Annotated in this window: 59 protein-coding genes (1 of these 59 only partly in view); 13 read left to right on the plus strand and 46 right to left on the minus strand. The window is 69.9% G+C overall.

Annotated features, from left to right (window positions below):
- Nucleotides 1–85: 85 nt before the first annotated feature.
- From metK to AB0I53_RS01645, 12 genes are all read right to left on the minus strand, one after another.
- On the minus strand, nucleotides 86–1,267 hold the full coding sequence (gene metK / locus AB0I53_RS01590) for a methionine adenosyltransferase (protein ID WP_358595215.1): 1,182 nt from the start codon (nucleotides 1,265–1,267) through the stop codon (nucleotides 86–88).
- Nucleotides 1,268–1,366: 99 nt separating this feature from the next.
- Nucleotides 1,367–2,632: a bifunctional phosphopantothenoylcysteine decarboxylase/phosphopantothenate--cysteine ligase CoaBC gene (coaBC, locus tag AB0I53_RS01595; protein ID WP_358594765.1), complete on the minus strand. Its 1,266-nt coding sequence runs from the start codon at nucleotides 2,630–2,632 to the stop codon at nucleotides 1,367–1,369.
- Nucleotides 2,629–2,922 (minus strand): DNA-directed RNA polymerase subunit omega, encoded by a 294-nt coding sequence (gene rpoZ / locus AB0I53_RS01600; RefSeq protein WP_010310991.1) that lies wholly within the window; start codon nucleotides 2,920–2,922, stop codon nucleotides 2,629–2,631. Before rpoZ ends, coaBC begins: the two co-directional genes overlap by 4 nt.
- Nucleotides 2,923–3,016: 94 nt before the next feature.
- Entirely contained in the window at nucleotides 3,017–3,619 is a 603-nt protein-coding gene (gmk, locus tag AB0I53_RS01605) for a guanylate kinase (protein WP_358594768.1), read from the minus strand.
- On the minus strand, nucleotides 3,616–3,933 hold the full coding sequence (gene mihF / locus AB0I53_RS01610; RefSeq protein ID WP_029535742.1) for an integration host factor, actinobacterial type: 318 nt from the start codon (nucleotides 3,931–3,933) through the stop codon (nucleotides 3,616–3,618). Before mihF ends, gmk begins: the two co-directional genes overlap by 4 nt.
- A 355-nt stretch (nucleotides 3,934–4,288) precedes the next feature.
- The gene (locus AB0I53_RS01615) at nucleotides 4,289–5,299 is read right to left on the minus strand and encodes an ABC transporter permease (protein WP_358594771.1); all 1,011 of its coding nucleotides are present in this window, start codon (nucleotides 5,297–5,299) and stop codon (nucleotides 4,289–4,291) included.
- Between the two features lie 406 nt (nucleotides 5,300–5,705).
- Nucleotides 5,706–6,482, minus strand: coding sequence for an ESX secretion-associated protein EspG (locus AB0I53_RS01620; RefSeq protein WP_358594774.1), 777 nt, complete (start codon nucleotides 6,480–6,482; stop codon nucleotides 5,706–5,708).
- Nucleotides 6,483–6,556: 74 nt separating this feature from the next.
- A complete protein-coding gene (locus AB0I53_RS01625) occupies nucleotides 6,557–7,756 on the minus strand; it encodes a hypothetical protein (RefSeq protein WP_358594776.1) in 1,200 nt (399 codons plus the stop codon).
- Nucleotides 7,757–7,767: 11 nt separating this feature from the next.
- A complete protein-coding gene (locus AB0I53_RS01630; RefSeq protein ID WP_358594779.1) occupies nucleotides 7,768–8,349 on the minus strand; it encodes a DUF3558 domain-containing protein in 582 nt (193 codons plus the stop codon).
- A complete protein-coding gene (locus AB0I53_RS01635; protein ID WP_358594781.1) occupies nucleotides 8,312–8,791 on the minus strand; it encodes a hypothetical protein in 480 nt (159 codons plus the stop codon). The genes AB0I53_RS01630 and AB0I53_RS01635 overlap by 38 nt, the downstream gene beginning before the upstream one ends.
- Before the next feature lie 190 nt (nucleotides 8,792–8,981).
- Nucleotides 8,982–9,185 carry a DUF397 domain-containing protein gene (locus tag AB0I53_RS01640; RefSeq protein WP_358594784.1) on the minus strand — a complete coding sequence of 68 codons (204 nt, stop codon included), beginning with the start codon at nucleotides 9,183–9,185 and terminating at the stop codon, nucleotides 8,982–8,984.
- 20 nt (nucleotides 9,186–9,205) lie between these two features.
- Nucleotides 9,206–10,057, minus strand: coding sequence for a helix-turn-helix transcriptional regulator (locus AB0I53_RS01645; RefSeq protein ID WP_358594787.1), 852 nt, complete (start codon nucleotides 10,055–10,057; stop codon nucleotides 9,206–9,208).
- Nucleotides 10,058–10,222: 165 nt separating this feature from the next.
- On the opposite strand from AB0I53_RS01645, the gene AB0I53_RS01650 reads away from it, so the two are divergent.
- Both AB0I53_RS01650 and AB0I53_RS01655 read left to right on the plus strand, forming a co-directional pair.
- Nucleotides 10,223–10,438, plus strand: coding sequence for a hypothetical protein (locus AB0I53_RS01650; RefSeq protein WP_358594790.1), 216 nt, complete (start codon nucleotides 10,223–10,225; stop codon nucleotides 10,436–10,438).
- Nucleotides 10,435–11,226: a hypothetical protein gene (locus AB0I53_RS01655; protein ID WP_358594793.1), complete on the plus strand. Its 792-nt coding sequence runs from the start codon at nucleotides 10,435–10,437 to the stop codon at nucleotides 11,224–11,226. Before AB0I53_RS01650 ends, AB0I53_RS01655 begins: the two co-directional genes overlap by 4 nt.
- Nucleotides 11,227–11,239: 13 nt before the next feature.
- Here AB0I53_RS01655 and AB0I53_RS01660 read toward each other — a convergent pair whose 3' ends face one another.
- The 20 genes from AB0I53_RS01660 to pyrR all read right to left on the minus strand — a co-directional run bounded on the left by AB0I53_RS01660 (nucleotide 11,240) and on the right by pyrR (nucleotide 30,361).
- Nucleotides 11,240–11,770, minus strand: a complete 531-nt coding sequence (locus AB0I53_RS01660; protein WP_358594795.1) for a DUF3558 domain-containing protein — start codon at nucleotides 11,768–11,770, stop codon at nucleotides 11,240–11,242.
- 118 nt (nucleotides 11,771–11,888) lie between these two features.
- Nucleotides 11,889–12,338, minus strand: coding sequence for a hypothetical protein (locus AB0I53_RS01665; RefSeq protein ID WP_358594798.1), 450 nt, complete (start codon nucleotides 12,336–12,338; stop codon nucleotides 11,889–11,891).
- Nucleotides 12,335–13,408 carry a serine/threonine-protein kinase gene (locus tag AB0I53_RS01670; protein WP_358594801.1) on the minus strand — a complete coding sequence of 358 codons (1,074 nt, stop codon included), beginning with the start codon at nucleotides 13,406–13,408 and terminating at the stop codon, nucleotides 12,335–12,337. Before AB0I53_RS01670 ends, AB0I53_RS01665 begins: the two co-directional genes overlap by 4 nt.
- A gap of 165 nt (nucleotides 13,409–13,573) precedes the next feature.
- Nucleotides 13,574–14,275, minus strand: a complete 702-nt coding sequence (locus AB0I53_RS01675) for a hypothetical protein (protein WP_358594803.1) — start codon at nucleotides 14,273–14,275, stop codon at nucleotides 13,574–13,576.
- A gap of 12 nt (nucleotides 14,276–14,287) precedes the next feature.
- Complete coding sequence (locus tag AB0I53_RS01680; protein ID WP_358594805.1) at nucleotides 14,288–14,788, minus strand: hypothetical protein; 501 nt, start codon at nucleotides 14,786–14,788, stop codon at nucleotides 14,288–14,290.
- A 222-nt stretch (nucleotides 14,789–15,010) separates the two neighbouring features.
- The gene (locus AB0I53_RS01685) at nucleotides 15,011–16,024 is read right to left on the minus strand and encodes a hypothetical protein (RefSeq protein ID WP_358594808.1); all 1,014 of its coding nucleotides are present in this window, start codon (nucleotides 16,022–16,024) and stop codon (nucleotides 15,011–15,013) included.
- Between the two features lie 103 nt (nucleotides 16,025–16,127).
- Nucleotides 16,128–16,259 carry a hypothetical protein gene (locus tag AB0I53_RS01690; RefSeq protein ID WP_358594811.1) on the minus strand — a complete coding sequence of 44 codons (132 nt, stop codon included), beginning with the start codon at nucleotides 16,257–16,259 and terminating at the stop codon, nucleotides 16,128–16,130.
- 73 nt (nucleotides 16,260–16,332) lie between these two features.
- Nucleotides 16,333–17,028 (minus strand): hypothetical protein, encoded by a 696-nt coding sequence (locus tag AB0I53_RS01695; RefSeq protein WP_358594814.1) that lies wholly within the window; start codon nucleotides 17,026–17,028, stop codon nucleotides 16,333–16,335.
- A gap of 11 nt (nucleotides 17,029–17,039) precedes the next feature.
- Complete coding sequence (locus AB0I53_RS01700) at nucleotides 17,040–17,735, minus strand: hypothetical protein (protein ID WP_358594817.1); 696 nt, start codon at nucleotides 17,733–17,735, stop codon at nucleotides 17,040–17,042.
- A complete protein-coding gene (locus AB0I53_RS01705; protein WP_358594819.1) occupies nucleotides 17,732–18,895 on the minus strand; it encodes a hypothetical protein in 1,164 nt (387 codons plus the stop codon). Before AB0I53_RS01705 ends, AB0I53_RS01700 begins: the two co-directional genes overlap by 4 nt.
- Nucleotides 18,892–19,215 carry a hypothetical protein gene (locus tag AB0I53_RS01710; protein WP_358594822.1) on the minus strand — a complete coding sequence of 108 codons (324 nt, stop codon included), beginning with the start codon at nucleotides 19,213–19,215 and terminating at the stop codon, nucleotides 18,892–18,894. The genes AB0I53_RS01705 and AB0I53_RS01710 overlap by 4 nt, the downstream gene beginning before the upstream one ends.
- A gap of 763 nt (nucleotides 19,216–19,978) precedes the next feature.
- Nucleotides 19,979–20,485 (minus strand): YbaB/EbfC family nucleoid-associated protein, encoded by a 507-nt coding sequence (locus AB0I53_RS01715; RefSeq protein ID WP_358594825.1) that lies wholly within the window; start codon nucleotides 20,483–20,485, stop codon nucleotides 19,979–19,981.
- A 93-nt stretch (nucleotides 20,486–20,578) separates the two neighbouring features.
- Entirely contained in the window at nucleotides 20,579–21,106 is a 528-nt protein-coding gene (locus tag AB0I53_RS01720) for a hypothetical protein (protein WP_358594827.1), read from the minus strand.
- A gap of 90 nt (nucleotides 21,107–21,196) precedes the next feature.
- On the minus strand, nucleotides 21,197–22,045 hold the full coding sequence (gene pyrF, locus AB0I53_RS01725) for an orotidine-5'-phosphate decarboxylase (RefSeq protein ID WP_358594830.1): 849 nt from the start codon (nucleotides 22,043–22,045) through the stop codon (nucleotides 21,197–21,199).
- Entirely contained in the window at nucleotides 22,038–25,364 is a 3,327-nt protein-coding gene (gene carB, locus AB0I53_RS01730; RefSeq protein ID WP_358594833.1) for a carbamoyl-phosphate synthase large subunit, read from the minus strand. Before carB ends, pyrF begins: the two co-directional genes overlap by 8 nt.
- A 139-nt stretch (nucleotides 25,365–25,503) precedes the next feature.
- Entirely contained in the window at nucleotides 25,504–26,631 is a 1,128-nt protein-coding gene (gene carA, locus AB0I53_RS01735) for a glutamine-hydrolyzing carbamoyl-phosphate synthase small subunit (RefSeq protein ID WP_358594836.1), read from the minus strand.
- Nucleotides 26,628–27,236 carry a transporter gene (locus AB0I53_RS01740; RefSeq protein ID WP_358594839.1) on the minus strand — a complete coding sequence of 203 codons (609 nt, stop codon included), beginning with the start codon at nucleotides 27,234–27,236 and terminating at the stop codon, nucleotides 26,628–26,630. Before AB0I53_RS01740 ends, carA begins: the two co-directional genes overlap by 4 nt.
- Nucleotides 27,236–28,546: a dihydroorotase gene (locus tag AB0I53_RS01745; RefSeq protein WP_358594842.1), complete on the minus strand. Its 1,311-nt coding sequence runs from the start codon at nucleotides 28,544–28,546 to the stop codon at nucleotides 27,236–27,238. The genes AB0I53_RS01740 and AB0I53_RS01745 overlap by 1 nt, the downstream gene beginning before the upstream one ends.
- 277 nt (nucleotides 28,547–28,823) lie before the next feature.
- Nucleotides 28,824–29,756 carry an aspartate carbamoyltransferase catalytic subunit gene (locus tag AB0I53_RS01750; RefSeq protein ID WP_358595218.1) on the minus strand — a complete coding sequence of 311 codons (933 nt, stop codon included), beginning with the start codon at nucleotides 29,754–29,756 and terminating at the stop codon, nucleotides 28,824–28,826.
- Complete coding sequence (pyrR, locus tag AB0I53_RS01755; protein ID WP_358594845.1) at nucleotides 29,756–30,361, minus strand: bifunctional pyr operon transcriptional regulator/uracil phosphoribosyltransferase PyrR; 606 nt, start codon at nucleotides 30,359–30,361, stop codon at nucleotides 29,756–29,758. Before pyrR ends, AB0I53_RS01750 begins: the two co-directional genes overlap by 1 nt.
- Nucleotides 30,362–30,649: 288 nt before the next feature.
- Here pyrR and AB0I53_RS01760 point away from each other — a divergent pair, with 288 nt between their 5' ends.
- Nucleotides 30,650–31,138: a transcriptional regulator gene (locus AB0I53_RS01760; RefSeq protein ID WP_010311046.1), complete on the plus strand. Its 489-nt coding sequence runs from the start codon at nucleotides 30,650–30,652 to the stop codon at nucleotides 31,136–31,138.
- A 213-nt stretch (nucleotides 31,139–31,351) separates the two neighbouring features.
- On the opposite strand, the gene nusB is transcribed toward AB0I53_RS01760, so the two are convergent.
- From nusB to AB0I53_RS01775, 3 genes are all read right to left on the minus strand, one after another.
- Complete coding sequence (nusB, locus tag AB0I53_RS01765) at nucleotides 31,352–31,795, minus strand: transcription antitermination factor NusB (RefSeq protein ID WP_358594848.1); 444 nt, start codon at nucleotides 31,793–31,795, stop codon at nucleotides 31,352–31,354.
- A gap of 51 nt (nucleotides 31,796–31,846) precedes the next feature.
- Nucleotides 31,847–32,413, minus strand: a complete 567-nt coding sequence (gene efp / locus AB0I53_RS01770) for an elongation factor P (protein WP_358594851.1) — start codon at nucleotides 32,411–32,413, stop codon at nucleotides 31,847–31,849.
- Between the two features lie 87 nt (nucleotides 32,414–32,500).
- Nucleotides 32,501–33,610: an aminopeptidase P family protein gene (locus AB0I53_RS01775; RefSeq protein WP_358594854.1), complete on the minus strand. Its 1,110-nt coding sequence runs from the start codon at nucleotides 33,608–33,610 to the stop codon at nucleotides 32,501–32,503.
- Nucleotides 33,611–33,725: 115 nt separating this feature from the next.
- Here AB0I53_RS01775 and AB0I53_RS01780 point away from each other — a divergent pair, with 115 nt between their 5' ends.
- The gene (locus AB0I53_RS01780) at nucleotides 33,726–34,247 is read left to right on the plus strand and encodes a methylated-DNA--[protein]-cysteine S-methyltransferase (protein WP_358594857.1); all 522 of its coding nucleotides are present in this window, start codon (nucleotides 33,726–33,728) and stop codon (nucleotides 34,245–34,247) included.
- Between the two features lie 28 nt (nucleotides 34,248–34,275).
- Here the strand turns inward: AB0I53_RS01780 and AB0I53_RS01785 are convergent, their stop codons facing one another.
- Nucleotides 34,276–34,938 carry a hypothetical protein gene (locus tag AB0I53_RS01785; RefSeq protein WP_358594859.1) on the minus strand — a complete coding sequence of 221 codons (663 nt, stop codon included), beginning with the start codon at nucleotides 34,936–34,938 and terminating at the stop codon, nucleotides 34,276–34,278.
- Nucleotides 34,939–35,158: 220 nt separating this feature from the next.
- On the opposite strand from AB0I53_RS01785, the gene AB0I53_RS01790 reads away from it, so the two are divergent.
- Complete coding sequence (locus tag AB0I53_RS01790; protein WP_358594861.1) at nucleotides 35,159–36,334, plus strand: glycoside hydrolase family 64 protein; 1,176 nt, start codon at nucleotides 35,159–35,161, stop codon at nucleotides 36,332–36,334.
- On the opposite strand, the gene AB0I53_RS01795 is transcribed toward AB0I53_RS01790, so the two are convergent.
- Nucleotides 36,309–37,676 carry an MFS transporter gene (locus tag AB0I53_RS01795; protein WP_358594863.1) on the minus strand — a complete coding sequence of 456 codons (1,368 nt, stop codon included), beginning with the start codon at nucleotides 37,674–37,676 and terminating at the stop codon, nucleotides 36,309–36,311. The two genes, AB0I53_RS01790 and AB0I53_RS01795, sit on opposite strands and share 26 nt — an antisense overlap.
- Here AB0I53_RS01795 and AB0I53_RS01800 point away from each other — a divergent pair.
- Nucleotides 37,675–38,646 carry a helix-turn-helix domain-containing protein gene (locus tag AB0I53_RS01800; RefSeq protein ID WP_358594865.1) on the plus strand — a complete coding sequence of 324 codons (972 nt, stop codon included), beginning with the start codon at nucleotides 37,675–37,677 and terminating at the stop codon, nucleotides 38,644–38,646. The two genes, AB0I53_RS01795 and AB0I53_RS01800, sit on opposite strands and share 2 nt — an antisense overlap.
- Here AB0I53_RS01800 and AB0I53_RS01805 read toward each other — a convergent pair.
- Nucleotides 38,643–39,533 (minus strand): MBL fold metallo-hydrolase, encoded by an 891-nt coding sequence (locus AB0I53_RS01805; protein WP_358594867.1) that lies wholly within the window; start codon nucleotides 39,531–39,533, stop codon nucleotides 38,643–38,645. The two genes, AB0I53_RS01800 and AB0I53_RS01805, sit on opposite strands and share 4 nt — an antisense overlap.
- Before the next feature lie 125 nt (nucleotides 39,534–39,658).
- Here AB0I53_RS01805 and AB0I53_RS01810 point away from each other — a divergent pair, with 125 nt between their 5' ends.
- From AB0I53_RS01810 to AB0I53_RS01825, 4 genes are all read left to right on the plus strand, one after another.
- On the plus strand, nucleotides 39,659–39,859 hold the full coding sequence (locus AB0I53_RS01810) for a hypothetical protein (RefSeq protein ID WP_358594870.1): 201 nt from the start codon (nucleotides 39,659–39,661) through the stop codon (nucleotides 39,857–39,859).
- Nucleotides 39,846–41,195 carry an amidase gene (locus AB0I53_RS01815; RefSeq protein ID WP_358594872.1) on the plus strand — a complete coding sequence of 450 codons (1,350 nt, stop codon included), beginning with the start codon at nucleotides 39,846–39,848 and terminating at the stop codon, nucleotides 41,193–41,195. Before AB0I53_RS01810 ends, AB0I53_RS01815 begins: the two co-directional genes overlap by 14 nt.
- Before the next feature lie 190 nt (nucleotides 41,196–41,385).
- Entirely contained in the window at nucleotides 41,386–41,946 is a 561-nt protein-coding gene (locus tag AB0I53_RS01820) for a TetR/AcrR family transcriptional regulator (protein WP_358594875.1), read from the plus strand.
- Between the two features lie 81 nt (nucleotides 41,947–42,027).
- Nucleotides 42,028–42,684 (plus strand): DUF4232 domain-containing protein, encoded by a 657-nt coding sequence (locus AB0I53_RS01825; protein WP_358594879.1) that lies wholly within the window; start codon nucleotides 42,028–42,030, stop codon nucleotides 42,682–42,684.
- A gap of 52 nt (nucleotides 42,685–42,736) precedes the next feature.
- Here the strand turns inward: AB0I53_RS01825 and AB0I53_RS01830 are convergent, their stop codons facing one another.
- Complete coding sequence (locus AB0I53_RS01830) at nucleotides 42,737–44,458, minus strand: hydantoinase B/oxoprolinase family protein (protein ID WP_358594882.1); 1,722 nt, start codon at nucleotides 44,456–44,458, stop codon at nucleotides 42,737–42,739.
- Nucleotides 44,455–46,551, minus strand: coding sequence for a hydantoinase/oxoprolinase family protein (locus tag AB0I53_RS01835; RefSeq protein WP_358594884.1), 2,097 nt, complete (start codon nucleotides 46,549–46,551; stop codon nucleotides 44,455–44,457). Before AB0I53_RS01835 ends, AB0I53_RS01830 begins: the two co-directional genes overlap by 4 nt.
- A 160-nt stretch (nucleotides 46,552–46,711) precedes the next feature.
- Between AB0I53_RS01835 and AB0I53_RS01840 the strand changes: the two genes are divergently transcribed.
- The 3 genes from AB0I53_RS01840 to AB0I53_RS01850 all read left to right on the plus strand — a co-directional run bounded on the left by AB0I53_RS01840 (nucleotide 46,712) and on the right by AB0I53_RS01850 (nucleotide 49,691).
- Complete coding sequence (locus AB0I53_RS01840) at nucleotides 46,712–47,353, plus strand: GntR family transcriptional regulator (protein ID WP_358594886.1); 642 nt, start codon at nucleotides 46,712–46,714, stop codon at nucleotides 47,351–47,353.
- Nucleotides 47,354–47,528: 175 nt separating this feature from the next.
- Entirely contained in the window at nucleotides 47,529–48,881 is a 1,353-nt protein-coding gene (locus AB0I53_RS01845; protein ID WP_358594888.1) for an MFS transporter, read from the plus strand.
- A 12-nt stretch (nucleotides 48,882–48,893) separates the two neighbouring features.
- Nucleotides 48,894–49,691 carry a putative hydro-lyase gene (locus tag AB0I53_RS01850; protein ID WP_358594890.1) on the plus strand — a complete coding sequence of 266 codons (798 nt, stop codon included), beginning with the start codon at nucleotides 48,894–48,896 and terminating at the stop codon, nucleotides 49,689–49,691.
- Here the strand turns inward: AB0I53_RS01850 and AB0I53_RS01855 are convergent, their stop codons facing one another.
- From AB0I53_RS01855 to AB0I53_RS01880, 6 genes are all read right to left on the minus strand, one after another.
- Nucleotides 49,692–51,161 carry a beta-xylosidase gene (locus AB0I53_RS01855; protein WP_358594892.1) on the minus strand — a complete coding sequence of 490 codons (1,470 nt, stop codon included), beginning with the start codon at nucleotides 51,159–51,161 and terminating at the stop codon, nucleotides 49,692–49,694.
- A 389-nt stretch (nucleotides 51,162–51,550) separates the two neighbouring features.
- Nucleotides 51,551–51,985, minus strand: coding sequence for a type II 3-dehydroquinate dehydratase (gene aroQ, locus AB0I53_RS01860; RefSeq protein ID WP_132493853.1), 435 nt, complete (start codon nucleotides 51,983–51,985; stop codon nucleotides 51,551–51,553).
- A complete protein-coding gene (gene aroB / locus AB0I53_RS01865; protein WP_358594895.1) occupies nucleotides 51,982–53,091 on the minus strand; it encodes a 3-dehydroquinate synthase in 1,110 nt (369 codons plus the stop codon). Before aroB ends, aroQ begins: the two co-directional genes overlap by 4 nt.
- A 28-nt stretch (nucleotides 53,092–53,119) precedes the next feature.
- Nucleotides 53,120–53,644: a shikimate kinase gene (locus AB0I53_RS01870; RefSeq protein WP_358594898.1), complete on the minus strand. Its 525-nt coding sequence runs from the start codon at nucleotides 53,642–53,644 to the stop codon at nucleotides 53,120–53,122.
- Complete coding sequence (gene aroC / locus AB0I53_RS01875) at nucleotides 53,644–54,849, minus strand: chorismate synthase (protein ID WP_358594901.1); 1,206 nt, start codon at nucleotides 54,847–54,849, stop codon at nucleotides 53,644–53,646. The genes AB0I53_RS01870 and aroC overlap by 1 nt, the downstream gene beginning before the upstream one ends.
- A 167-nt stretch (nucleotides 54,850–55,016) precedes the next feature.
- Nucleotides 55,017–55,614, minus strand: partial view of an A24 family peptidase gene (locus tag AB0I53_RS01880; protein WP_358594904.1) — the 3' portion only. Its footprint extends 14 nt past the window's final position; only the last 598 of its 612 coding nucleotides appear in the window; its start codon lies beyond the right edge, outside the window; its stop codon occupies nucleotides 55,017–55,019.

Below are 55,614 nucleotides of genomic sequence, written 5' to 3' on the forward strand. Positions count from 1 at the left end.
CCTCCCCGCCGCCCTGACCCTCCTGGGCCGGGCGGGTTGCTATAGCAGCCCAAAAGACTCACGGCCCCGGAGTGACCAGCGGAGGTCAGGCGTTGGCGGCGGCCTTGAGGGCCTCGGCTCGGTCGGTGCGCTCCCAGGGCAGGTCGACGTCACTGCGCCCGAAGTGACCGTAGGCCGCCGTCTGGGCGTAGATCGGCCGCAGCAGGTCGAGGTCGCGGATGATCGCCGCCGGGCGCAGGTCGAAGACCTCGTTGATCGCCGACTGGATGCGCGCCGGGTCGACGTTCTCGGTACCGAAGGTCTCCACGAACAGGCCCACCGGCGCGGCCTTGCCGATCGCGTAGGCGACCTGCACCTCGATGCGGCCCGCCAGCCCGGCGGCAACCGCGTTCTTGGCCACCCACCGCGTCGCGTACGCAGCGGAGCGGTCCACCTTCGACGGGTCCTTGCCCGAGAACGCACCGCCGCCGTGGCGGGCCATGCCGCCGTAGGTGTCGACGATGATCTTCCGGCCGGTCAGGCCCGCGTCGCCCATCGGGCCACCCACCACGAACCGCCCGGTCGGGTTCACCAGCAGGCGCGTGTCGGAGGTGTCGATGCCGAGGGGCTCGATCTCCGGGCCGACCACCTTCTCCTTGATGTCGACGGCCAGCATCGACTCCAGGTCGATGTCGGCGGCGTGCTGCGTGGACAGCACCACGGTGTCCAGGCGAACCGGCTGGTCACCGGCGTACTCGATGGTCACCTGCGTCTTGCCGTCCGGCCGCAGGTACGGCAGCACGCCGTCCTTGCGGACCCGGGTCAGCCGCCGCGACAACCGGTGCGCCAGCGCGATCGGCAGCGGCATGAACTCCGGCGTGTCGTCGCAGGCGTAGCCGAACATCAGGCCCTGGTCACCGGCGCCCTGCTTGGCGATCTCGTCGATCACGCCCTCGACGCGGGATTCGTGCGCGACGTCGACGCCCTGCGCGATGTCCGGGGACTGCGCGCCGATGGCGACGTTCACGCCGCAGGAGTTGCCGTCGAAGCCCTTCGCGGAGGAGTCGTAGCCGATCTCCAGGATCTTCTCCCGCACGATGGTCGGGATGTCCGCGTAGGCCGCGGTGGTCACCTCGCCCGCGACGTGCACCTGACCGGTGGTCACCAGCGTCTCGACCGCGACTCGCGACCGCGGGTCCTGGGCGATCAACGCGTCCAGGATCGAGTCGCTGATCGCGTCGCAGATCTTGTCCGGGTGGCCTTCGGTCACGGACTCACTGGTGAACAACCTGCGACCGGTGCGCAGGTCCGACTGCTGACTCACGACTCTCCCTGAAATTCCTTGCGAAAAAAGACTCACCGCAGTGGCCTGACGTGCGAGGTCAGCCTACTGCCGGGACAGCTGCCGATTCACAGCGTCCCACAATGTGGCCGCCAGCCGGGACTTCGCGCCGAACGGGATCGGCTGCTCGGTGCCGTCGCCGCCCAGCAGCCAGCCCGAGTTGTCCTCGACCTCGAAGGCCTGCCCGTCACCGACGGTGTTGACCACCAGCAGGTCGCAGCCCTTGCGGGCGAGCTTGGCGCGGCCGTGCTCCAGCGCGCTGGTGGTCGGGTCGCCCGTTTCGGCGGCGAACCCGACGATCAGCGACGCCGCCAGCTTGCCCGCGTTCCGCGCCTCGACGAGCTCGGCGAGGATGTCCGGATTGCGGGTCAGCGCCAGCGGCTCCGGGTCCCGATCGGTCTTCTTGATCTTGTGTCCGACGTGCGACACCGGGCGGAAGTCGGCGACCGCGGCGGCCATCACCACGGCATCCGCGCCGTCGGACTCGGCCAGCATCACCGACCGCAGCTCCTCCGCGGTGCCAACCCGGATCACCCGGACCCCGGCCGGATCGGCCAGGTCGGCGGTGTGCGCGGCGACCAGCGTGACGTCCGCGCCGCGGTGGGCGGCGACGCGCGCCAGCGCGTAGCCCTGCCGGCCGGACGAGCGGTTGCCGAGGTAGCGGACGGGATCCAGCGGCTCGCGCGTGCCGCCGGCGGAGATCACCACGCGGCGGCCCTCGAGGTCGCGCGGCAGCGCGTGCGACTCGGCCAGCAGCAGCCGTGCCAGGTCGACGATCTCGGCGGGATCGGGCAACCGGCCCTTGCCGGTGTCCGCGCCGGTCAGCCGGCCGCTGTCGGGCTCGGCGACCACCACGCCGCGGCTGCGCAGCAGCGCCACGTTGTCCTGCGTCGCCGGGTGCTCCCACATCTCGGTGTGCATCGCCGGGACCATCAGCACCGGGCACCGCGCCGTCAGCAGCGTCGAGGTGAGCAGGTCGTTCGCCTGCCCGTGCGCCGCACGGGCCAGCAGGTCAGCGGTGGCGGGCGCGACGACGACGAGGTCTGCCTCCTGGCCGAGCCGCACATGCGGGACCTCTTCGACGTCGGCGAACACGCCGGTCTCCACCGGCTGCCCGGACAGCGCCTCGAAGGTCGCCGCGCCGACGAAGCGCAGCGCGGCCTCGGTCGGGATCACCCGGACTCGGTGGCCCGACTCGGTCAACCGCCGCAGGACCTCGCACGCCTTGTAGGCGGCGATGCCACCGCTGACGCCGAGGACCACCCGCGGGCGGTCCTGCGGCGCGGCCGCACCGCTGTTGACCGTCGTCACTCGCCTTCGGTGTGCTCGAGCACGCCCGCGTGGATCTCGCGCAGCGCGATCGACAGCGGCTTCTCCCGCGGGCCCGGCTCGACCAGCGGCCCGACGTACTCGAGCAGGCCCTCGCCGAGCTGCGCGTAGTAGTCGTTGATCTGCCGCGCCCGCTTCGCGGAGTAGATCACCAGGGCGTACTTGGAGCTGACCTGCTCGAGCAGGTCGTCGATCGGCGGGTAGGTGATGCCCTCGACGGTGTTGGTCGACGGGCTGCTGTTGAGCGCAGCCAGCGCGCTGGGGGTGCTCACGTGAGTGGCTCCTGCTCCTCGTGGATGTCTGCTGGGGCGGCAGTGACATGGCTGGCGACCCGGTCGACGCTGGGCCAGCGCGAAACGCGCGGTGTCACTGCTCGCGGCCAAGAATCAATCGTAGCAATTCGCTGGTAGCGGCCTGCACGTCGGCGTTGACGACCGACGCGTCGAACTCCGATTCGGCCGCCAGCTCCTCGCGCGCGGTCGCCAACCGCCGCTCCACGACCTCGGCGGGCTCGGTGCCGCGACCGGTGAGCCGGTCCACCAGCACCTCCCAGGACGGAGGCAGCAGCATGACCAGCTGCGCCTCCGGCATGGCCGTCCGCACCTGGCGGGCGCCCTGGAGCTCGATCTCCAGCACGGCCGCATGACCGGCCGCCAGGGCCTGCTCGACCGGCTTGCGCGGGGTGCCGTAGAGGTTGCCCGCGTAGCGGGCGTGTTCGAGCATCTCGCCGGCGGCGATCATCCGCTCGAACTCCGCGGTCGAGACGAAGTGGTAGTGCTCGCCGTCGACCTCCCCGGCGCGGGGCGCGCGGGTGGTCGCGGACACGCTGAAGTAGATCTCCGGGGCCTGCCTGCGCACCTCGCTGAGCACGCTGGACTTGCCGACTCCGGAGGGCCCGGAAACGACGGTGAGCCGAGGCTCGCCCTGACGGACGGTCCTCGGCTCAGCGCCGGTTTGTGCGTCGATCACTCGCCGCTGAACTCGGAGAGCAGCGCCTTGCGCTGCCGCTCACCCAGCCCGCGCAGTCGACGGCTGTTGGCGATCTCCAGCCGCTCCATGATCTGCGAAGCGCGGACCTTGCCAACGCCGGGAAGGGCTTCGAGCAGGGCGGAGACCTTCATCTTGCCCAAGACCTCGTCGTTGTCGGCGGTCTCCAGGACCTCCGCCAGCGTGGTTCCACCTCGCTTGAGGCGCTCCTTGAGCTCAGCTCGGGCGCGACGGGCGGCAGCCGCCTTTTCCAGAGCTGCTGCCCGCTGCTCCTCGGTCAGCTGGGGAAGGGCCACCATGTCCTCCGTGATGTGGGGTTTCTCTTGATCGGTGCGGGCGACGGTACCGAGTCCGCTCTGCCGGGTTCCACTTGGGTCCCCGTTTTTGTGAGCAGGATTCATCCGGTTCGCCGCCCAGACCCGCCTGGTTCCGCTCGTACGAGGCGCGCACGAGCACGGGGCCGTTGCAAGTACTACCAACAAAGCCGCTGAAGTGCACTAATCTCGGCCAAAACTCTTCGAATGTGTCCGATTTCCGCACAGTTGAGCCACTCCGAGGCGTCCTCGCAGGTCACGCCGGGGTGAAATGGCCCTCATCCGCGAAGTGATCAAGAACTCGTGCGTTTCCGCTACGCGGAAGTTCCGTAATGGTTCAGGCGGCGTCCGGATCGGCCGGCCGACCGCCGGGATGGCGGCGGCGCCAGATCCCGAAAACCGCGCAGGACAGCACCGCCCAGCCGGCGAGCACCAGGAACGGGAAGACGTGCTGGTAGCCGCCGAAGTAGACGGCGGTGTGCATCGCGTTGACCGACGCCCCGGGCGGCAGCCAGACGCCGATCAGGCCCAGCGGGGACGGCAGCAGCGGCCAGGACACCGCGCCGCCGGACGAGGGATTGCCGAGCAGCACCATCAGCCCCCACGTGGGCACCATCGCCCACCGCCCCAGCAGCGTGTTGAACATCGTGAACACCATCCCGGAGGTGAACATCGTCAGCGCCAGGATCAGCCAGGCCTCGATGAACGGGAACCGGACGGCGCCGAGCAGCCAGTCGACCACGGCGATGATGGCGAACCCGCCGAGCAGCGAGAAGGCGGCGGTGAACGCGATCCGCTCGGCGGGATTGAGCGCCTTGGCGTGCACGCTGAGCTGGATGGCGCCGACGAAGCCGATGATGATCGCGGCCAGCGACACGTAGAACAGCGCGAGCCCGCGCGGGTCACCGCGCTGCAGCGGCTTGAGGTCGGTGACGGTGACCGCGAGGCCGAGGCCCGCCCCCGTCTTCGGCGCCACCTGCTCCAAGAGCTGCGCGACGGACGCGCCCGAAGCACTGGCCACGTCGAGCCGCAGCACGTCGCCGCGCAGGTCCAGCACGCCGAACACGCGCTGCTCCTCCACGGCCCGCAGCGCATCGGCGTAGTCGTACCGGTGGAGCTCGAACGCAGTGCCCGCGGCCTGCTCCATCTCGTCGACGAGCGCAGGATCGTGGCGGGTGCCGACGACGGCGAGCGGAACGCTGTGCGGCGTCGGATTGGCCATCGCGAAGGTGTAGGAGCCGGCGAACAGTGCGGCGGCCGCGGCGAGGATGAACACCAGCACGGTCGCGGGGAAGAACGGCGATTCCCGGAACGCCCGCCACCCGCGCTGCACCTCGGTAGCAGCCATGCAATCACCCTAAGTGATCAACACGACACCGACCGGAACGGCAGGCACTTCGGCAGGTCAGGTCTCGTGAGCACTTTGGGCTGCTATAGAGGCTGTTTTGGATGTTGTTGGGTGGGTTGTGGTAACGCGGGCGTTTTGTATTTGAAGCGGCGCAGCCGCTTAGCCCACCCACGCAACCGGCACCGCCGCGGGTTCACGGTGCCCACCCCCCTGGGGTTCTCCCAGCGAGGACAGCCCCGACGTGGTGAATTGGTCATTCATGATGTCGGGGATCCCACAGCGAGAAGACCGCGGTGACTCCCGCAAGGGGGGCCGCCACCCGCACCGCCACGCAGGACGAGCCTGGAAACAGGCTCTATAGCGATCCAAAGTGCTCACGAGCCCTGACCGGGCCCGGCTCGCGGCGTCAGAGGGTTTTCAGGAGGTCTTGGACCCTCGTGGCCATCCGTTGCTTGTCCGCCGGGGCGATCGTCGTCCAGGCTTCGGCGCTGCGGTGGCTGTTCTCGATGAAGTACCAGCCCTTCGCGTTGGCGAAGAAGTTCGTGACCATCGGCGCCCGGTGCCGCTTGCCCTGACCGTCCATGATGGACGCGCCGAACTGGGCCCACGCGACGCGCTGCCCGCCGGCCATCTCCACCAGCGTCCGCGCGTCGTCGCGGCGAACCCCTTGCCTGGCAAGGCCGTCCGCCATCGCGCGGTCGGACGTCCCGGCGGCCTTGGAAGCCTCCTCCATCGCCGAGCTGCGCAGCGACACACCGCGCCCTGGCCCGGCCTTGAGGTCGTCGGGCAGCACGCTGAGCGCGGCCCGGACCATGGAGTCGGCGGGCAAGGCCACCAGTCGGACGCTCTCCGCTGTCTGCACCGCCAGCGCCGCGTTGCTTCGCACGTTGGCGACCAGCCCGGACAGCACCCGCTTTCCGCCGTCCGGCCTGCGCTCGTTGAAGGTGACGTCGAAGGCCCGCTCGTAGCGCTGCAGCGGCAGGAACACGCCGTAGATGTCGTCTTCCCGCATCTCGTTGCCGAACCCGAGCGCGCGCAGCTCGTCCCACGCCCGCCGTTCGGCCTCGCGCCGCTCGGACTGCCGGATGCCTTCCGGGAGCACGTTGAGCACGAGTGGTTTGGTCCCCAGTTTGAAGTGCTTCCAGGCCTCGTGGAAAGCCTGCTTAGACAGCTCGATTTTCACCGGATGCTCCCCAGTCCAGCACGTGGGCGGCGCCGAACCGGCGCCGCCCACGCGATCATCTGCTCAGCAGTGGGCTACTTCTGTTCCCATTCACCGAAAACGGGCGGCGCGACCTTCGGCATCTCGTCGTCGAAGAAGCCGTGATCGCCCTTGAGGTAGTCGGGAGTCTCGTGCTCCTGGTCCTCCTCGCCCTGCTTGCCCTGCGGGCGAGCACCGGCCGCACCGGCCCCCGCGGCACCGCCACGACCACCGGCACCCCCAGCGCCACCGGGACCGGACCCGGGAGCACCGCTGCCGGGCCCGCCGATCCCGGCCCGGCCACCGGCCCCCACACCGGGACCGCCGGCGCCACGACCACCGGCACCGCCACTGCCGCGCCCCCCGGCACCACCGGCGCCGCCAGGTCGACCGCCAGCGGGGCCACCGGCCCGACCGCCGCCGGGACCACCGGGACCGGACGGAACCCCGGGCCCGACGGGACCAACGGGGCGTTCGTAGATCGGAGGGCTCGTGACAGGCCCGGGCGGCCGGGGCACGTCGGGCCGATTCCACACGGGATTCGTGTTGCTGACGTGCCCGGAGCTGCTGGTACTAGTGGTGCCGGTCGTGCTGGTGACCGGCCCGGGCGGCCCCATCTTGTCCGCCACCACCGGATTCGCCGACTGGCTGGTGGTGCTGTGCGGCGTCGAAACGTTCGGGATCGATTGCCCGGTGACCGTGGTGTTCATGCCACCGTCCGGCGGCGCCGTGAACACAGCACTCGCGGCAACAGCGCTCTGCGATGCGCTGTCATAGTTCTGGAACGCCTGAACGGCCTCATGACGCAGCTTCTCGTTGTGCGCCTTGGCGTCCTCGGCGTCGGTCGAGCCGGTCCACATCTTGTCCCAGCCCTCTTCGATCCAGCTGTCGTCAGGAACTTCCTGTTCCTCGGCCTTGCCCGGAATCGAGGTCTGCACCTTCTTGAACGCATCGCCCTGCTGCGTCATCAGCTCCGACTGCGCGAGCGCGCTGTCGGCGGCGACCTCGGTCCATAGCGCCACCGGCACGGCCTGGTTCTTCATGGCTTCACCGGACTCGGACTGCATGACGACGCCGACTTCCTTAAGCTTGTCGTCAAGGCGAGTCTTGAGATCACGGAGGTAGACGTCCTCCGCTTTCCACCCATCGGTCTTGTTGTACAAGCCCTCGGCCGTGCCACCCTCGACCCAACCGCGCATCTGTTCCAGGCTCGCGCCCTCGAAGTCCGAAGGTTCTATCTGTCTGGTGTCAGTCATCCCCTGCCCCCTCACGCATCGGGAAGATTCTGGAGAGCAGCCTCAGCGAACTGCTTCGAAAGATCACACGGATTCGGGCTCCCAGAAGGCACCAAGGTGTTGATGTACAGCGAACCCTGGTCAGAAACGTCGAGCGCAAGAAGGCAACTGGCCTGGTCAACCGGAACCTGGGCAGCTGGATAACCGCCCACCTCGATCATTTGTGTCTTGGACTTCCGCGCGTCCGCGAACTTCTGCATGGTCTGGCTCTTGTCCGCAGAGACGAAGACGATGAAGCCGCCGCCCGACACACCCTTCATGTAGTCGCAGCCCTTCTTGCCGTTCGACTCACCGGGCTCGGCTGCTTGGTCTGCCCCAAACGACTTCGCCCGTGTTTCGGCAACAAGCGAGCACTGGTCGGAAACGTCGAGCGATTTCACGGGAGCCGTGCGTGCTGATTGCGTGGCTGTCGGTTCCGATGACGAGTTTGTCTCAGCAGGAGGCTCCGGTGTCTCGGCTCCTCCGCCGCAACCTGCCACCAACACACTGATCAGGACCGCACCAACAGCGAGCCCTTTACGCACGATCGACTCCTCCCATTCCAGCTGCCGCATCGCCATCGTTGGTTCGCCACTGCTTCGCGCTGCCCTCCAGATTCAGCGCAGTGTGGTCAAAAGCGTCCGCAAGTTTCAGGTAGTTGTCCAGGTAAGCCTGGGGGTTCCCGGAAGCGACCTGCCCGTACTTTTCGCTGGCCTGTGTGCTCACAGGGTCAGTGCCAGGGGGATCAACTACCGCGAGGTCGCTCACGTCACGCCGCCGCTTCCGAAGCGCCTCCGCTTCGTCCCTGAAGAACCGGGCCAGCTTGTCGACCTGGTCGGGGTCGACGCGCATCGCTCCGCCCGCCTGCTGCGTTTGCGCCAGGGCTGCGTTGTCTGCAGCTCGCGTGGCGGCGTTCAGGGCAGCACCCATCATCCCGGAAAGGCCGGGCGTCATCCGCATTGCGTCTATCGCACGCTGATCTACCGGCTGGTATGTGCCGCCGTCCCCCTCGGACACCGTCGAACTCCCCTCGTTCGCGGGCCATCGCAGGTAGGCGACAGCCTTCACTTGCCACTTGCCACTTGCCAACGTGGCAAACGTTAGCGCAAGCAGGTGCCATTGCGGACCAAGGTTGATCCCGCAGACGCTGCGGCATCCGGGTGAATTTCCACCCGGATGCCGCTTAGGGGTTTCGGATCATGGCCGTCTATGCGTGGAACCGCCCGGCGTGGAGGCCTTCAACAAAGGAAGCCCAGGTCCTGGCATTGAACACCAGTACACCGCCTCCCGGGTCCTTGGAGTCCCGAGCGGCGACAACGTCAGCGGCGTGAGCCACCTCCACGCAGTTCCCTTGCATGCTGCTACGGCTGCTTTTCCGCCAACGAAGAAGGGGATGGTCGTCGCTTGCCACAGTGCGCTCCTTGCTGATTCTCAGGTCAGGCCCTGCGCGATGGCCGCGATGAGCCCGACCGAATCCTCTGGCGACAACGCCATGTCACGCAACCACTCAAGGGTCAGCGATGTTGCTGCAACATGTTCGGCGGTCTCGACAAACGCGCTGTTCCCGCGATGCTCCAGGTAGACGAGCGTCGACTGGCTAGCGAATTCAAGCAGCATGAACGGGCCTTCCATCCCAGGATGCGCCCCGAGCGCGGTCGGAAGAACCCGAACCACGATGTTGTCGCACTCTGCCGAATTCATCAGGTGGCGCAGCTGGCGGTACATGATGTCGCTGCCACCGACCGGCCGTTCAAGGACGATCTGCTCGATCAACACCTCGAGCTCAGGCGCATCTGCCCGACTCAAGAGCGCTTGCCGCCCCAGGCGAGCGGACACGAGCGTGTCCAACTCGTCAACACCGATGTCAGGCTGGGTACCTCTGCCAATAGCCCCGACGTACTCCGCGGTCTGGAGCAGGCCGGGAATGAACATGGTCTCGTAGTTTCGGATGGCGCGCGCTTCTTTCTCGAACCTGATCACATCAGGCCACATCGCTGGCAAGCGACCGTCTTGCACTTGCCACCAATTCGGGACCGCACCGCTCCGAACCAAGGCGAGCAGTTCCTCACGACGCGGCGCAGGGACCCGGTAGAGGCCAAGCAACGCCGCGACGTCATCGGCTTGCAGCCCTCGCTGGCCATTCTCGATCCTGCTGAGCTTGCTCATCGAAAACCCAAGCGCCCCAGCTACTTCCTCTGCTCCCAGGCCGCTTCGCAGCCTCAGCTCGCGGAGTTCGCTCGACACTCGGCGCACCCGGACCGGGACACCCACTCGTCCGTTCATCTGCCCTCCCGCTTTCGGAATCGATCTGACCTCCTCCGATCAGGATCACCAGTTGCCAGCGGGGCACGTAACTCAAGTCACTCGAAAGTATGTTTGCGTGCCCGTTTGGGAGCCCTGGAAAGTCGTTGCCGCAAGCGAACATTGCGATCCGGGAGGGCAGAAAACATGTGCGCCAGCTGGAAAATTCCGGCCGATGGGCGACGAGCCGAGGTCACCGTCACGATGCTCGTCCGCGACGAGGTCTCGATCGCCCAGGACGGCGTCGAAGTCGTCGTCGCCAGGCGGCAGCTGACCGATCTCGCCGACAAGCTCTACTTCCTCGACCAGGCCTTCACCGCCGACGCGCGAGACGTCGTCGAAGCACTGTGCGGCCAGGAATGAACGCGAAGGTCGCCCCACGGCGGAGGAAGTGGCCGTTCATCGTCATTCCCGTTGTCGCGTTGCTGTTGGTCGTCGGCGGGCTCCTCGGGCTTCGGGCCTATTACGTGCTCGCCGTCAAGCCCCACCAGACGAGCGCCGAACCCACCCGCGAGGCAGTTCCGACGACATCCGAACCCACTGCCACCAGAAAAACGGAGCCACCCAAACCTGGCGCCCCGGTCCCCTGCGACCCGGAGCTTCCGAACTTCCTGCAGTGCTTCCCCGAGGACTACAACCCCGACGCCGCGATGGACGGTGTTGCCGCGGAGGGCTGGAGTTGCCTGCGACAGGGCGAACGAACAGAGGTCGGGAGCCCCGTATCCACGCCGCGACTGTGCGAGACGAAGGACAACGTCGGTCAGCCCTACACCATCCGGGCGTCGATCAAATACCAAAGGCATCTGAATAACCCGAACGGCAAGCTCCGGGAGTTCATTCTGAGCGTGAGCACGTCAGCCGCAGTGCACAAGGGCGAACACACCACGATGCAGGACCCGGCCAAAGCCCTGATCCCGGTATTCGTGATCGCCGCCAAGCACATTTGGCAGGGCAGACCCGAAGAGCTAGGGGAAGCCACCGAGGCCTTCGAACAGCTCCAGCCCCTGTGCGCCTCCCCTGCCAGCATGACGACCGAGGGCGTGACCACGACCATGCCATCCGGCTACAAGGTCACCTGCACCAATGTGCCAGGGGTGGGGACTGGCGACGCGAGGACGTACGGCCAGTTCTTGCAGATCCGGCCAGCCTGAGCCGAACGAGGTGCTACGCGGCGGGGAGGGTTTTCAGGGCTGCTTCGGTCGTTCGCTTCGCCGCGTCGCAGCTGGTGCCCACCTCGATCGGGGCTCCCGATCGGACCAGGGCGCTCACCAGCAGGGATCCCGCGTCCGCGACGTCGACCACGAACGTGCAGCCCGTGGCGTCGTTGACCTTCGCCGCCGGGTAGCCGCCGACGTCCAGCCGCTGGGCGCGCGGCTGCGCCTCGGCGAACTGCTGGAACGTGCGCTTCGGGTCCGCCGCGACGAACACGCCCCAGCCGGGGCCTCCCGGGGTGCCCGCCTCGTACTGGCAGCCCGGCTTGCCCTCGTTCTCCGCCGGCTTCGGTTCTTGTTCCAGGCCAAGCGTTTTCGCCTGATCCGAGGTGAGCAGCGAGCACGGGTCGCTCACTTCGAGCGACTTCGCCGCCGCGGTGCGGGTGGAGCCGTTCGGCGGCTGCTCGGCGGGAGTCGCGCCGGTGCTGCAGCCCGCCAGGAGAAGTCCGGTCGCGATCGCGCCGGCCGCGAGTCCCTTGCGCACGGTCCGCCTCCAGTCCGAGTTTGCACTGCGAGCGGAACCCTGCCACACGAGCCGAAATTGGCACAACCATTGCTGCGCCATCCGGGTAACCGACTGCCGGAGACCGGGAATTTCCTCGTCAGTCGTCGTTCTTACCGTTGTTCTCCAGCCGCTTTTCCCAGTTCTTCCCCCGTTCTTCCCAGCGCTTCTGCCGCTCCTCCCAACGCTCGTTGCCGCCTTCGCGCCCGGTGTCGGCAGCGGGCGGGGGCGGGGCGACCGTCACGATCACCGGAGCCGGCGGCTCGGGCAGCGGGATGGTGCGCACGTCCTCGGCGACGCGATCCGCCGCGGCGAGGATCACGCGGGCGTTGTCCGGGTTGAGCTTGCCCTGCGCTTGCGCGGTGGCGATTTCGCGGTTCAGCTCGGCGAGAGCCGACTCCGCAGCGGCGCGGTCGTTGGCCAATGCGGCGGTTTTCACCGCTTCCACCTGCGCGATGAGCTGCTGGCGCACCTGGGGATCGACCGGTTCGGGCGCGCTGCCGCAACCGGCGAGCAGCAGCGCGAGCGCGACGAGCAGGGCGCGTTTCATTCCCGGACCAGCCTTTCCAGGTTGGCGAGATCATCGGGCAGGCGGGCGACTCCCGCCGGCCCCGACACCGGCGGCAGCATCGGCGAAACGGGTGCTTCGGGCAGCGAGAGAAACCCGATCAGCGCCACCAGCAGCACCAGCACTCCGCCGCCGGCCAGCAGCAACGGCCGGCGGTTCCGCCGTTTCGGCAGCTCGGCGACCGGGAGGTGCTGGGTCATCGGCCGGTTCGGCGGCTCGGGCGGGCGTTGCGGGACGACCGGAATCCGCGGGATCACCTCGGTCGCCCGGCCGCTGAGCAGGTCAGCGCTCTGCTCGGCGGTCGGCCGCCGCTCCGGCGCGGCGGCGGTCATCGCGATCAGCGCCCGGTGCAGGTGCGTGGGAATCCCGACCGGCACCTCCGGCGCGCGCACCAGCCTCGCCACGGCGCTTTCCGCGCCCGCACCGGGATATTCGACCCGGCCGGTGACGCATTCCAACAGCACCAGGCCGAGCGCGTAGACGTCTGCCGGGTAGCTGACGTCGCCGCCGCTGACCTGCTCCGGGGCCATGTAGGTGGCGGTGCCGACGATGATCCCGGAACTGGTCATCCGCGCGACCGCGGCGGCCAGCCGGGAAATGCCGAAGTCGGCCAGGAAGGCCTTGCCGTCGCCTGCGATCAGCACGTTCGATGGCTTCACGTCGCGGTGCACGATCCCGTTGTCGTGCACGTGCGCCAGCACGTCGGCCAGTTGGCCGCCGAGGTCGGCGACCTGCTCCGGTGGCAGCGGGTTCGCGGCGATCACGTCCGCCAACGTCCGGCCCTCGACCAGCTCCATGATCAGGTAGAGCTCGTCCTCGCTGGCGCTGAAGTCGTGCACCGTGACCAGGCCGGGATGGCTCAGCCCGGCGAGAATCCGCGCCTCCTCGGCGAACCGCTCCCGCCCGACCGCATCGGCGCCGGAGCGGAAGACCTTGGCGGCGACGACGCGCTGCAACCGGGTGTCCATCGCCCGGTGCACGTCGGCCATGCCGCCGGTACCCAGGCGGGCGCCCAACCGGTAACGCCCGCCCAGCAGAGGTGCGTCGCCCATCAACCCTCCGAACAGCCGGTCACCGGGAAAACCCTAACGGACCGGCTGCCCGCGCCCGTTCGGACCGGAGTGCCCCGGCCGATCGGAGTCAGGTGAGCGGGAAGACCAACGCGGTGAAGGCGAAGAACAGCGACAACAGGTAGCTGACGATGCGCACGGCACGTCTCAACGAAGGTTCAGGTACACGGTCTCGACCAGATCCGGGGCGTTGATCAGGCGGAACTCGAGGACCGAGTTGTCCGCGAACTGGATTCCGAAGAACTCCACAGGCTCGCCGCCCCGACCGCGCTCGGCCGAGGTGAACCGGCCGACGTGTGGGATCGGGATCTCCCACCAGGTTTCGATCGGGCCGGCCGGGTGCTGCGGCGCTCGCGGCTGATCATCCTCGCCCTTCGCCTTGCCCTTGCCGAACAAGCCACCCAGCAGCCCGGAAGACTCCTCGCCCTCCGACGCTTTCTGCTGTTCAGCGGCCTTCAGCGCATCGGCGCGCGCATCCGCCTCCACGATCACCGCAAGCCGGCGGTTGCTGCACGCCAACCAGGAGAAGTGCTTCCCGCGGCTCAGCGCGTCCCCGCATTGCGCGGCCGCTCGCCCCGGGTTGTCGGTGTGGAACCAGCCCCACACGGCCGGGTCGTGCACCCACTCGTCCGCCATGAACTCCCCCGCCGACAGACGGGCGTTCACCAGCGGCCACGGCGGCTGCAAGCCGTCGTCCTGCTGCGGAAGGTACGGAACCTGCCGGGTGTTGCCGAGCGTGGCGCCGAACCAACCCGGCTTGTGCTCGCCTCCCACGAGGAAGATGAGCTGCTCGCCGGGCGCGCACCAGCCGTCGGTGAGCAGGCGTAGAACTTTGGACCGATCCCTCATCGCTGGCCCTCGTCAGATTCTTCCGTGGGACATCGCCGCCAGCCGCTGCGCGGGCTTCTCATCGCGCGACGGGCTGATCTCGATCCCCGAGCCGTCCGTGAACTGCACGCGCAGGTACCAGGCCTTGTTCGAGGTGTAACCGCGGCCGAGTTTGCGCTGGTACGCGCTGACGTCGGCGATCGCAGGCCGCTGGATCTCCAAGTGCGCGCTGGGCGCCGGCACCGGGACGGCGTCCCCGGGCTCGTACTCGGGCTTCGACGCGACGATGTCCCGGACGTCGCGGGCGAACTTCATCGCACCCTTCCCGAACTTGAGCGCACCGCCGAGGACGCCTTTCGACTCCTCGGCTTCCGCGGCCTCCGCAACGACTTCCTGGAAGGTCAGCCAGGACAACCGGTGCGGGGTCAACACCCAGAAGCCGTGCACCGCCTCGGCGGGAATGCGGGACAGCTCCGCGACCGCCATGCAGTTCGGGGCCGGACCGAACACGACGCCCGCGGGCCAGGTCTTCAAGTCGGAGTCGGTGTCCCCACCGGTGACCGCATCGAAGACCCCGCCCAGGACGCCTCCGGCGGCGTCGCCGATGCCGAGGGCGGCGCGCGCCCCACCCCTTCTTCGGCTTCCCCTTGTCGTCGAGCCCTTCGACGTCGAGGAGGTAGCTGTGCTGCGACCGGAGGCACCACAGGATGGGCTCCCCCGGCCGGCACCACTGCTGGCGAGCCGCCAGAACTTCAATCACGAGAAGCCCTTCTCCTGCGCCGATTTCCGCTCTTGTTCGTTCATCTGCCCGGTGACCTGATCCTCACCCTTACCGTAGGCGTACTCGGCGCCCTGCTCGATCGCCGCGTCCGTTGCCGTCGAGACACCTTCCTTGAAGATCGCTCCGGTCAACCGCGTCGACCCGCCGAGCGTACTGGTCAGGAACCGCTGGGAAAGGTTGCCCGCCAGCGCCTCGGAGCCGGTCACACCCTGCATGAACCGGTTGCCCGTGGTGGTGGCGAACGTGCTCCCGTCAGCCCTCGTGAGGGTGTTGAACAAGGGGTTCGAGTCAAGCTTCCGCGCCACGAACTGGGAAACCTTCCCACCGTTGCGCAGCTCGTTCATCTTGTCGATGACCTTGCGGAGCTTGCCGACCTCTCGCACCTTCTGCAGCAGCTCTTCCAGCTTCTGGAAGAGCTTGTAGAGCTTGCCCTGGATCTGAGCGATCCGGCCACCGACCCGAGCGCCCTGGGCGCCTACCTGCGCAGCCGTTCCGGCGCTGGCCGCGCCGACCGAGGCACCGGCGGTGATCCAGGAAGCCGCCAACGCCGCCAGCCACTGCACGATCAGGCCGATGATCAGCTCGGTGACGACGGAGATGAAGAACTCGACGAACATGTCGAAGATGTCCGCGATCATGTCCAGCGTGCCCTTGAGGTCGCGGACGTCCGCGGCCAGGGCCTTCGTGCCGTCGCCGAATTCCGTCATCTGCTTGCGGAAGGCGTCGCCGTCCTTGCCGACCCAGGTCTCCGCCGTGCCCTGCGCCCGCTGCGGCTCCTGCTCGGCGACCTGGTCGAGCCACTTCGCGACGTTCTCCCAGCCCTCGCCGGTGGCGCGCATCTGCTCGGGGTCACCGATGGCGAACTCGGCCAGCTCGATCAACGGGCTGAGCACGATCGACACGAGGAAGCCCAGGCCGTTGTCCATCAGCGCTTGGCCGGGGCTCGCCAGGCTCTGCAGCGCCTCCGCCCGCGCGGACACGGTGGCCACGCCCCACTCCGGCGGCGAAGACGCGTCGGCTTCGAGATCCCCTCGCTGTTGGCGAAGTCGCTCCAGAACCCCATGACGACGACGGCGGCCCACTGCCCCAGGATCATCCGCCCCAGGTCCGCGGCCCGTCATCAGCGGTGAACCGCATCAGCGCGAAGCTACCGACGAACATGACCAGCGGAACCACGGCGCCCAGAACCCGCCGGCCCGTCCACCGCCACACCTCAACAGCCACTTCCACTCCTCGTTCACCGTCGGACCGCGCGATCTAGCAGCGTCGACAGGCTCGGAGCGTCGAAGGTGAGTCGTCAGCGGATGTTTTGGCGGATCGTGTCGGCGAGTTGGTCGGCCTTGGGGTGCTTGATGCTCAGGGACGAGCCGTCCGCGAACCAGAAGCGGAGGAACCGCACCGGCTTTCCGCCGCGCCCCATCGGCACCGGGGCGATCTCGCGGATGAAGTTCATCGGAATCTCGAAGCCACAGGTGACCGGGTCGTCCGGGGCCTCCCCGCCCCGCGACGCCACGCCGCGGACCACCGACTTCGCCGCGCCCAGCAACGAGAATCCCTGGGCGGCCTCCGTCGGCTGCGATGCCTCCTCCTCGGTGTGGAGGTGTTCGGTCTCCACCAGCACGCCGACCCGGTGGCTGGTCACGGCGAGGAAACTCGCCGTTCCCGAGGCTGTCAGGTTGTCCCCGAACCGGACGGCCGCATCTGCCGGCGCTCCGGCCTGCACGAATCCCCACAGCCCGGGATCGTGCACGAGTTCGTCCCCCATGAAGGCCCCGCTGCGCAACACCTTCATCGGAACCGGGCCCGCGCGGTGCTTCTCAGCGACCCGCACGCTCGGCCCGGCGATCACGTGCGGTACCCGGTTCACGCCCTGCACGTTCGAAGCGACGTAACCATCCCGCTCGTCGTTGCCGAACACGTAGACGAGCTGCTCCGAATTGCCCACCCAGTGCTTCACCAGGAGCTTCACCATCGACGAAGTACTGCGTCCCACCACGGCTCCCGTCATGCCCGGCCGTAGCTCATCGCTACCAGCCTTCGCCCGTCGTCTTCGGCCACGGACGGGCCGATCTCCAGTGCGGAACCGTCCGCGAGCTGGATCTTCAGGTAGTGAGTCTTCCCGGCCTTGTACTCCCGGCCGAGATTGCGGGTCGCCACGTCGCACGCCGCGACGACGGATCTCGGCCATTCGCCCAGGCTCCGCACGACCGGCGGCACCGGCCCGTCGTCGACCACCTCGGCAAGCTCAGCGGGCTCATCGCCCCCGCCGGAGAGCAACCCCGCCCCCATCCGCCGGGCACGGCTGAACAACGATCCCGTCTCGGCCGCAGGTGTCTCCTCGGGATCCGAAACACCGACGAGCGCCATCCGGCGGTCGGAAAGCACCCACACCGCCCGGCCGCCGTGCTGCCGGTAGACGTCGACCAGCGAAGCCGCCGCGCAGTCGGGTTGGCCGCCTACGACCACGCCCGCCGGTGCGTCCCGGTGATTCGCCTCGCTGCCGCCGAGGGCACCGTCCGCGATCTCCAGCAACGCACCGCCGACCCCGCCGGCGACCCGCGAGGCGAAGCCCTTCTTCGGGTTGCCGGTCGCATCCCGGCCGGCCACCTCGAAGAGGTACTTGCCCTGCGCGTCGATCACCCAGCAGATCGGCTCGCCCGACTGCGCCCACGACTGCCGCAACGCGACGACTTCGATCACGAGAAGCCCTTCTCCTGCGCCGCTTTCCGTTCCTGTTCGTTCATCTGACCGGTCGCCTGGTCCTCGCCCTTACCGTAGACGTACTCGGCGCCCTGCTCGATCGCCGCGTCCTTGGCATTGGTCATGCCCGCATCGAAGAGGGCGCCGGTGAAGCGGGTCTGGCCGCCGAGGGTACTCGTCAGGAATCGCTGGGCCAGGTTCCCGGAAAGCGCCTCCGAACCGGTCACGCCCTGCATGAACCGGTTGCCCGTGGTCGAGGCGAAATCGTCGCCCGCCCTCGTGAGGGTGTTGAACAAGAGGTTCGAGTCAAGCTTCCGCGCCACGAACTGGGAGACCTTCCCGCCGTTGCGCAGCTCGTTCATCTTGTCGATGACCTTCCGGAGCTTGCCGACCTCGCGGACCTTCTGCAGCAGCTCCTCGAGGCGCTTGACCAGCTTCGCGATCTGCATCTGGATCTTGGTGACCCGCATGGTGATGCGCACGCCCGTGGAGCCGACCTGGACCGTGGTCGTCGCACCCGCGGTCGCCACCGATGCACCCGCCGTGATCCAGGACGCCGCCAACGCCGCCAGCCACTGAACGATCAGGCCGATGACCAGCTCGGTGATGATGTCGATGACGAACTCGACGAACATGTCGAAGATGTCCGCGATCATGTCCAGCGTGCCCTTGAGGTCGCGGACATCCGCGGCCAGGGCCTTCGTGCCCTCGCCGAACTCCGTCATCTGCTTGCGGAACGCGTCGCCGTCCTTGCCGACCCAGGATTCCGCCGTCGCCTGCGCCCGCTGCGACTCCTGCTCGGCCACCTGGTCGAGCCACTTCGCGACGTTCTCCCAGCCCTCACCGGTGGAACGCATCTGCTCCGGGTCGCCGATGGCGAACTCCGCGAGCTCGATCAACGGGCTCAACACGATGGACACCAGGAAGCCCAGACCGTTGCTCATCAACGCCTGGCCGGGGTTGGTCAGCAGCTCCAACTGCTCCGCGCGGGCCGACACCATGGCCACGCCCCACTCGGGCGGCGACGAGGCGTCCGCCAGATCCTGGGAAGTACCCACCAGCGACGAGCCGCGGCCCGCGGCCTGCTCGAACGCGTTCTTCGAGTTTCCGTCGCCCTTGTTCAGGCTCTGGAGGTCACCCGGTCCCTGCGGCGCGCTCACCCGCCCAGCCCCTCTCCGGCCTTCTTCAGCGTCTCCGAGATCTGCTGCTCGGTGTCCGCGTAGTCCTTGACCGTCTCGTCCAGCGCTTCCTTCATGTGCTGCAGGAACTCCTGTGCCTTGCTCGCCAGGTCCTTGCAGGAGTCCAGGCTTTCGAAGTACTTGCTGCTCAGGCCCACGGCGTCGCCGATGGGACCGAAGCACTCGTCGCCCACCTTGGCCTGGTGGAGCAGGTCGGCGAGCTGGCCGAACTTGTCGGCCAGGCTCTCGCATCCCTGGCCATGGCCGGTCAACGTGCCCGGCGTCATCTTCAAATCAGTCAAGGCAGCACCCCCTCAGCGAAGAAACGAGCCTGCAGAGGAGTCGTCATCATCAGAATTCCGCTGCGGCAACCGCTCGGACGTTGCGGCACCCGCAGATGGTTCCCGACGAAAGGCAAACAATTCCGCCATTCCCGCAGATATGGTCGTTTCGTCTTCGATGTTCTTTTTGATCCCCGCGAGGCGAGCAACGGCAACGCAAAACGGACAAAGTCCGGCAATCTGCCACCCGCGATCACGCCTCGCATTCTAAGCCCGGCGCTCCCGCCCAAGGCCCACTCCCAACCAGCAAGACCAGGCGGCACCACCTCATCCCCTGCTCAAGCACGAAACCGTCGACGAAGTCATTCCGGGCAAACCTGGCACCGCCCGCGCTCCCGCTCTTGATGATGAAGCGCTCGGGAAGCCGCCGAAGAACTCCGGTCACCGCGGAAACGCCCGAGTTTGCGACGAACTTCGCATTCCTCCTCGGTGCCGCGCCTCATAGCGGCCAACCATTGCCCTCGGCCCTCGCATTGACACCGCCCACGTGCCGCCGCTCACATTTTCGCCGAAGCCGAACTCCAAAACCCGAGCCCATGCGACAGGAGAAACCAAAATCGGATCTCCATCGCCGATTTCACGGCCGGCCGACTGCCATTGCGCAAGGCCGGCACACCCGAAACCACGGCACACTGCGGCGAAGCCGCGAACCCTCGACCCTCGCAGACAAAGCAAGCACGCCAACCGCGACCGGTTGGCGTGCCCAGCGTCAAGACGATCTCCCTCAGCGCAGGAAGGAGCCCGAGGAGAAGTCGTCATCGTCGTAGCCCGCGCTGCGCTGCGGCGGGCGCTGCGGCGTTGCCGGGCTCGCCGGCGGCGCGCGGTGCGCCGCGGGCGGTGGCGTGGGGCTCTCCGGCTCGGGCGTTTCGTCTCCCGCGGTCGGTTTGATCGCCACGCCTTCGACGTTGAACGCTTCCTGGAACTTGTCGAACTGGTCGCCGAGGATCGGTGCCACCGCTTCGTTCATCTGTTCCGCCGCGCTCGACGTCGCCTGGCGGATGGTCGCCATGATCTGCTGCTGCAGGTCGTTGGCCGACTGGCGAACCGCGTTCGGCGCCAAGCGCAGGTCCAGCACTGCTCCCGACGGAGCCACGGTCACCGTCACCGACCGGTCCGGACTGCTCGCCGTGCCCTGCATGCCCTGCATCGCGGACTGCAGTTCCGACGCCTTCTGCGCCTGCTCCTCGAACTTGCGCATCATTTCCTGGATGCGCTCAGACGCGCTGCTCACCGTCTGTCCCCTTAGCTTCCGGTCCGTTGGTTCGAGACTATCCGACCGTCCACCACGCCTAGCGTCGTTCGGAAATCCGTTCCCGCGAGCAAATCAGCCGCGGGCGTGCAATCTGTTGCTGAAACGGACACGGCGCGCAATTTGCGCGAGCACCACCACGATCATGAGGCTGGACGCGGTCATCAGACCCATCAGAACGTTCAGCCCGGTCTTGTCGTAGCGCTCCGGCAGGAGCACCGACGTGGGCCCCGTGCAGCGGACCTCGGCGGCGCCGGAGAACCACGCGGGTTCCGGCCGCGGCAGCCGCGAGCTGCGAACGCTGTTGGCCGGGCGGTCGGGGATGAACTCGCGCGCCTCGCCGGACTCCGGGATCACCTGGCACCTCACGTACTCGTCCCGGTGGGCGGCGAGGCCGAACGGCTGCCCCTGCTCCAGCTCCACGTGCGCGACCGGGCTGGCCGTGGCCGCGCCCTTGCCGGTGCCCCCGGCCCAGATCGCGGCCCCGGTGGAAACCAGGAAATAACCGCCGGTGACCAGCCAGAGCAGCAGGAGGACGATGATCCAGCGCAGCACGCGAGGCGGTTTCTTCTGCGCGACGGCGCCATTCGTTGCGGGATGCACGTGAACTTCGTACCAGACACCCTTTGCCGCCAACGCAAAGCGAGGGGCATCTTCGGCCGGCTCGGCCGAGGATGCCCCTCGCTCGGGAATTCAGCCCTGGAGGAGGCCGGTCACCTCGTCGCGGATCTTGTGGGCCGCCGCGCGGAGGCCGTCGACCGTCGGGCCGTGGCGGAGGACGTCGCGGGCCGTCGCCGGGAGGACGTTCGGCAGCGCCGCGCCGAACACCGCCCGCAGGCCCTGCACCGTCGCTCCCTGGGCTCCCAGGCCCGGGGCCAGGATCGGGCCGTTGAGGCGGGAGAAGTCCAGCTCGTCCGGGCGGATCGTGGCTCCCGCCACCACCCCGACGTGCCCCATCGGCTCCGCTCCCGCGTTGCTCTCCGCCGCCGAGTCCACAATGTACTGGGCGACCGAGTCGCCGCTGCCGTGGATCGACTGCTGCAGGCCCGCGCCCTCCGGGTTGGACGTCCGCGCCAGCACGAACACCCCGCGCCCCGTCTGCTCCGCGATGCCGATGGCCGGTGCGAGCGAGCCGTAGCCGAGGTACGGCGACACCGTGATCGCATCCGCCGCCAGCGGCGCGTGCTCGTCCAGGTAGGCCATCGCGTACGCCGTCATCGTGGAGCCGATGTCGCCGCGCTTGATGTCCAGCAGCACCAGCGCGCCGGCCTGCTGCGCCTCCCGGATCGTCTTCTCCAGCACCGCGATTCCCGCCGAGCCGTACACCTCGAAGAACGCCGACTGCGGTTTGAGCACCGCGACCTCGCCGGCCAGCGCCTCCACCGCGGTCATCGCGAACCGCTCCAGCGACTGCGGGTTTTCGTCGAGGTCCCAGGCGTGCAGCAGCGACGGATGCGGGTCGATGCCGACGCACAGCGCACCGCGCGCCTGCACCGACTCCGCCAGCCGCCGACCGAAGCCCGCCCGCAGCGGATCAGTCATTGCTCTGCTCACCGCCCTCCCGCAGGGCCGCCTGCAGCGCCTGCAGGGGCCGGACGCCGATGTTGCCCTGGATGGCGGCTTCGATGCCCTGCACCGCCGCCGCCGCGCCCTGCACCGTCGTGATGCAGGGGATGTCGCGGGACACCGCCGCGGTGCGGATCTCGTAGCCGTCCACGCGCGGGCCCGGGTTGCCGTACGGGGTGTTGATCACCATCTCGATCTCGCCGGCCTTGATCAGATCGACGATGTCGCGCTCCGGGCCGTCCTTCTCGGTGTGCTTGCGCACCAAGGTCGACGGAATCCCGTTGCGGCGCAACACCTCCGCGGTGCCGCTGGTGGCCAGGATCTCGAACCCGAGGTCCGCCAGCCGCTTGACCGGGAACACCAGGGCGCGCTTGTCCTTGTTCGCCACCGACACGAACACCCGGCCCGAGGTCGGCAGCGAACCGTACGCGCCGGCCTGCGACTTGGCGAAGGCCTGCCCGAAGGAGACGTCAATGCCCATCACCTCGCCGGTGGACTTCATCTCCGGCCCGAGCAGCGAATCCACCCCGACGCCCTCGCGGGTGCGGAACCGGTGGAACGGCAGCACGGCTTCCTTCACCGCGACCGGCGCGTCTATCGGCAGGTCCGCGCCGTCGCCCTCCGCGGGCAGCAGGCCTTCCGCGCGCAGGTCCGCGATCTTGGCGCCGAGCATGATCCGGGCCGCCGCCTTGGCCAGCGGCGCGGCGGTCGCCTTCGACACGAACGGCACCGTCCGCGAGGCGCGCGGGTTGGCCTCCAGCACGTACAGCACGTCGTCCTTGAGCGCGTACTGCACGTTCAGCAGACCGTGCACGCCGATGCCCTGCGCGATGGCCTCAGTGGACTTGCGCACCTGCTCGATGTCCTGGCGCCCCAACGTGATCGGCGGCAGCGCGCACGCCGAGTCGCCGGAGTGGATGCCGGCCTCCTCGATGTGCTCCATCACGCCGGCGAGGTAGACGTCGGTGCCGTCGCAGAGCGCGTCCACGTCGATCTCGATCGCGTCGTCGAGGAAGTTGTCCACCAGCACCGGGTGTTCCGGCGTGACCTCGGTGGCGCGGGCGATGTAGCCCTCCAGCGACGCCTCGTCGTAGACGATCTCCATGCCCCGGCCGCCGAGCACGTAGGACGGCCGCACCAGCACCGGGTAGCCGATCTCGTCGGCGATCCGCTTGGCGCCCTCGAACGACGTCGCGGTGCCGTACTTCGGCGCGGGCAGGCCCGCCCCGGCGAGCACGTCGCCGAACGCGCCGCGGTCCTCGGCCAGGTGGATCGCCTCCGGCGGCGTGCCCACGATCGGCACCCCGGCGTCGGCCAGCCGCTTCGCCAGGCCCAGCGGGGTCTGGCCGCCGAGCTGCACGATCACGCCCGCCACGGTGCCGGACTGCTGCTCGGAGTGCACGACCTCCAGGACGTCCTCGAAGGTCAGCGGCTCGAAGTACAGCCGGTCCGAGGTGTCGTAGTCGGTCGAGACCGTCTCCGGGTTGCAGTTGACCATCACGGTCTCGTACCCGGCGTCCCGCAGCGCCATCGCGGCGTGCACGCAGGAGTAGTCGAACTCGATGCCCTGGCCGATGCGGTTCGGGCCGGAGCCCAGGATGATCACCTTCGGCCGCTCGCGCTGCTCGGCGACCTCCGACTCGGCCGCCGGGTCGGACTCGTAAGCCGAGTAGTGGTACGGCGTCCGGGCCGCGAACTCCGCCGCGCAGGTGTCGACCGTCTTGTACACCGGTCGCACGCCCAGCCGGTGCCGCAACTCGCGAACGCCGTCCTCGCCGGCGAGTTCCGGCCGCAGCGCGGCGATCTGCCGGTCCGACACCCCCGCCCGCTTCGCGCGCCGCAGCAGCGCCGCGTCCAGCACCGGCGCCTCGACCAGCTCGCCGCGCAGCTCGACCCACGCCGCGATCTGGTCGATGAACCACGGGTCGATGCCCGAGGCCTCGTGCACCTGCTCGATCGAAGCGCCCAGCCGCAGCGCGCGCTCCACTGTGTACAGACGTCCGTCGTGCGGCGTGCGCAATTCGTCCAGGGTGGACTCGACGGTGACGCCTTCCGGGTCGGCCTTGGTCCAGAAACCGGCCGCCTTCGTCTCCATCGAGCGCAGCGCCTTGCCCAGCGCCTCGGAGAAGCTGCGGCCCACCGCCATCGCCTCGCCGACGCTCTTCATCGTCGTGGTCAGCTCCTGGTCCGCGCCCGGGAACTTCTCGAAGGCGAACCGCGGCACCTTCACCACCACGTAGTCCAGCGTCGGCTCGAAGCTCGCCGGGGTCTCGCCGGTGATGTCGTTCTGGATCTCGTCCAGCGTGTAGCCCACGGCCAGCTTCGCGGCGATCTTGGCGATCGGGAAGCCGGTGGCCTTCGACGCCAGCGCCGAGGACCGCGACACCCGCGGGTTCATCTCGATGACCACCATCCGGCCGGTGTCCGGGTGGATGGCGAACTGGATGTTGCAGCCGCCGGTGTCCACCCCGACCTCGCGCAGCACCGCGATGCCCACGTTGCGCATGTGCTGGTACTCGCGGTCGGTCAGCGTCATCGACGGCGCCACCGTCACCGAGTCACCGGTGTGCACGCCCATCGCGTCGATGTTCTCGATCGAGCAGATGACCACCACGTTGTCGGCGTGGTCGCGCATCAGCTCGAGCTCGTACTCCTTCCAACCGAGGACGCTCTCCTCGATCAGCACCTCGTGCACCGGGCTCTCGGACAGCCCGAAGGAGGCCATCCGTTCCAGGTCTTCCTCGGTGTGCGCCATGCCCGAACCCAGGCCGCCCATGGTGAAGCTGGGCCGGATCACCACCGGCAGGCCGCGCTCGGCGACGAACGCGCGCACGTCGTCCATCGACTTGCACACCGCCGACTCCGGCACCTCGCCGCCGACGGTGCGCACGATGTCCTTGAACCGCTGCCGGTCCTCGCCGCGCTGGATCGCCTCGAAGTCGGCGCCGATCAGCTCCACGCCGTACTTCGCCAGCACCCCGCGCTCGTGCAGCGCGACCGCGGTGTTCAGCGCGGTCTGCCCGCCGAGGGTGGCCAGGATCGCGTCCGGCCGCTCGGCGTCGATCACCTTCTCCACGAACTCCGGGGTGATCGGCTCGATGTAGGTCGCATCGGCGAACTCCGGGTCCGTCATGATCGTCGCCGGGTTCGAGTTCACCAGCGAGACCCGGATGCCCTCTTCGCGCAGCACCCGGCACGCCTGCGTACCGGAGTAGTCGAACTCGCACGCCTGACCGATCACGATCGGCCCGGAACCGATGACGAGTACGTGCTTGATATCGGTCCTCTTCGGCATCAGCGCAGTACCGCCTCTCCGCGATTCACAGATGTGGTTGCGTATCGAGGCATCTCTCGTTCCGAGGTTTCCTCTGGGCGCTTTGCGCCACGGTCCCCTGAGGTGCCGTTACGCACGACTCGATTTGACGTAGCGCTATTCATGACCGAACCGTCTCCGTCATCAGGTCAACGAACTTGTCGAACAGCGGCGCGGCGTCGTGCGGGCCCGCCGCCGCCTCGGGGTGGTACTGGACGCTGAACGCCGGGCCGTCGAGCAGCCGCAGGCCCTCGACCGCGCCGTCGTTGGCGCAGTGGTGGCTGACCATCGCGCGGCCGAAGTCGGTGTCGAACCGCTCGCCCGGCTCGCCCTCGACGGCGAAGCCGTGGTTCTGCGCGGTGATCGCGACCTGGCCGGTCTCGACGTCGATCACCGGGATGTTGATGCCCCGGTGCCCGTAGCGCAGCTTGTAGGTGCCGCGGCCGAGCGCGCGGCCGAGGATCTGGTTGCCGAAGCAGATGCCGAACAGCGGCAGCTTGCGGTCCAGGGCCTGGCGGGTCAGCTCGACCTGCCGGTCGGTGGTGGCCGGGTCGCCGGGGCCGTTGGACAGGAACAGCCCGTCCGGCTTGACCGACAGCACCTCGTCGAGCGTGGACGCCAGCGGCAGCACGTGGACCTCGATGCCGCGCTCGGCCATCATCCGCGGCGTGTTGGACTTGATGCCCAGGTCGAGCGCTGCCACGGTGAACCGCTTCGCGCCGACGGCCGGCACGACGTAGGGCTCGGCGGTGGTGACGTCGCCGGCCAGCGAGGCGCCGACCATCTCGGTGCTCGCCTTGACCGCGGCGATCATCTCGTCGTCGGAACCTAGTTCCGGCCCGGAGAAGATGCCGCCGCGCATCGCGCCCAGCTCGCGGACGTGCCGGGTCAGGGTGCGGGTGTCGATCCCGGCGATGCCGACGATGTCCTGCCGCTCCAGCTCCTCGACCAGCGACCGGCGGGAGCGCCAGTTCGACGGGATGCGGGCGGGATCGCGGACGGCGTAGCCGGCGACCCAGATCTGCTTGGACTCGTCGTCCTCGTCGTTCCAGCCGGTGTTGCCGATCTGCGGCGCGGTCTGCACCACGATCTGGCGGTGGTACGAGGGATCGGTCAGGGTCTCCTGGTAGCCGGTCATGCCGGTGGTGAACACGACCTCACCTAGGGTGCGGCCCACCTTGCCGTAGGCCTCCCCGCGGAAGATCCGGCCATCCTCGAGCACCAGTGCGGCCGGGATGTGGTCGCTCATTTCTCCTCCTGCCGCGACTCGTCGGAGTCGCGGGTCGTCTCGGGCAAGTGGTCGCTTCCGGGTCGTGAGTGCGAAACCGTGCTGGAGCCCGGCTGTTCACTCACGACCTCCTCAGCGGGCGCCAGCGCCCGGACCGCCTCGACCCACTCGGTCTGCGTTGTCTTGTCGTCGCCGCGGAACCCGGTGTCCAGCAGCTGCTCACCCAGCCGCCAGGTCACCACGACCAGGCCGGCGCCGGGCACCACCTTGTTGGCCAGCTTGTGATCCAGGCGACTGTCCACGATGGACTCCGCCGGGATCCACAGGTCGCTGGCCCCGGTTCGTCGCAGCAGCAGGCCCGAGGCGTGCAGGTGCGCGGTGCCGTTGGCGCGGTGCCCGATGTCGCCGACCGCGATGCGGTCCTGCCAGTCGGTCGCCTTCGTGGTGCCCACGTACATGCCGGTCGCGGCGGGCAGCAGCTCCTCGCCCGGCTCGGCCGGCGGCGCCGGGAAGTCCGGCAGCTCGGCGGCCTGCCGACGGGCCCGGTTTCTCCAGCCCCGCCACATCCCGAAGAAGACCAGGGCGACCAGCGCGGCCATCCCCAGCACCCACAGGAACCGTTCCATCAGCGCGTCACCTTGCCCTCGTGCGCGGTGAGCCGCCCGCGCAGCAGCGTCGCGACCACGCGGCCGGGCAGCCGCATGCCCTCGAACGGCGAGTTCTCGCCGAGGCTGGCCAGCTCCGCGCCGCGCACCGTCCACTCGGTGTCCGGGTCGACCAGCACCAGGTTCGCCGGTTCGCCCGCGGCGACCGGCCGGCCCTGGTCGGTCAGCCCGGCGATCTCGGCGGGCCGCTCGCTCATCACCCGCGCCACGCCGCGCCAGTCCAGCAGGCCGGAGCGCACCATCGTCTGCACGACGATGCCGAGCGCGGTCTGCAGGCCGAGCATGCCGGGCTTCGCAGCGGACCACTCGCAGTCCTTGTCCTGCGCGGCGTGCGGCGCGTGGTCGGTCGCCACGCAGTCCACGGTGCCGTCGGCCAGCGCCTGGCGCAGCGCCAGCACGTCGGCGTCGGTGCGCAGCGGCGGGTTGACCTTGTTCACCGGGTCGTAGGTCTCCAGCCGGTCGTCGGTCAGCAGCAGGTGGTGCGGCGTGACCTCGGCCGAAACCTGCCCGGACGACTCGCGCGACTTCCACCAGCGCAGGATCTCGGCGGTGCCCTCGGTGGAGACGTGGCAGATGTGCAGCGTGCCGCCGGTGTGCCCGGCGAGCAGGCAGTCGCGCGCCACGATCGCTTCCTCGGCCGGCGCGGGCCAGCCTGCGAGGCCCAGCCGGGCGGCGTTCGCGCCCTCGTGCGCCTGCGCGCCCACGGTCAGCCGCGGCTCCTCGGCGTGCTGCGCGACCACGCCGCCGAAGGACTTCGTGTACTCCAGCGCGCGGCGCATGATCAGCGGGTCGTGCACGCAGTGGCCGTCGTCGGAGAACACCCGGACCTCGGCGATGCTGCGGCGCATGGTGCCCAGCTCGGCGAGCTTCTCGCCCTTGAGCCCCACCGTCACCGCGCCCACCGGGTGCACGTCGACCAGGCCGACCTCGCGGCCGCGCCGCCACACGTGCTCGACGATCACCGCGTTGTCGGCGACCGGATCGGTGTTGGCCATCGCGAAGACCGCGGTGTAGCCGCCGAGCGCGGCGGCCATCGAACCGGTCTCGACGGTCTCGGCGTCCTCCCGGCCCGGCTCCCGCAGGTGCGTGTGCAGGTCCACGAAGCCCGGCAGCACCACGGCCCCGCCGCCGTGCACGATCTCGTCGACATCCGCAGCGGGATCCGACTTGAGACCAGGGCCGATCTCGGCGATCACCTGGCCGTCGATCAGCACGTCCACCGGATCGCCCTCGCCGTACGGGCGGACGTCCTTAAGCAGCACCCGGCTCATGACTGGTCCGCCTCTCCGCGATTCACAGTGGTGGTTGCGTTCAGCCCAATCTCCCGTTGCGTGGTTTCTTGTGGCTGGGTTGCGTCACGGTCCCCTGGGGTGCGGTTGAGGAGGACTGAGGTTGACACAGGGCTACTCATGCCCGTTCCGCCTCTCCGCGATTCACAGTTGTGGTTGCGTCCGGGATCAATCCCGCGTTTCGCGGTTTCTTGTGGCTGGGTTGCGTCACGGTCCCCTGAGGTGCGGTTGGGCAGAACCGGGGTTGACACAGGGCGACTCATGCCGCGAGCTCCTCTCCGGCGAGCAGGTGGTAGAGCACCGCCATCCGCACGTGCACGCCATTGCTGACCTGCTGGGTGATGGCGGCGCGCGGCGAATCGGCCACGGCCGGCGCGATCTCCATGCCGCGCAGCATCGGGCCGGGGTGCAGGACCACCGCGTGCTCGGGCAGCCTGCCCAGCCGCGCCTCGTTGAGTCCGTAGGCGATCGAGTACTCGCGCGCCGACGGGAAGAAACCGCCGTGCATCCGCTCGGCCTGGACCCGCAGCATCATCACCGCGTCCAGCTTCGGCAGCTCCGGGTCCAGCTCATGGCGCACCTCCGCGCCCCACTGCTGCGCCCCGGCGGGCACCAGCGTCGGCGGCGCGACCAGCACCACCTCGGCGCCCAGGGTGCGCAGCAGGTGCGCGTTCGAGCGCGCCACCCGGCTGTGCATCAGGTCGCCGACGATGGCGATGCGGCGCCCGGCCAGTTCGCCCAGCCGCTCCCGCAGCGTCGCGGCGTCCAGCAGCGCCTGGGTGGGGTGCTCGTGCATGCCGTCGCCGGCGTTGACGATCTGGGTGCCGACCTCGTCCAGCCAGCCAGCCAGCCGGTGCGCCGCGCCTGAGGCGGGGTGCCGGATGATCACGCAGTCGGCCCCGGCGGCGGCCAGCGTCAGCGCGGTGTCGCGCAGCGACTCGCCCTTGTTCACCGAAGAACTGCTGGTCGAGACGTTGATCACGTCGGCGCTCATCCACTTCCCGGCGACCTCGAAGGACACCCGGGTGCGCGTGGAGTTCTCGTAGAACAGGGTCACCACGGTCCGGCCGCGCAGCGTCGGCAGCTTCTTCACCTCGCGCCCCAGCAGCGTCTGCTTCAGGGTGTCGGCGGTGTCGAGCACGCTCGTCGCGGTGGCGGCGTCCAGACCTTCGGTGGACAGCAGGTGACGCATCACTCGACCTCCTCGGCCTGCGGCACGTCCGAGCGGCGCAGCACCACGCCGTCGGTGCCGTCGGTCTCGGCGAGCTGGACTGCGACGTCCTCGGAACGCGAGGTGGGGACGTTCTTGCCGACGTAGTCGGCGCGGATCGGCAGCTCGCGGTGCCCACGGTCGACCAGCACCGCCAGCTGCACCGCCCGCGGCCGGCCCTGGTCGCGCAGGGCGTCGAGGGCGGCCCGCACGGTGCGGCCGGAGAACAGCACGTCGTCGACGAGCACGACCAGCGCGTTGTCGATGCCCTGCACGGGCAGGCTGGTGGGCTCCAGCGGGCGGTTCGGGCGGTGCCGCAGGTCGTCGCGGTAGAGCGTGATGTCGAGGATGCCGGTGGGCACCGTCACGCCGCTGAACTCGCTGATCTTCGCGGCCAGCCGCTGGGCGAGCGAGGTTCCCCTCGTCGGGATGCCCAGCAGCACCACGTCGCTGCTTCCAGTGTCCAGCGCGGTCTTCTCGATGATCTGATGGGCGATCCGGGCTATCGTGCGCGCAACGTCACCGGCCGAAAGCAGCTCTCGCTGCCCGACCGGATCCGTCGCGTCCGCCGGTTGGCGTGACGCCACGGTGCGACCTCCTTCCCCGCCTCACGGGACGGGTCCTTAAAGGATGGTGTGTGACCTGCCCCGCAGTCTTGGGCTCGGAAACCACTGCCGACTGCTGGGCTGCCTTGTACGCTATCAGCGCTGCGAGGTCAATCGTCCGGGTGGTGTGGTGGTGTTCGCCGCATTGCCAGCAAAGACCAACTTGACCTGGTGACGCTCGCGAGCGAACATTACTCTCCGTATCGATCTGAGCTTTGCTCCCCGGTCGCCGTTATCGGCTGACGGGGCGAACGAACGGAGAAACGCCACATGGGCGACTACGCCAAGGCGCTGGGCAGCAAGCTCCGCGCTATCCGCCAGCAGCAGGGCCTGTCGCTGCACGGCGTCGAGCAGAAGTCTGGCGGGCGGTGGAAGGCCGTGGTCGTCGGGTCCTATGAGCGAGGCGACCGTGCGGTGACCGTGCAGAAGCTGGCCGAACTGGCCGACTTCTACGGTGTTCCAGTCGCTGAACTGCTTCCCGAAGGCCGGGTGCCCTCCGGCGCCGAACCCGCCACCAAGGTTGTGATCAACCTGGAGCGGTTGCAGCAACTACCTGCGGAGAAGGTGGGCCCGCTGGCCCGCTACGCGGCCACCATCCAGAGCCAGCGCGGTGACTACAACGGCAAGGTGCTGTCCATCCGCACCGAGGACCTGCGATCCCTGGCCATCATCTACGACATGACGCCAGGCGAGCTCACCGAGCAGCTCATCGACTGGGGTGTGCTTCCCCCGGAAGCCCGCCCAGCCCGGGAGGAGTGACACCACACCCGGCCCACCCGTTCGAGTGGGCCGGGCACGTGACGGGGCACCCACCGCGACCAATGGCCGCAACGGGTGCCCCTTCGTTTTCCGGGTCCGGCGGGTGGCCGGGCGACGACGCCCGTCACCCGTTCGGCGGCGTGGAAATAGCGAGGGGCGCCCCCGGCCAAGTCGCCTGGCCGGGGACGCCCCTCGTTTTGTAACTCGTTCGGGCTACTCCGCCGCGGTCTGCTCCGGGCGGACCGACTTGCGGAGGCGGTCGCCGATGCCCGCGATGCGGCCCAGCACGCCGTTGACGAAGCGCGGCGAGTCGTCCGTGGACAGCGCCTTGACCAGCTCCACGGCCTCGTCGATGGCCACCGCCGGCGGCACGTCGTCGCTCCACAGCAGCTCGTACAGGCCCAGCCGCAGCACCGAGCGGTCCACCGCGGGCATCCGCCCCAGCGACCAGCCCTCGGCGTGCTGCGTGAGCACCTCGTCGATCCGCTCCCGGTTCGCGGTCACGCCCTCGACCAGGGCGATCGTGTAGTCGCCGACCGGCGGAACCTCCGGCGAGCCGACCCGATCGGCCAGCAGCGTCACAGCGTCGATGTCGCGCTGATCGGCCTCGTAGAGGAAGTCCACGGCACGCTTGCGTGCCTTGCTCCGAGAACCCACCTCACACCCTCTTTCCGGCCGGACCGAATGCCGCGGCGGACGGGCAGGCGATCATTTGCTGCTGACGCGGCTGAGGTACCGGCCGTCGCGCGGGTCGACCTTCACCTTGTCACCGATGTTGAGGAACAGCGGCACCTGGATCTCCGCACCGGTCTCCAAGGTCGCGGGCTTGGTGCCACCGGTGGAGCGGTCGCCCTGCAGGCCCGGGTCGGTGTGCGATACGACCAGCTCGACCGAGGCGGGCAGCTCGACGTACAGCGGTGCTTCGTCGTGGCGGGCCACGACGACGGCGCTGTTCTCCAGCATGTAGTTCGCGGCGTCCCCGACGACGTCGGCCGAGATGTTGACCTGGTCGTAGGTGTCGGGGTCCATGAACACGTAGTCGGTGCCGTCGTTGTAGAGGTAGGTCATCTCGCGGCGGTCGACGTTCGCGGTGTCCACCTTGACGCCGGCGTTGAAGGTCCTGTCCACGACCTTGCCGGAGAGCACGTTCTTCAGGGTGGTGCGCACGAAGGCGCCGCCCTTGCCGGGCTTGACGTGCTGGAAGTTCACGACGGTCCACAACTGGCCGTCGATGTTGAGCACCAGTCCGTTCTTCAGGTCGTTCGTGGATGCCACGGTGGGGGTCTCTCCTGTGGTGATGGCTTGGGCGTGTTACATCTGCAACGCGAACCGGATTCCGGCGTACCGGCGCACCTCGGTGCGTCAGACTTCGACGAGCTCCTTCGTCGTCAAGGTGAGGAGCTCCGGTGTGCTGGGACGCACGACCAGCGTGTCCTCGATGCGGACCCCGCCCTGCCCTGCCAGGTAGACGCCAGGCTCGACGGTGACCGCCATCCCGGCGCCGATTCTACCGTCCCCCCGCTGCGACAACGCCGGTGCCTCGTGGATCTCGAGGCCGACGCCGTGTCCGAGGCCGTGCAGGAACTGCTCGCCGTAGCCCGCGTCCTCGATCACCTTGCGGGCCGCGGTGTCCACGGCCTTCACATCGGTGTCGATGGCGAGCGCCGCCCGGCCGGCCGCCTGCGAGGCGCGCACCAGCTCGTAGATCTCGCGCTGCCAGTCCGACGCCTTGCCGAGCACCACGGTCCGGGTCATGTCCGAGTGGTAGCCGTCGACGAGGGCACCGAAGTCCATCTTCACGAAGTCGCCGGCCGCCAGCACCGCGTCGGTGGGCCGGTGGTGCGGCACCGCGGAGTTCGTCCCGGCGGCGATGATCGTCTCGAACGACGGTCCGGCCGCGCCGTGGTCGAGCATCCGGGTCTCCAGTTCGCGGGCCACCTCCAGCTCGGTGCGGCCGGGGCGCAGCCCGCCGTGCGCGATGAGGTCGGCCAGCGCCCGGTCGGCGGCCGCGCAGGCCATCCGCAGCGCGTCGATCTCGGTCTCGTCCTTGAACAGCCGCAGCTGCTCGACGAGGCCCGGCGCGCGCACCAGCTCCGCCTTGCCCGCCGCGGCGGCGAGCACGTCGCGGCCGTCGACGGTGACGTGCTGGCTTTCGAAGCCGACGCGGGCGTGCCCGGCGGCGTCGGCCCCGATTCGCTCGGCCAGCGCCAGATCGCTCGCCCGCTCGATGACCCGCGCCAGATCCGGCACCTGCGCCTCGGCCTGGATCAGGTACCGGCCGTCGGTGCAGAACACCGTCCGCGGCTCGGTTCCCGGCTCGTCGGCGGCGTGCACCACCAGCGCCGCGTTGGATCCGGTGAAGCCGGTCAGGTAGCGGATGTTGAGCAGATCTGTCACCAACATCGCGTCCAATTCCTGCTCGTGCAGGTGGTTGCGGAGGGCGTGGCGTCGGTGGGCGTGCGTTTCGGACATGTTTCGGAGCCTAACTCGCGTCGCGGCGAACGGGCCTGGTCACGCGAACGTCGGCGGGAAGCCGCCACGAGCTTGCGCGGCCCGGCTCGTCGGTGCAGGGCGCTACGCTCCCGGCATGTCGCTGACGTGGAGCGCGTTCGCCAGTCCCGTCGGGGAGCTGACGGTCGTCGCGGCCGCCGCCGGGGTGTGCCGGGTCGCCTTCGCCGGGCCGGACCGGGTGCTCGGCGAGTTCGACGGCGCCGAGCTCAGCCGAGACACCGGCGTCGCGGCCGAGGCCGCGCGGCAGCTCGGCGAGTACTTCTCGCGCGGGCGCCGGGAATTCGACGTGCCGATCGCGTGGGCGCCGCTGGAGGGGCTGCGGCTGCACGTGCTGCGCACGTTGCGGGAGCTGGTGCCGTTCGGCGAGACGGTGAGCTACAAGCAGCTGGCGGAGCTGTCCGGGCGGCCGGAGGCCTCGCGCGCGGTCGGCACGATCATGGGCAGCAATCCGGTGCCGTTGCTCGTGCCGTGCCACCGGGTGCTGGCCAGCGGCGGCGGGCTCGGCGGGTTCGGCCCCGGGCTGGAGGCCAAGCGGCGGCTGCTGGTGCTGGAGGGTGTCCTGGAGCCCAGCCTGCTGGAGCTCGACCTGCTTTCGTGAGTGTTCACTCCGGTAAGAACCGGAACGATCACTCACGAGCGCGTCGGCCCAGGAACAGGTGGTAGGTCGTCTCCTGCTGGCCCAGAGTCACCGGGATCGGGATTTCCTCGCAGTTCCCGAAGACCTCGCGCATGGCGGCGCTGAGGTCCGGGGCGGTGTCGGCCGACCAGATCGCCACGGTTCCTTCCGGGGCGAGCTTTTCCTTGCAGCGGCTCAGGAACTCGGCTCGGTAGAGCGCGGAATTGCCGTCGTAGACAAGGAAATCCGGGCCGTTGTCCACATCGAGCAGCAGGACGTCGAAGCTGCCCGGCGGTTGGGCGTCGAGCACCTCGGCCACGTCGCCGACGCGGAACACCACCCGGTCGTCGTGGATCGCATCGGCGGTTTCGGGGACGAGCCCGCTCCGGTGCCAGTCGATCAGGTCCGGCTCGATCTCGACGACGTGCGCTTCCCGGACCCGCGGATCCGCCAGCACTTCCCGCAGCGTGAACCCCAATCCCAGGCCGCCGACCAGCACCCGGTCGGTTCGGGCGGCGGCCCGCAGGGTGGCGCTGGCGAGCAGCCGTTCGGTCTCGGTGTGCACGGTGTCCATCACGAAAACGCCGTTGACCCGGAGCTCCAGTGCCTCGCCACGGCGGAGCAGCACGAGTTCTCCGCGCTCGGAATCGTTGCGCGCGATTTGTTCCGTCATCGCCACCAAAGCTAGCCAACCCGGCGCCGGGAAGCCGAACCGCCTCACACCCGCTGCACCGAGCGGATTGGCGAGCCCGCGAGCCCTTGTCCGGTTTTGACCGGTCGCCTGGGCCGGATCGGGCAGCCTTCGGCGGCGCTTCGGGGTATTGGCGGCTGGTGAAGCCGATCCCACAATTGTTGTGGCTCCAAACTTATCCCCCACCCCGAAGGGATGTGCCGTGCTAAGCAGACGATCCTTCCTCGGCGGCGTCTCCGCCGCCGCTCTCGCCGTCCCCGCCATCGGCGGCCTCGCCGCCGTCCCCACGGCCCTCGCCGGGCCGCGCCGCCCCGACGTCCCGCTACCGCTGACGATCGTCAACCAGAGCGGTCAGTTCGACAACGCCTCCATCTGGGTCTACGTCGTCGGCGTGAACCTCGACTCCGGCGAGCAGTGCCGGGTCACGCCGGACGGGCAGCTGGCGCCGGTTTCGCCGTCCGACAACGGTTCTGACGGCTTCGCCGACTACGCCATCCCGCTGCAGGGCGGCGGCGACACCACGCTGAACCTGCCGAGCATGTCCGGCCGGATCTACTTCGCGCTCGGCGAGAAGCTGAAGTTCAAGGTCGTCTCGGGCGGCGACGGCAAGCCCGCGTTGCAGTACCCGGCGGGCTGGGTCGACACCGATCCGAACCACTCGATCCTGCACGACACCGTCGAATTCACCCTCAAGCCCGACGGGATGTACTGCAACACCACGATGGTCGACATGTTCAGCGTGCCGCTGTCGATCCGGTTGCAGGGCGCGCAGGACCAGACCACCGGCACGGTGGCCGCCGGCGGCCGCGAGAAGATCCTCAGCGGCGTCACCGAGAACGCGGACTTCGCCGGGCTGCGGCAGGACGACCTGCGGGTGATCGCGCCGGGCCACGGGCTCGACCTCGGCGCGTTCTCCGGCACCTACTACGACTCCTACATCGACGAGGTCTGGGCCAAGTACCAGGGCGCCCAGCTGAAGGTGAACACCGGCGACGGCCGGATCTTCACCGGCCAGATCTCCGGCGACACCTTCAACTTCGACGGCGGCGTGCAGCCGATCGGCCGACCGTCCACAAGGGACGTGCTGTTCTGCGACGGCGCGCTGGCCGCCCCGAACGACGGCATCACCGGCCCGGTGGCGGCCATCCTGGGCGCCGGCTTCAACCGCTCGATCCTGCTGGACCTCGCCGACCAGCCCGGCACCGATCCGGGCGCGTTCTACCAGCACCAGGTCACCAACCACTTCGCCAAGGTGATGCACGCCAACACCGAGGACGGCAAGGCCTACGGTTTCGCCTTCGACGACGTGGCCGGTTTCGCCTCCTACATCCAGGACGGCGCGCCGAAGTCCATCACCGTGACGCTGACTCCGTGGTGACCGGCTCCGGCTCCTGCCGCGGCTTGGCGACCCGGATCGACACCGAGAAGGCCGTCGCCAGCAGGCACAGCAGGCCCGCGCCGTACCAGGCGGCGGCGTAGTCGCCGAACTGGTCGCGCACCACGCCCGCGATGCTGGCGATGGCCGCCGCGCCGATCTGGTGCGAGGCGAACACCCAGCCGAACACCACCGAGGCGCGGGGCCCGAAGTGCTCCCGGCACAGCGCCATGGTCGGCGGCACGGTGGCCACCCAGTCCAGCCCGTAGAACACCACGAACAGCACCATGCTCGCCTCCACCGAGGGGCCGAGCAGCTGCGGCAGCACGAACAGCGACAGGCCGCGCAGCGTGTAGTAGGCGGCGAGCAGCAGGCGCGGGTTGACCTTGTCGGTCAGCCAGCCGGAGAGCACCGTGCCGGCCACGTCGAAGACGCCGATCACCGCGAGCAGCCCGGCGGCGGTCGTGGTCGGCATGCCGTGGTCGTGCGCTGCGGGCACGAAGTGCGTGTTCACCAGGCCGTTGGTGCTCGCGCCGCAGATCGCGAATCCGCCTGCCAGCAGCCAGAAAGCGGGCTTGCGGGCCGCATCGCGCAGGGTGCGCAGCGCGATCGCGGCCGGGTTGCCGCGGTCGCGCTGCGGCTCCGGCTCGTCGCCCGTCGCGCCGTAGGCGGTGACGCCGACGTCGCGGGGATGATCGCGCATCACCAGCCGCACCAGCAGGCCGACCAGCAGCGCGGTGCCGGCGATGACCAGCGACGTGAACCGCCAGCCGTCGCTCTCGACGAGCACGGCCGCCAGCGGCAGGAAGATCAGCTGCCCGGTCGCGCTGCCGGCGGTCAGCACGCCGCTGACGAGTCCGCGCCGCTGCACGAACCACCGATCGACCACAGTGGACACGAACGCCAGCGCCATCGACCCGGTGCCCAAGCCCACCAGGAGGCCCCAGCACACGATCAGCTGCCAGCCGGCGGTCATGAACACCGTCAGCCCGCTGCCGGCCGCGATGAGCAGCAGCGCCGCGACGGTGACCCGGCGGATGCCGAAGCGCGCCATCAGCGCGGCCGCGAACGGCGCGGTCAGGCCGTAGAGCAGGAGGTTCAGCGAAACGGCGGCCGAGATGACGCTGTGCGGCCAGCCGAACTCGTCGTGCAGCGGATTCATGAAGACGCCGGGCATCGACCGGAAGGCGGCAGACCCGAGCAGGGCGATGAAGGCGACGCCCGCCACCCACCAGGCGGGGTGGACGCGTCGCGCGGTCCCAGTACTGATCACATCGAAAGCCTCGCCGAAGCGGGCTCTCCAAACCAGTGGCCGGGTAGACAATATGTGAGAAGATTCGGCCATGGCCACCAGCCCGCACCGAATCGCCGTCCTGGGCCTCACCGAGGTCGTCGGCTTCGACCTGGTGATCCCCTCGCAGTTCTTCTCCAACGCGCGCGGTGAGGACGGCGAGCCGCTCTACGACGTCCAGGTCTGCAGCATCGACAGCGGCCCGATCCACACCACCAAGGGCTTCTCAATCCTGCCCGGGGCCAGCCCGGACTTCCTGACCGCGCCGGACACGCTGATCATCCCGGGCACCTACGCCGAAGGGCCGTGCACCGACGGCAGCCTGTCGCCGGAACTCACCGACTACCTGGCCGGATTGCCCAGCACCACGCGGATCATGTCGATCTGCACCGGCGCCTTCGTGCTCGCGGCGGCGGGCCTGCTCGACGGCCGCCCGGCCACCACGCACTGGGCGCACGTGGAGCGCTTCCGGCGGCTCTACCCGCAGGTGGAACTGCACCCGGACGTGCTTTTCGTGGACGACGGCGACGTGCTGACCTCGGCCGGCGTGGCCGCCGGGATCGACCTGTGCCTGCACGTGCTCCGCCGCGACCACGGCAGCGAGGTGGCCAACCGCGCGGCCCGTTCCTGCGTCGTGCCGCCGTGGCGGGACGGCGGCCAGTCCCAGTACATCGAGCGGCCGGTGCCGGAGACCAGCGGCTCCGGCACCGCGCCGACGAGGGCGTGGCTGCTCGAACGGCTCGCCGAGCCGCTCACCCTGGACGACGTGGCGGCGCACGCCGGGATGAGCGTGCGGACCTTCACCCGCCGGTTCCGGGAGGAAACCGGCACCAGCCCGCTGGATTGGCTGCTGCAGCAACGAATCGAGCACGCCCGCCACCTGCTGGAGGCGACGGATCTGCCGATCGACGCGGTGGCCGAGCAGTCGGGCCTGAACACCGCGGCGTCGCTGCGCAAACACCTGCGCCTACGCCTCGGCACCAGCCCCGCCGCCTACCGCCGCACCTTCCGGCGCAGCGCCTAGCCCCGGCCGGGGACGGGCGTCAGCCGGTAGGCGTCGCCGTCGGTGATCACGCGGCCCGCGGTGGGCGGCGGGAAGTGGGTGCCCAGCACCAGGGTTCCGGTGCCGGCGAGCGCGGCGAGCACCGATCGGCGCGTGGCCTCGGCCTGTTCGGGATCGATGTCGACGCAGCTCCCGATGTCCGGCTCGGCGAGCTGGACGGGGTGGTGGACGCAGTCGCCGGTGATCAGCGCCGTCTCGCCGCGGCTGGTCACCTGGACGGCGACGTGGCCGGGCGTGTGCCCGGGAGTGGGCAGCAGGCTCAGGCCGGGCGCGATTTCGGCGCCCTCGGCCGGGACGTCGACCAGGTCGAGCAGGCCCGCGTCCTCGACCGGGTGCACCGAGTCGCGGAACATCTGCCGCCGCGGCTCGTCCATGTCGTATCCGGCCCAGAACTCCCACTCGGCGCGGGAGACGACGTAGCGGGCGCGGGGGAAGGTGGGGATCCATTCGCCTTGCGCGTCGCGCGTGTTCCAGCCGACGTGGTCGGTGTGCAGGTGGGTGAGGATGACCAGGTCGACCGAGTCCGGGGCGAATCCGGCGGCGGCGAGGCGCTCCAGGTAGTCCGTCCGCAGGTCCTGCCACGCCGGGTTCGCCCGGGTCTTGCCGTTGCCGATGCCGGTGTCGACGAGGACCCGCAGCCCGTCCACGACGAGCGCGAAGCTGTGGCTGTCGAGGCGCAGGACGCCCTCGTGGTCCGCGAAGTCCGGGCGCAGCCAGTCCCGCCGCGCGACCACGTCCGCGGTGGCGCCGGGCAGCAGCCAGGGCCCGGTCGCGGGCGGCAGGAGGACCTCGTCGATGCGGTGGACGGTCGCGTCACCCACGGTCCACGTTGCGGCGGGTTCGTTCATGTTCCGTCGTCTCCTCCGTCTGCCCGATCGCGCAACTAAAAGCTATCCGTTTGCTTTAAGTAACGATAGGCCCTATGGTCAACTAAAGCAAACTGTTAGCTTTTATCCGACAGGAGAGCGCGCTCATGTCTGCTGGACTCACGCCGTCGGAAGCCGCCCGGTGGGCCGCCCGCTCCGGGCTCCCACTGGCGGCCGACCGCCACGCCGAGGTCGCGGCCACGGCCGAACACATCCACTCCGTCGTCGCGATCCTGCGAGAGCTCGACTTCGGCGACACCGCACCCGCCCACCGCGCAGACGAGGAGCAGCACGATGCAGCCGTATGAACTGTCCGTCGCGGCCGCCGCTGAGGCGATGCGGGCTGGGCGGCTATCGCCCGTCGAACTGGTGGACTCGGTGCTCGACCGCATCGAGCAGGTCGAGCCGCGCCTGCGGGCCTACGTCGCGGTGACGGCGGAACGGGCACGGCAGGAAGCACGCGCGGCCGGCCGATTCGAGGGCCCGCTGAGCGGGATTCCCATGGGCCTGAAAGATCTGATCGACGTCGCCGGCACGGCGACCACGGCGAGTTCCCGAGTGCGGGCCGATCATCGCGCGGAGGCCGACAGCGCGGTCGCCACGCGCCTGGCGGCGGCCGGTGCCGTGCTGCTCGGCAAGACCCACACCCACGAGTTCGCCTACGGGCTGATCACGCCGCAGACGAACAACGCCTGGGATCAGGAACGAGTCGCCGGCGGCTCCAGCGGCGGGTCGGCCGTCGCGGTCGCGGCGGGAGCGGCGACGTTCGCCCTGGGCACCGACACCGGCGGATCGATCCGGGTGCCGGCCGCGCTGAACGGGGTGGTCGGCCTCAAGCCGACGTACGGCCTCGTTCCCCGGCACGGCGTCACGTCGCTGTCCTGGTCCCTGGACCACGTCGGCCCCATCACGCGCACCGTCGAAGACGCGGCCCTGGTCCTGGCCGTCCTCGCCGGGCGCGATCCCGGCGACCCGAACCACCTGCCGCCCGCCGGAACGGACCTGACCGGCCTGCGCGTCGGCGTGCCGCGGAACTACTACTTCGACCGGATCGCCCCCGAGGTCGAGGCCGCGGTCCGGCAGGCCGTCGACCGCCTCGCGAGCCTCGGCGCCCGGCCCGTCGAGGTCGAGATCCCGATGACGCGCTACATCCAGGCGACGCACTGGGGCCTGATGGTTCCCGAAGCCACCGCGTACCACGAGCAGACCCTGCGAACGGTCCCGGACACCTACGACGCCGATGTCCGCATCCTCCTCGAAGCCGGCGCGCTGATGCCCGCCGCGGACTACCTGCGCGCCCAGCGCGCCCAGACGCTGATGCGGCAGGCGTGGGCGCGCATGATGGACGACGTCGACGTGATCGCCGCCCCGACGGTGCCGGTGACCGCAGTGCGGGCCGGTGCGGAACCGATCGCCTGGCCCGACGGCACGAGCGAGAGCGCCTCCGACGCCTACGTGCGCCTGTCGGCTCCCGCCAACATCACCGGGGTGCCCGCGCTGTCCGTGCCGGTCGGCCGCGATCGGGCGGGCATGCCGATCGGCATGCAGCTGCTCGGGAAGCCCTTCGCGGAGGACGTGCTCCTGCGGGTGGGGCACGCGTACGAGCAGACCGAGCCCGCCCGCGAGCTCGCGCCGGCGGCCTGAGCACCTGCGACGATCAGCGGCGTCAGCCGTTTGCGGCGCGCGCACCGCCGCGGGTTCTCAGACGTCGTCCGGCGAGGACGACCCCGGTTTGGACGTCGGGGATCCCAGAGTCCGGACGGCGTCTGAGGTTCCGCTACGCGAACCCCTTCTAAATTCTCTAGAAGCTAGGAATTTGCTTTAAGGTTGGGCCATGGGTCGTAAACCGATGGTGCGTCCGGGTGGTCGCAGCGCCCGTGTCCAGGAAGCGGTGCACACCGCCGTGCGCGACCTCGAACCCGAGGTGGGCCGGGACGCGCTGACGGTTCCGCTGGTCGCCTCCCGCGCCGGGGTCACGCCGTCGACGATCTACCGCCGCTGGGGCGACCTGCAGGAGTTGCTGTCGGACGTGGCGGTCGAGCGGCTGCGCCCCGAGTCGCCGCCGGAGGACCGGGGCGACCTGGCCGCCGACCTGACGGGCTGGGCCGAGCAGTTCCTGGAGGAGATGGCCTCTCCCCCGGGCCGCGCCTACATCCGCGACGCGCTGCTCGGCGACCCGGACGGCAGCAACGCCGGTCAGTGCTCGGCCTACGCGGCCGAGCAGATCGACGTCATCCTCGCCCGAGCGACCGGACGCGGGGAGAACGCACCCGGCACCGAAGCGGTCATCGACCACGTCGTCGCGCCCATGATGTACCGCATCCTGTTCCGCCCCAACGGTCTCGACGCCGCCTACGCCCGCGGGCTGGTGGCTGGGCTCCTCGGCGCCCGATGATCACAGGTTGAACAACTCCGGCAACCTCGCCGCCGACGGCGCGTCTTACGGCCGACATTGGTGCACGGAGAGGCTGGATCGATGATTCGAGCGAGGATTCTCGCGGTCACGGCGGCGGCGTTGACGGTCGGGCTGGCCGCCTGCAGTCCTGGCGGATCGAGCGCGGACGGACCGGGATCCGTCATCCAGGATCCGCCCGCGAACTCGGCCCCCGCCGAGTCGACCGAGTCCGGCACGCCCGCGGAGACCACGGCCCCGGCCGTGGGCTCGACGACCGCGCGGCCGGATCAGCAGCCCGACAACGGGCTCTGCAAGGCCCCGGATCTCCAGCTGTCGTTCGGCAAGGGCGGCGCGGCGGCCGGCACCGCCTACCGCCCGCTGATCTTCACCAACACCAGCGGCCACCGGTGCGTGATCCAGGGCTTCCCGGGCGTGTCCTACGTCGGCGGCAACGACGGGCACCAGGTCGGCGCGGCTGCCTCCCGGGTCGACGAGAAGGGCCCGCCGATCACCCTCGAGCCCGGCGAGCAGGCCTCCGCCGTGATCGGGTACGTGGCGGTCGAGAACTACGAACCCGAGAACTGCCGGCCGGAGCCGGTCCGCGGCCTGCGGATCTACCCGCCGCAGGAAACCGCGTCGATGTACATCGAGTTCGACTACGCCGAAACCGGCTGCACCAACGACAAGGTGCACCAGCTCTCCGTGCAGACCATGAAGCCCGGCCGCGGCGACCGATGATCCGCGCGCGACGGGCGCCGTCGAGCAATCCCGAAGGCGCCCATCATCCGGGTCAACGGCGCGGTGTCGCGCTTCGAACGCGGTAGGAATCGGGCGGCCGCACCAGCGCGTCCGGGTCGCCGGTGTACTCGATCTCCACGCCGTAGAGCTCGCGTGCGGCGTCGATGCTCACGTAGCCGTTGACGACGTCGTCGAGGACGCGGTCGACCGGGCGAGCCTCCGGGTGGCCGTAGCCGCCTCCGCCCGGGAAGCGCAGCCGCACCCGCGAATCGGCGCCGAGCCGGACCAGCTGCTTGCGCGGCAGCTCCCGGTCGGTGCTCGCATCGACGAATTCCCCTGCCGCGCCAGCAGATCCGGACTCCGCGCCGACCGCTGGGAAGTCGACGCGGTCGATGTTCGCGTTGACGGTCCAGCCGTGCGGCCCGTGCCGCGACACCTCCACCGCCTGGCCCAAGCCGCCGCGGAACCGCCCCGCGCCACCGGAATCCGGCCGCAACTCCCGGCGCCACTGCACCAGCGGCGTCAGGGTTTCCAGCACCTCGGTCGGCGCGGCGCGCACCCCGGTCGGGAAACCGGTGGTGTTCAGGCCGTCCTTGTCCGGCCGCGCACCGGTCCCGCCCGCACCGAAGACCGTCAGCGTGAACGGCCGCGGCTCGTCGATGCCGCCGCCGCGCCACACCGTCATCCACAAGGCGTCCGCGCTCACCGCGGGCAGCCCGCCGACCACGGCCGGGCGGAGCGCCTCGAAGAGCAGGCTGGGCAGGAAATGCCCGACCAGGTGGCGGGAGGCGACGGGCGCGGGCTCGACGCAGTTGAGCACCGAGCCGCGCGGCGCGGCCACCACGACCGGCCGGAACGACCCGGCGTTGTGCGGCACCTCCGGCGCCAGCGCCGCCTTGATCGCGAACGACGTGTACGCCCGGGTGTAGTTGAGCACCACGTTGACGCCGTGCGGGGACTGCGGCGAGGAACCCGAGTAGTCGACGCGGACGGCGTCGCCGTCGACGGTCACCGCGACCGTCAGGTGGATCGCGTCGCCGTCGAAGCCGTCCGAGTCCATGCTCGCCGAGTACGTTCCATCCGGGATCTCCCGCAGGGCCGCGCGCAGCGCCTGCTCCGAGCGCAGCATGATCTCGGCGGCGACCTCGTCGATGCCGTCGAGGCCGAATTCGTCCAGCATCCGGCCGAGGCTGCGGATGCCGACCTGGTTGGCCGACACCTGCGCGTAGATGTCGCCCATCGTCTCGTTCGGCGTCCGCACGTTGGCCCGGATCAACCGCTCCAGCGTCCTATTAGGACCGTCTGCCGTCCGCAGCTTCAGGATCGGCAGCCGCAGCCCCTCCTCGAAGACCTCGGTGGCCGCCGCGGACAGGATCCGGCCGCCGATGTCCGGCGAGTGGCAGCAGCTGGCGAACCACGCGATCAGCGCCCCGCCCCGGAAGACCGGCGTGGCGATCGTGATGTCGTTGATCTGCCCCGAGGTCATCCACGGGTCGTTGGTGATCAGCACGTCGCCGTCGGCCAGGACCTCGGGCGGGTACTCCGCGACGATGTGCCGCATCCCGGTGGCCATCGCGTTGATGTGGCCGGGAGTGCCGCCGCTGGACTGCCCCACCATCTCGCCCGCCGAGTTGAACACGGCGCAGGCCAGGTCCAGGGATTCGCGCACCACCGGGCTGAACGCGGTGTGCACCAGGGCGGCCTGCTGCTCGTCGAGCAGCGAGTGCAGCCGGTTGGCGACCAGGCCGACCAGCACCGGATCGACGCGGCTCATCGGGAACCTCCAACGGCGAACTCGACGAAGATGCTGCTGTCGGCTTCGACGGTGCAGCGCGCACCGGGCGGGACGAGCAGCGTCGCTTCTCGCTCCTCCACCAGCGCCGGCCCGGTCAGCGTGGCGCCGGCGCGCAGCCGGTACCGGTCGTAGACCGGCATCGACTCGTAGCCGTCCGACGGGAAGTAGGCGTCGCGGTGCCCGATCAGCGCTTCCCGACCGTCCGAAGTGGATTCGAAGCCGAGCCGCGCGGCCGGCTCAGGACCGCGCGCGGTGACCCGCCAGGTGAGCAGCTCCGGCTCGACGCCGGCCGGGGCGACCGTGCCGAAGCGCTGCGCGTACTGCCGCCGGAAGCTCGCCAGCACCTCGTCGCGCCAGCCGTCGCCGCCCAGCGGCGGCACCGGCACCTCGATCTCGCTGCCCTGCCCGACGAATCGCATCTCCAGCGTCCGCTCGTGGGCGACGTCGGCTGCCGCGACGCCGGACGCGGTCAGCACCTCGGCGCCCTCACACTCCATCTCCGCGAACAGTGCCGCCGCCTCGTCGAGCCCGATCTCACCGAGCAGCGCGTGCCGGGAGCGGACGATGTCGATCGACATCGGCGCGGACAGGAAGCCCAGCGCGCTCAGCACTCCGGCGGCCGGCGGCGCGACCATCGACGGCGAGCCGAGCGCCCGCGCCACGCCCGGCCCGTGCAGCGGCCCGTTCCCGCCCGAGACGAACAGCGGCAGCCGGCCCGGGTCCTGCCCGCGTTCGATGGCGTGCACCCGGGCGGCGTTGGCCATGTTCTCGTTCGCCGTGGTGTGGATGCCCCACGCCGCCTCCTGGACGGACACGCCCAGCGGGTCCGCGACCTGCTCCCGGATCGCCGCCTCGGCGGCCGCCGCGTCCAGCAGCATGTCGCCGCCCAGGAACCGCGCCGGGTCGAGGTAGCCGAGCACGACGTCCGCGTCGGTGACGGTGCACCGCGTGCCGCCGCGCCCGTAGCTCACCGGCCCGGGTTCCGAGCCCGCCGAGTCGGGGCCGACGGTGATCAGGCCGAGCGGGTCGACGCGGGCGATCGAGCCGCCGCCGGTGCCGATCTCGATCATGTCGAGCACCGGCGCGCGCACCGGCAGCCCGGAACCCGCGCGCAGCCGGTACACCCGGTCCACCTCGAAGGCGTGGGTGATCAGCGGGCGGTCCTGCTCGATCATGCAGAGCTTCGCGGTGGTGCCGCCCATGTCGAAGGCCAGCTGGTCGGGCCGCCGCGCGGTCCGGCCGAACGCGACGGCGCCAAGCGCGCCGCCCGCGGGCCCCGACTCCAGCATCCGGATGGGGAACCGCCGCGCCACCTCGATCGCCGCGACGCCGCCGTTGGACAGCATGATCAGCGGATCGGTGCGCACCCCGAGGCGGCCGAGCCGGGCGCGCAGGTCGGCGAGGTAGTCCTCGACGAGCTGCTGCACGTAGACGTTCGCGAGGGTGGTGGAACTCCGCTCGTACTCCCGGATCTCCGGGTTGACCTCGCTGGACAGCGCCACCCGCAGCTCCGGCGCGGCGGTTTCGAGGATCTCCCTGGCCTGCCGCTCGTGCTCGCCGTTGGTGTGGCTGTGCAGGAAGCAGACGGCAACGGCTTCGACGCCCGCGGCGGCGAATTCGACGCCGAGCTGCTTGACGGTGGCCACGTCCAGCGGCGTCACCACCGCGCCGTCGGCGCGAACGCGTTCCCGCACACCGAACCGCAGGTGCCGGGGCACGAGCGGGCGCGGCAGTTCGAGCCCGAGATCGTAGAGCTCGTACCGGTGTTCGCGGCCCATCTCGACCACGTCGCGGAAGCCCTCGGTAGTGAGCAGCGCGGTGCGCGCGCCGCGGCGCTCGATCAGCGCGTTGGTGACCAGGGTCGTGCCGTGCACGACGGTCGCGATGTCGGCCGGGTCGAGCCCGTGATCCGCGATGGCCTGCTGCAGCACCGCTTCGACCGCCGCGGCGGGCTCGTGGTGGGTGGTCAGCGCCTTGCCCACGGCGACGATCCCGCTGTCGTCGAGGACCGCCAGGTCGGTGAAGGTGCCGCCGATGTCCACCCCGACCCGCAGCGAACGTGAATCTGCCATTTGAACCCTCCGGTTCGACGGGGAGCGCAACCCGGGACAGTACGGATCGTCCGACAATCTGGCAACGGATCGTCCGACGATTTACGTCGGAAGGCCGCCGGCCGCCGGGTAAACTGCACGAACCGCGTGCGCCCGCCGCGGCCTGACGAAGGGGACGGACGTGACCGACACGAGTGGCGCCGCGAGCCGGGTGGCCGACGCGCTGCGCGCCGAGATCGCCACCGGCGAACTCGTGCCCGGCATGCGGCTGTCCGAAGAACGCGTCAAGCAGGCGCACGGCGTCTCCCGCAGCACGCTGCGCGAGGCGTTCCGGCTGCTGATCCGGGAGCGGCTGCTGGTCCACGAGCTCAGCCGCGGCGTCTTCGTCCGGCAGCTCTCGCGGCAGGACGTCACCGACCTCTACGAGGTGCGCCGGGTTATCGAATGCGCTGCTCTCCGGCACATTCGCAGCCTCAAGCCCGCCGGGCTGCGCAGGCTTTCCGCCGCGATCTCCGACGGCCGCGAGGCCGCCGGGAAGGGCCGCTGGGACGACGTCGCGGCGGCCAGCATCAGGTTCCACGAGGCGCTCGTCGCGCTGGCCGGCAGCGCCCGGCTGGACGCGGTGGTCAGCGAGATCCTCGCCGAGTTCCGGCTGGCCTACGCGCACATGAAGGACACCCAGGTGTTCCACTCGGCGTTCCTCAAGCGCAACGAGGAGATCGCCGACGCGCTGCGCTCCGGCGACGTCGAAGGCGCGGCAACCCTGCTGGACGCCTATCTCGTCGACGCGGAAGAAGCGCTGCAGAATCACTTCATCGACTGACGAACGGCGAGCCGACGACGCGGCATGCCTTGATTATCGTCTGACGAACTCTTAAAGTCGGGCCACTCGCGGCCGCCCCGCGAGCGCAACGGAGCGTCGACTGTCCACACGGGACCAATCCCTACACCGACGCAAGCGCCACGCCTCGCTCACCCGAGCCAAGGAGCGCTCCTTCATGGCCACTGATCTCACCAACCGAGCGAACGACCCCGACCAGCAGCGGCTGAGCCCACCGGCGAAGCGCGCGGTGAAGGGCGCCTGCTTCGGATTCTTCGTCGACTACTTCGACATCTACCTGCCCGTGGTGGCGCTGACACCGGCCATCGCCTACTTCCAGCCCCAGCACGCCTCGGCCTCCGTCGCGGCGACGCTGTCCTACGTGACCCTCGCGCTGACCCTGATCGGCCGGCCCGTCGGGGCCATCATCTTCGGCCGGATCGCGGACATCACCGGGCGCCGCCGAGCCACCCTGGTCGCGGTCGCCGGCGCCGGCGGCTGCACCCTGCTGATGGGCCTGCTGCCCGGCTACGCGACGATCGGCTGGCTGTCGATCATCCTGGTGCTGCTGCTGCGGTTCGTCGGCGGCGTGTTCATGGGCGGCGAGTACTCCAGCGCGAACCCGCTGGCGATGGAGGCCAGCCCGAAGCGCCTGCGCGGCCTGGTCGGCGGCATGATCGCCGCCTCCTATCCGCTCGGCTACATCGCGATCTCGATCGTCGTCGCGATCACCTTCCAGTTCGCCCCGGCCGGAAGCCCGGATTCGCCGTACGTGCAATGGGGTTGGCGCATCCCGTTCTTCGTCGGCGCGGCGCTTTCGGCCTGGTTCCTGTTCTACTACCGCAAGGTCGAGGAATCCGCCGCGTTCAAACGGGTTCAGCGGACGGAGAAGCCGAAGTCGCCGCTGCGCGAACTGGTCACCGGAGAGCACCGGCGCAAACTGCTGCAGGTGCTGCTGCTGATGACCGGCATGTGGTTCACCGTCCAGGCCACGCTGTCGGCCACCCCGGCGCTGCTGTCCGCGGTCATCGGCCTGCCGAGCACCACGGTGAACACCGGCCTGCTCGTCGCGAACGTCTTCGTCGCCGCGGGCTACCTGGTGATGGCGCAGCTGGGCCAGCGCTTCGGCCGACGCCGCATGCTCGTCCTGTCCGGGATCTGGACGGTGCTGCTGGCACCGGTCATGTTCGTCGCGATGGTCCGGGAAGCCATCGGCGCGGCCGCGGGCGACGGGAGCACGCTGCTGGTAATGGTCTACGCGACGGCCGCGCTCGTGCTCACCGTGTCGCCGTGGGGAATCGTCTCGACCTACATCATCGAGCGCTTCGCCACCGGCGTCCGCGCCTCCGGCTACGGGATCGGCTACAGCCTGGCCGTCATCATCCCCGGGTTCTACGCCTTTTACATGCTGGGCCTGGCGAACCTCATGCCGTACGAGTACACGCCGATCGTGCTGATCGTGCTGGGCGGGGCGCTGGCCGCGATCGGCGCGCTCCGCGGGCCGGAAACCCGCGACGCCGACCTCGACTGAAGGAGTTCCGAAATGCCTTCCATCACGGCGGAATCCACTCCGGCAGAGGCGCGGGAGAGCATCCGGGCCGACGCTTGGCGCTCCGTCACCACCGGCCTGTGCGCCGGATACGTGCAGGCGAACCTGGTCGTCCTGCCCGGCGAGCTGGCGGATGAGTTCGCGGAGTTCTGCAGGCAGAACCCGCAGCCGCTGCCGCTGCTGGAAGCCACCGAACCCGGCATCGCCGACCGGCTCCGGGTGGCGCCGCACGCCGATCTCCGCACGGATCTGCCGAAGTACCGGGTGCACCGGCACGGCATCGTTGAGTCCGAAGTGGACTCAGTGCGCGAGCTCTGGCGCGACGACTTCGTAGCCTTCCTGCTCGGTTGCAGCTTCAGCGCGGAAGAACGGCTGCTCGCGGCCGGGGTGCGGCTGCGCCACCTGGAAACGGGCGGGAACGTGCCGATGTTCCGGACGTCGCTGCGCTGCCGACCGGTCGGCCGGTTCCACGGGCCGGTCGTGGTGTCCATGCGGGCGATCAGGCGATCGGAGGTGGAGCGCGCCGTCGCCGTGACGGCCGAGCTGCCGTTCGCGCACGGCGCGCCGCTGCACGTCGGCGATCCGGCGGAGATCGGCATCGCCGATCCGTCCACACCGGACTGGGGCGATCCGATGCCGCTCGAAGCCGACGAGGTGCCGGTGTTCTGGGCGTGCGGCGTCACGCCGCAGGCGGTGCTCGCCGAGGTGCGCCCGGAGCTGGCGATCACGCATGCGCCCGGCTACATGTTCCTGACCGACCTGCGGGTAGCCGATCTGGTCGCCGGGCGCTGATCAGCGCCGGAGGTCGCCGGCCGGGGTGTGCGCGTCCCATTCCTGCTGGGAGACGTCGGTGATCGGCGAATCGTTCGCGGCAGCCACCTCCGCGCTCACCGTCCACAATCGACCCTTGTCGTCGAGCAGCCCGACCGCGCCCTGCGGAGACCGCATGGCGGGCACCGCAGAGCGGATCGTGCCGGCGACCGGCAGCGAATCCAGCACGGGCACCCGCTCGTCGAGAACCTTGGTGACCAGCTGCTCGGCGACGGAACGGCGCTCGACGCGGATCCGCTGGCCGGCCCGCACCACGTCCACGGTGCGGGCCGGAGACGGCACCGCGAACCCGTCGAGGACCGCCGCGGCCTGCGCCGCCGTCCGGCACCCGTCGAAGCCGGTCACGTCGATGCCGAAGTGGCGGATGTCCGTCGGCGACGGAAACTCCGCAGTGGCACGGAGAACGTCCACCGGAACTGTGCTGCACGGGTCCGCTCTGGATTCCGAGGCGTGCCCGTCGGGGCTGCGGACCAGGCCCGGGCCTTCCCGCCACGGGCCGGGCACGACCACCGGATCGTACGGGTGGCGGGTGAAATCCCGGTCCCAGAAGGTGATCGTGGTGCCCGCCGAGGTCTGGTGGGCGATCGCGAACGCGTCCAGCGCCGGAACCCACATCCAGTCCGCGCTGAAGGCGTCCACCACCGAACGCGAACGCTGCGCGCCCGCGGGCGCGAAACCCGTCTCCGTCAACGACTGCATCTGATCGGTGAACTCCGGATTGCGCGCGCGGAGCACGAACTGGCCCGCGCCGTTCCAGCCCGCCCCGGAAGCCGTGGTGTCAGTGAACATCAGGTAGAACCAGCCGTCCAGGTACAGCGCGGCCGGCTGGCCCGCGCCGTAGACGTTGTCCCGGTTCACCTCGCGGGAAGCCAGGACGATCGGCCTGCCGCCGGCCTCCCGCCGCCAAGCGAAGCCGTCTTCGCTGCTGGCCACGCCGATGGCGTTGCCGTGCGCGTGATCCCCCGCCGCGCCCGTGTAGTACAGGTAGTAGCGACCGCCGACCTTCAACACCGACGGATCGCAGGTGTGCATGCCGTCGAACGCGCCGGGCTGCCCGGTGAAGACCGGCACCGCAGGCGCGCCGCCGGCGGCGAAGAACGGCCCGTCGGGGCTGCCCGACTCGGCCGTCAGGATGTCGTCGCCGGGCGGGCCGACCCCGGGCAGCTGGCTGCACCACCAGGTGCGGTACTTCCCGCCCTCCACGAGCGCGGTCGGGCCGTAGTTGTACGGCGCGGGCATCCCGCCCGCCGCCACCACCCCGGCACTGCCGCGCTCGCCGCCGACAGCCAGCTTGACCGGTGCCTTCGGCGGCTCGGCCCGCTTCTCCGCCTGCGGCTGCGGGCCGGGCGCGCCCTCGACCTGCGTGCAACCCGCCAGCAACGCGACGGCGGCCAACGCGGCCAACCAGCGCAGCCGAATCCGATCCCGCACCGATGCTCCCCCCAGACCCGCGCCAACACCGAGGTGAAGGGCACCTGCACCAAACTTAGATCCCGAACGGGAGGAGGCGCGGCCAGTTCGTGAGTGTTTTGGATCGCTATAGCGGCTGTTTTGGATGTCGTGGTGTGAGGTGTGGTAGCGCGGGGTTTTGTCTTTGAAGCGGCGCAGCCGCTTAGCCCACCCTCGCAACTCGCACCGCCGCGGGTTCTCAGGCGTCTTCTCGCGAGGACAGCCCCGACGTGGTGAATTGGCATTCATGATGTCGGGGATCCCACAGCGAGAAGACGCCTGAGGTTCCGCCACCCGCACCGCCAAGCAGAGCAAGTTCGGAAACAGGCTCTATAGCAGCCCAAAACACTCACGACCCCGAACCGCGAGAACTAGTCGCGCGCCTTGTCGGCCAGCCAGCGGATCGCCAGCGGATAGCCCTCGACGCCGAGCCCGGCGATGACGGCGGTCGAAACCGCCGACAGGTAGCTGACGTGCCGGAACTCCTCGCGCTTGTGCACGTTGGAGATGTGCAGCTCGATCAGGTCGGCGGCGAGCTGCGCCGCCGCGTCGCGCACCGCGATCGAGTAGTGCGTCCACGCGCCCGCGTTGAGCACCACCGGCCACTGCTCGTCGGCGGCCTCGTGCAACCACTGGACCATCTCGCCCTCGTGGTCTGTCTGCCGGACCTCCACCTCGACGCCCAGCTCCGCGCCCGCGCGCTCGCACATCCCGACCAGATCGGCGTAGGTCGTGCTGCCGTAGACCGACGGCTCGCGCTTGCCCAGCCTGCCGAGGTTCGGCCCGTTGAGGACGAGCACCTTCACAGCAGCACCTCCGAGCCCGACTTGGCCTCGCCGCCGGTGACCGCCGAGTACGCGGCGGCGATCAGCGACGGGTCCGGGCCCTCCAGGCGGCCGGGCTTGGCGAGGCCGTCCAGGACGACGAACCGCAGCACCCCGGACCGGGTCTTCTTGTCCACCCGCATCGCCTCCAGCAGCTGGCCGAGCGCGTCCGGGTCGTAGCTGGTGGGCAGGCCCAGCAGGTCGAGGACCCGCTTGTGCCGGTCGGCAGTCTCGTCGTCGAGCCGCCCGGCGAGCCGGGACAGCTCCGCGGCGAACACCAGCCCGACGCTGACCGCCGCGCCATGACGCCAGCGGTAGCGCTCCCGGCGCTCGATGGCGTGGGCCAGGGTGTGACCGTAGTTGAGCACCTCGCGCAGGTGCGATTCCTTCAGGTCCGCGGCGACCACGTCGGCCTTGACCTTGATCGACCGGCGCACCAGCTCGCCCAGCACGTCGCCGGCCGGGTCGGTCGCCGCCGCCGGGTCGGCCTCGATGAGGCGCAGGATCTCCGGGTCGGCGATGAAGCCCGCCTTGACGATCTCGGCCATCCCGGCGACGAGCTCGTTGCGCGGCAGCCCCTCCAGCGTCGCCAGGTCGGCCAGCACCAGGCTCGGCTCGTGGAACAGCCCGACGAGGTTCTTGCCCGCGTCGGTGTTGATGCCGGTCTTGCCGCCGACCGCGGCGTCCACCATGCCCAGCAACGTCGTCGGCACGTGCACCACGCGCACGCCGCGCATCCAGGTCCCGGCGACGAACCCGGCGACGTCGGTGACCGCACCGCCGCCGAAGGACACCACGACACCGTTGCGGTCCATGCCGACCTTGCCGAGGACCTCCCAGCAGAATCCGGCAACCTGCAGGCTCTTGCCGTCCTCGGCGTCCGGGATCTCCACCCGGTGCGCGTCCACGCCGGCCGCGGCCAGCTCGTCGCGCACGGCCTCCACGGTGTTGGTGATGGTGGGCTGGTGCACCAGCGCCACCACCGATGCGTCGCGCAGGAAGTCGACGAGCTCGCCGAGCAGTCCCCGGCCGACCACCACGTCGTAGGGCTGCTGGCTGGCCACCCTGATCCGCACCGGTTCGGTCATCATCGTCCCCTTCGGGCTTCGGTTCTGATCAGTTGGACGGCGTGCTGCTAGCGGCCAGCGCGGCGACGACCTGCTCCACGACCTCACCGGTCGTCACGTGGTCGGTGGCGACCTCGACGGCCGCCACCGAGCGGTAGATGGGCAGCCGCGCGTCCAGCAGCGCCTTGAAGGTGGCGCGCGGGTTCACCCCGGCCAGCAGCGGCCGCGCGGTGGACAGCCCGACGCGCTTGGCGCCTTCGGCCAGGCCCACCGACAGGAAGACCACCGGATGCCCGGCCAGCCGTTCGCGGGTGCGTTCGGAAAGCACCGAGCCGCCGCCGAGCGCCACCACGCCGTCGTGTTCGCGCAGCGCCGCGGCGACCGCTTCCTCTTCCATGGCCCGGAACGCGGGCTCGCCGTCGTTGGCGAAGATGTCGGAGATGGGCCGGCCCGCGGTCTGCACGATGTCGTCGTCGGTGTCCCGGAACGGCACGTCCAGGCGCTGCGCCAGCAGCCGGCCGATCGTCGACTTGCCCGCGCCCGGCGGGCCGATCACCACGGCGCGCGGGGCCATCACCGCACCTGCCGCTTCTCGGCGCGCTCGCGCAGCGAGGCCAGGTAGCCCTCGACGTTGCGGCGGGTCTCCGGCAGCGAGTCGCCGCCGAACTTCTCCAGCACGGCCTCCGCGAGGACCAGCGCGACCATCGTCTCGGCGACCACCGCGGCGCGCGGCACCGCCGTGATGTCGGAGCGCTGGTGCATCGCCTGCGCAGGCTCGCCGGTCACCATGTCCACAGTGGCCAGTGCCCGCGGCAGGCTGGAGATCGGCTTCTTGGCCGCGCGGACGATCAGCGGCTCGCCGTTGGTGATGCCGCCCTCCAGGCCACCGGCCCGGTTGCTGTCCCGCCGGACCCACTTGGCGCCCTGGTCCGGGTAGATCTCGTCGTGCGCCGCGCTGCCGCGCCGGTGCGCGTTGGCGAAGCCCTCGCCGATCTCGACGCCCTTGATCGCCTGGATGCTCATCAGCGCACCGGCCAGCCGCGCGTCGAGCTTGCGGTCCCAGTGCACGTGCGAACCGATGCCCGGGGGCAGCCCGTAGGCGATGACCTCGACGACCCCGCCGAGGGTGTCGCCGTCCTTCTTCGCTGCGTCGACCTCGGCCATCATCTTCTCGGTGGCGTCGTCGCCGAAGGCGCGCACCGGGTTGTGGTCGATGGCGTCCAGGTCGTCCGGGCCGGGCAGCACGTCATGCGTGGCGTCGACGCCGCCGAGGCTGATGACGTGGCTGACGATCTCCACGCCGAGCAGCTGCTGCAGGAACTGCCGGGCGACCGTGCCGACGGCGACGCGGGCGGCGGTCTCGCGGGCGCTCGCGCGCTCCAGCACCGGCCGGGCCTCTTCGAAGCCGTACTTCTGCATCCCGGCGAGGTCGGCGTGCCCGGGCCGGGGACGGGTCAGCGGCGCGTTGCGGGCCAACGACGACAGCACGTCCTCGTCGACCGGGTCGGCGGCCATCACCTGCTCCCACTTGGGCCACTCGGTGTTGCCGATGCGGATCGCGACCGGGCCGCCCTGGGTGCGCCCGTGCCGGACGCCGCCGATCAGCTCCAGCTCGTCGGCTTCGAAGTTCATCCGGGGGCTGCGGCCAAATCCGAGTTTGCGCCGCTCCAACTGGGTCGCGATGTCGGTGGAGGTCACCTCGACACCGGCCACCATGCCTTCCAGCACCGCCACCAGGGCGGGGCCATGCGATTCTCCAGCGGTCATCCAACGCAGCACACATAGATCCTGCCACGTTCAGTCCCAACTGAACCCGCCCGGGGGTCCTGCACTGCTTGTTTCCAAACTCACCCTGCGCTGCGGTGCGGGTGGCGGAACCCCTGCGGAAATCGCCGCCGCCTCCTCGTTGCGGGATCGCCGACATCATGAATGACCATTCCATCTGCTCACGGCCACGGGGCGAAGGTGGTGACGAGCCAGGCCGGGGCGAGCATGGCGGGGCCGTGCGGGACGCCGCCGATCCTCGCCCAAAGTGCCGCCACCAGGGTCAACGCCGCCGCGACCGCCATCACGAGCAGCACCGCCGGCAACGAGACCGCGCCCACCACGGCGCCGAGGCTGCCCGCCAGCTTCACGTCGCCCGGCCCCATCGCACCCGGCGACACCACGCGCACCAGCAGATACGTCCCGGCGAAAACCACCGCACCGGCGACGCCGCCGAGCAGCACGGCCGGCCGGTGCACCGCCGCAACGGCCAACAGCGCCGCCGCGACCGGATACGCGGGCAGGGTCAGCACATCGGGCAGCCGCGAGGCGAGCACGTCGCACGCCGTCAGCAACACCGCGAGCCAGCCGAGCGCCAGCGGTATCGCCGCCCACCACAACGGCATCCCGCTCGCCGCTCGAACGGCCACCACCGTCCACAGCAGACCCACCGCCACCTCGCACCACATCCGAGGCGGCCGGACTCCCCTCCGCACCGAGCACAACAAGAGCCGCCCGAGCCGGCCCGCGCCGAAACCCGCTGCGCCACCGGCGATCCCG

The organism is Saccharopolyspora sp. NPDC050389 (assembly GCF_040655595.1).
GTDB lineage: Bacteria > Actinomycetota > Actinomycetes > Mycobacteriales > Pseudonocardiaceae > Saccharopolyspora.

Bases quoted from the DNA above. Each gene is read 5' to 3' on its own strand.
- AB0I53_RS01615 (WP_358594771.1), bottom strand. From the start codon at position 5,299: ATGGCTGCTACCGAGGTGCAGCGCGGGTGGCGGGCGTTCCGGGAATCG.
- AB0I53_RS01625 (WP_358594776.1), bottom strand. From the start codon at position 7,756: ATGACTGACACCAGACAGATAGAACCTTCGGACTTCGAGGGCGCGAGC.
- AB0I53_RS01630 (WP_358594779.1), bottom strand. From the start codon at position 8,349: ATGCGGCAGCTGGAATGGGAGGAGTCGATCGTGCGTAAAGGGCTCGCT.
- AB0I53_RS01645 (WP_358594787.1), bottom strand. From the start codon at position 10,057: ATGAACGGACGAGTGGGTGTCCCGGTCCGGGTGCGCCGAGTGTCGAGC.
- AB0I53_RS01650 (WP_358594790.1), top strand. From the start codon at position 10,223: ATGTGCGCCAGCTGGAAAATTCCGGCCGATGGGCGACGAGCCGAGGTC.
- AB0I53_RS01655 (WP_358594793.1), top strand. From the start codon at position 10,435: ATGAACGCGAAGGTCGCCCCACGGCGGAGGAAGTGGCCGTTCATCGTC.
- AB0I53_RS01665 (WP_358594798.1), bottom strand. From the start codon at position 12,338: ATGAAACGCGCCCTGCTCGTCGCGCTCGCGCTGCTGCTCGCCGGTTGC.
- AB0I53_RS01670 (WP_358594801.1), bottom strand. From the start codon at position 13,408: ATGGGCGACGCACCTCTGCTGGGCGGGCGTTACCGGTTGGGCGCCCGC.
- AB0I53_RS01675 (WP_358594803.1), bottom strand. From the start codon at position 14,275: ATGAGGGATCGGTCCAAAGTTCTACGCCTGCTCACCGACGGCTGGTGC.
- pyrF (WP_358594830.1), bottom strand. From the start codon at position 22,045: ATGACTGATCCGCTGCGGGCGGGCTTCGGTCGGCGGCTGGCGGAGTCG.
- carB (WP_358594833.1), bottom strand. From the start codon at position 25,364: ATGCCGAAGAGGACCGATATCAAGCACGTACTCGTCATCGGTTCCGGG.
- carA (WP_358594836.1), bottom strand. From the start codon at position 26,631: ATGAGCGACCACATCCCGGCCGCACTGGTGCTCGAGGATGGCCGGATC.
- AB0I53_RS01740 (WP_358594839.1), bottom strand. From the start codon at position 27,236: ATGGAACGGTTCCTGTGGGTGCTGGGGATGGCCGCGCTGGTCGCCCTG.
- AB0I53_RS01745 (WP_358594842.1), bottom strand. From the start codon at position 28,546: ATGAGCCGGGTGCTGCTTAAGGACGTCCGCCCGTACGGCGAGGGCGAT.
- AB0I53_RS01750 (WP_358595218.1), bottom strand. From the start codon at position 29,756: ATGCGTCACCTGCTGTCCACCGAAGGTCTGGACGCCGCCACCGCGACG.
- AB0I53_RS01760 (WP_010311046.1), top strand. From the start codon at position 30,650: ATGGGCGACTACGCCAAGGCGCTGGGCAGCAAGCTCCGCGCTATCCGC.
- AB0I53_RS01775 (WP_358594854.1), bottom strand. From the start codon at position 33,610: ATGTCCGAAACGCACGCCCACCGACGCCACGCCCTCCGCAACCACCTG.
- AB0I53_RS01780 (WP_358594857.1), top strand. From the start codon at position 33,726: ATGTCGCTGACGTGGAGCGCGTTCGCCAGTCCCGTCGGGGAGCTGACG.
- AB0I53_RS01785 (WP_358594859.1), bottom strand. From the start codon at position 34,938: ATGACGGAACAAATCGCGCGCAACGATTCCGAGCGCGGAGAACTCGTG.
- AB0I53_RS01800 (WP_358594865.1), top strand. From the start codon at position 37,675: ATGGCCACCAGCCCGCACCGAATCGCCGTCCTGGGCCTCACCGAGGTC.
- AB0I53_RS01795 (WP_358594863.1), bottom strand. From the start codon at position 37,676: ATGGCCGAATCTTCTCACATATTGTCTACCCGGCCACTGGTTTGGAGA.
- AB0I53_RS01805 (WP_358594867.1), bottom strand. From the start codon at position 39,533: ATGAACGAACCCGCCGCAACGTGGACCGTGGGTGACGCGACCGTCCAC.
- AB0I53_RS01810 (WP_358594870.1), top strand. From the start codon at position 39,659: ATGTCTGCTGGACTCACGCCGTCGGAAGCCGCCCGGTGGGCCGCCCGC.
- AB0I53_RS01815 (WP_358594872.1), top strand. From the start codon at position 39,846: ATGCAGCCGTATGAACTGTCCGTCGCGGCCGCCGCTGAGGCGATGCGG.
- AB0I53_RS01820 (WP_358594875.1), top strand. From the start codon at position 41,386: ATGGGTCGTAAACCGATGGTGCGTCCGGGTGGTCGCAGCGCCCGTGTC.
- AB0I53_RS01825 (WP_358594879.1), top strand. From the start codon at position 42,028: ATGATTCGAGCGAGGATTCTCGCGGTCACGGCGGCGGCGTTGACGGTC.
- AB0I53_RS01830 (WP_358594882.1), bottom strand. From the start codon at position 44,458: ATGAGCCGCGTCGATCCGGTGCTGGTCGGCCTGGTCGCCAACCGGCTG.
- AB0I53_RS01835 (WP_358594884.1), bottom strand. From the start codon at position 46,551: ATGGCAGATTCACGTTCGCTGCGGGTCGGGGTGGACATCGGCGGCACC.
- AB0I53_RS01845 (WP_358594888.1), top strand. From the start codon at position 47,529: ATGGCCACTGATCTCACCAACCGAGCGAACGACCCCGACCAGCAGCGG.
- AB0I53_RS01850 (WP_358594890.1), top strand. From the start codon at position 48,894: ATGCCTTCCATCACGGCGGAATCCACTCCGGCAGAGGCGCGGGAGAGC.
- aroB (WP_358594895.1), bottom strand. From the start codon at position 53,091: ATGACCGAACCGGTGCGGATCAGGGTGGCCAGCCAGCAGCCCTACGAC.
- AB0I53_RS01870 (WP_358594898.1), bottom strand. From the start codon at position 53,644: ATGGCCCCGCGCGCCGTGGTGATCGGCCCGCCGGGCGCGGGCAAGTCG.